Raw genomic sequence first — 54,281 nt, 5'->3', positions numbered from 1 at the left:
ACCCCGTCGACGACGGCCTCGTAGCGGACGGAGAGGAGTCCCGATTCGCCGGTCAGGCGGTGCAGACGCGTGCCGGACTGGTCGACGATCTCGGTCGGGGTGTAGACGCGATCGTCCTGCGTGAAGCTCAGCTGCTCGCTCGATCGGGGCACCGGCTGGGCCGCGGTGATCTGGAAGATGAGGTCGACGGGAGAGGCGAGCTCCAGCTCCATTTCGGCCGTCACGACGCGATGCACCGGAGTATCCTCGCACGCCGGAAAGGCCGCTCGGGCCGCGTGCAGTACCGTCATCCCATGCGGCACGAGGACGAGGTCTGGCACCGGCGGCCGGTGTGGGTCCTCACGGGCGTCGCCGTCGTCCTCGCGATCGTCCTCGGGCTCGGCGCGACCGCCGTGGGGACCGGTTTCTTCGGGCTCTTCCGCGCCGTCCCCGCGACCTCCGACGACACCGCGGCCGAGGCCGACGCGCGCATCCCGCCCCGCGCCCTCGTGGTGGAGGACGGGCAGCGGATGCTGATCTTCGGCGACTCGTGGACGTTCGGACTCGGCGCCCTGACCCGCGCCCTCGGCTACGCCCCGCGGACCGCGGCGGCCCTCGGCGCCCACGCGGTCATCGACGGCGAACCGGGCAGCGGCTATCTCCGCGAGGGGTGGGAGGGCGGCACCTACGGCGAGCGCATCGCGGCACTGCCGACGGATGCCGGGTTCGACGTGGTGATCGTGCAGGGGTCGATCAACGACCGGCGCCGGTACCCGGAGGGGTACGACGCCGCGGTGACCGCAGCGTGGGATGCGCTGTCGATGACCTACCCCGACGCCGCGTTCGTCGTGCTCGGTCCCGCGCCGCACGTCCTGCCCGTGGACGAGGCTGTGGTCGCGATCGATCGAGACCTCGCCGCGCTCGCCGCCGCGCGCGGATGGCAATACATCTCACCCCTGTCGGAGGAGTGGATCACCGAGGAGAACTACCTGTCGGTCATCGACATCGGTCCCGTGGGTCTCCGACATCCGTCCACCGACGGCCACGCGTATCTCGCCGAACGGCTCGTGGACGCGCTGCGCGCCCTCGCCCTCCCGACCGTCGTCGCGGCGGAAACGCCCGCGCCCGGGTGGTAATCTCGACCGGTACGCCTCCGTAGCTCAGGGGATAGAGCGTTGGTTTCCGGTACCAAAGGTCGCAGGTTCGATTCCTGTCGGGGGCACGTCATCGAGAAGGGGACCGTCCGAAGGGCGGTCCCCTTCTCGATCTCCACACCACCCGTCAGGCGGGGCCCCTGTTCGGATCTCGACGCCACCTTGAAGCGCGCGGCCGGATAGGCCACGCTGGCCGAAGAGCGGCGACGACCGCCCGCCCCGACGGATCAGGGTGAGATGAGCCGACCCCACGATGCACGGCGACGCCGCAGGACCGCCATCGCGGCCGCAGTCCTTGCGGTCCTCGCCACTGTCGTCGCCGGGATCGAGCTGAGGGTCGTGGGCGACCTGCTCGAGCGCGATGGGCTCGCGGCGTTCTACACCCAGCCCGCCGACGCCCTCGACGGCGCTCCCGGGAGCCTGGTGAAGAGCGAGCCGCTGCTGGGCGTGCCCATGGATGCCCGGGCCTGGCGGATCATGTACCGATCGACCGACCTCGACGGCGACCCCGTCGTGTCGACAGGGGTCGCCGTGGTGCCCCTCGGGCCACCGCCGGACGAGGGGCGCACGGTGGTGTCGTGGGGTCACCCCACGACCGGTTCGGCATCCGAGTGCGCTCCGTCGCTGGGGTTGGACCCCTACATCGGGATCGAGGGGATGCGCGTGCTCCTCGATCGCGGGTATGCCGTCGTCGCCACGGACTACACCGGGATGGGGACCGCCGGCCCGGATTCGTACCTCATCGGTGCGACCGAAGGTCAGAACGTCCTCGACGCCGTCCGTGCCGCGAGCGAGATCCCGGACGCCGAGACCGGTTCGGACGTCATCCTGTGGGGTCACTCGCAGGGAGGCCAGGCCGTCCTGTTCGCCGCGGAGCGCGCCGCAGCGTATGCGCCGGAGCTCGACATCCGCGCGGTCGCCGCTGCGGCGCCGGCGGCGGATCTCAAGGCACTCCTGCAGACCCATCTCGACGACGTGTCCGGCGTCACGATCGGCTCCTACGCCCTGACCGCGTACTCCGAGATCTACGCGGACCGCGGCGCGGATCTGGCCGACATCCTCACCCCCCAAGCCCTCGCCGCCCAACCGCAGATGAACGAGCTGTGTCTGCTCACCCACATCGATCAGCTCCACGACATCGCAGACCCGCTGGTGGGGGCGTTCGTCACGTCCGACCCCGCGACCACGGAACCATGGGCCACGCTCCTGGAGGAGAACTCCGCCGGCGGGACGGCGTTCGACGCGCCGCTCCTCGTGCTGCAGGGCTTGGACGACCAGCTCGTGAAGCCGGCGGACACCGAGAAGTACGTGGCATCGGCGGAGGCGATGGGGATGGACGTCACCTACCGGACGGTGTCCATCGCCACGCACGGCACCATCGCCTACCTCGGGCTCATCGACCTCGTCGAGTTCCTCGATCGGGTCGGCGTCTGAGGGGGCCGCGGCCTCCGCCTCATTCGTGATCGGCAGCGAGCGAGGTCAGCAGCTCGACGGCGGCGTCCACGGTCGCGGCGAGGATCTCGTGCGGCTCGCCCTCCAGCTCCAGCCGCCGGTGGCCGACGGCATCCGCGCTCGCCCATCCGAGATAGACCTCGCCCGGCGGGTGCCCGTCGTCGCCCTCAGGACCGCCGACGCCCGTCGTCGCGACGGCGAGATCGGCGCGCAGCAGCCCTCGCACGCCCACGGCGAGCTGACGCGCGACCTCCGGTGAGCACGGATCCAGGTGCTCATCGACCCCGAGGATCTCGTTCTTCACGCCGGTCTGGTAGGCGACGACTCCCCCGCGGAACCATTCGCTCGCGCCCGCTCCGCTGCCGATCGCGCTTGCGAGGAGTCCGGCGGTGAGCGACTCGGCGACGGCGACCTGGAGGTGTTTCGCCGCGGCGATCTCGGAGAGTTCGGCGGTTCCCATGCTCATCCAGCGTACGGATCGCGCGGGTCCGCGCAATCCCGAAGCGAGGCGTCTGCGAGCGCGGTCAGGCGTGGTCGCCGCCGACGAGCTTCAGCCCGATGACGCAGCCGATGAGACCGAGGATGAGCAGCACGCGGACGAACGAGAAGCTCTCGTCACCGGTGATCATCGCGTAGCCGACGGTGAGGGCGGCGCCGATGCCGACCCATACCGCGTAGGCGGTGCCCGTGGGGATCTCGCGCATGGCGTAGGCGAGGCCGCCCATGCTCACCACGAGCGCGACGCCGAAGATCACGGTCGGCCAGAGCTTGGTGAACCCCTCGGTCTTGCCGAGGGCGGTCGCCCATACGGCCTCGAGGATTCCGGACAGGATGAGGATGATCCACGACATGGCACGTCTCCATGGCCAGTCTTGTCGCTCACCGGGTACTGAACCCTCGTCCGGGGATCCGGTCGGGATCCGTCGTCCACTCTAGCGCCCGACCCTGCGCACCCCCTGGGCAGCGCGTTCGCGGGTTCATGTGGCGTTCGTGGCCGCCTCCGCGATATCGAGGGGGCCACGAGCGACACACGAACACCGCGCAAGACCCCCGACGCGTGTCAGACGAGGAACCACCCGTCGAGGAGGCCGGGGTTGTGCGCGTGGACGAGCACCGCGAAGACGACCGCGTCGAAGAGCAGGTGCACCGTGACCACGTAGGCGAGCGAGCGGGTCTTCATGAAGATGAAGCCCTGGAGCAGCGCGAACGGGATCGTGAGGAACGGACCCCACGCCTGGTAGCCGAGCTCCCACAGGAACGACACGAACACGATCGACTGCAGGATGTTCGCCTGCCAGACGGGGAAGTGCCGGCGCAGCAGAGCGAAGCAGGTGCAGATGAAGAAGAGCTCGTCCCAGATGCCGACGGCACCGACGCCGACGAAGAGACGCGCGATGAGGTCCGGGGTGTCCACGACCGGCCAGTTCATGTAGACGCCGGAGGTGATGAAGTAGAACGGCAGGATCAGCCAGCCCAGCACCAGCACCGCCACCAGCCAGGACCACTGGAATTTCGTCCACCGGCCGCCCCCGCGCCACGGGAACCGGATCGCATAGTCGCGGTAGACCCAGCGCGACAGCACGTAGGGCACCACGACCGCCCCGCCGAGGGCGAGGGTGAAGCGGAGGAAGGCGAGGTTGTCGAGCTCCGCCTTCAGAGGGATGACGCTCACGACCAGGAGGCCGACGGCGATCAGCGAGAGGTCGCGCGTGAGGCTGGGGCGACGGATGCCGTCCCCCGCGGCATCCGTCGACGGCGGCCGCTCGAACGCCTCGCGCCGCTCGATCAGGAGCGCCGCCCCCACGCCCACGGCGAGAAGCACCCAGCCGAGCCAGGGGGCGAGGAGGACGAAGAACGCCGGAGCCGCCAAGCACACCGCCAACGCCGGGAGGAGCCGCCACGTCCAGGCCGGACGGGTGGCGACGGGGGCGGCGGCATGAGCGGGCATGGAGCGTCCTTTCAGCGGTCGTGCAGGTCAGCGGTCGAGCGGGTGGGCGATCTCGTCCCGGCGCATGCGCGCCGCCCACAGCACGACGAAGCTGAGGACGAACGGCACGAGGCCGGCGACGATGAAGATGGTCGGGATCGACACGACCTGGGCGAGGGGCCCGGCGAGCGCCATCGACACCGGCATGAGGGCGAGCGAGACGAAGAAGTCCAGAGACGACACCCGGCCCAGCATGTGCCGCGGCACGCGCCGCTGCAGGAGGGTGCCCCAGATGACGTTCCCGTAGCTGAAGCCGAAGCCGATCACGAACACCGACGCCATCATGAGCGCGTACACATCCGTCAGACCGATGACGATGAACGGCAGGGTCGACGCGCCCCAGACGAGCGTCATCACGCTGAGGTAGCGGCGCGGCAGGGGCCGGGCCGAGACGACGAGCGACCCGACGACGCCGCCGATGCCGTAGACGGCGAGGAGGAAGCCGAACCAGCGCGGATCCTCGCCGATCCGGTCGCGGGTGAGGAAGGGCAGGAGCACCTCCTCGGGGCCGAGGACGACCAGGACCCACACGGTCGCGAACAGCAGCGTCCACAGGAGCCAGCGGGTGCGGACGGTGAAGCGGACGGCGTCGGCGAGGTCGCCGAGCATCCCCCGCGTGGGGCCGGCATCCGTTTCGCTGTCGGGGGCGTCATCCTCGTGGCGGACGAAGAAGAGCAACGCGAGCGCGACGAGGTGGGCGAGCGCGACGCCGACGGTGGCGTGCGCGGGGGCGACGACGGCGGCGACCACCATGCCGGCCGCGGCCGGACCCGCGGCCTGCTGCAGGGCGGGACGGATCGCCCCCTCCAGGCCGTTCGCGGCCAGGAGCTGGTCGGCGGGGAGGATCCGAGGGAGGATCGCGCTGTACGCGGGGAAGAAGAAGCCGGCGCCGGCGCCGAGGACGAAGGCCACGACCGTCAGGTGCGCGATCGTCACGGTCGCGGTGAAGCTGACCACGACGACCGACCCGATCGCGACGACGTTGGCGGCCTCGACCACCCGCAGCACCGCGCGGCGGGAGACCCGATCGGCGACGATGCCACCCGGTATCGCACAGGCGAGGAGTCCCACCGCGCTCGCCGCGGCGACGATGGAGAGGGCCACCTCGTCGCCCCCGGCGTCGATGACGGTGTAGACCATCACGACCGCCCACATTCCGGCGGCGAACACCGACAGGACGACGGCGGAGAACAGCATCCGGAAGTCGGGATGCCCGAGCGGGCGGACCATCCGCCAGCGATCGCGCGGCAGCGCCGCCGGGGCGTGCGCACCGATCGGGATAGGTCCCGTCGGCTGCGGACCGGTCGCGCGGAGGTCCGGTGTCTCGCTCACACGCCGTCGCTCCGGAGGTAGGCGAGGTCGCGGATCTCGCGCCCGACCCGCATGCCCTTGCGTTCGAAGGCCGTCAGCACGCGCCCGTCGAACCGGGGCGCCCAGTCGCCCTCGAACGACCGCGCGAACCCGTCGGCGCCGTCGAGGACGTCGCGCATCTGCCGCGCGTAATCCTCCCAGTCGGTCGCGAGACGCAGCACTCCCCCGGGACGGAGAGCGGATGCCGCGATCCCGGCAAACTCGTCCGTCACGAGGCGTCTCTTGTTGTGCTTCTTCTTGTGCCACGGGTCGGGGAAGAACACCCACAGCTCGCTCAGTGAGCCGGCGGGCAGGAGGTGACGGAGGACCTCGGGCGCGTTGGCCTCGACGAGGCGGAGGTTCCCCACGCCCGCGCGCTCGGCGTCCAGCATCGTGCGCGCAAGCCCCGCGGCGAAGACCTCGACCGCCAGGAAGTCGGTGTGGGGGGCGGCAGCGGCGGCGTGCACGATGGCGTGCCCCTGTCCGGATCCGATCTCGGCGATGAGCGGCGCCGTGCGCCCCCAGACCGATGCCGGGTCGATGGCCGTCCCCGGCCGGACGCTGGTGGCGGCCTCGTCGCGGTCGACGTCGAGGACGAAGGCGGGGGCGAGCTCGCGCCACGCGCGCTCCTGGGCCTCCGACATCCGGCCGCTCCGACGGACGAACGAGACGGGGCGGTCGCGGAATCCGCGGGAGGGGACGGGGCTCGGCGACGCGGTCTCGGACACTCCCCCAGGCTACCGGCGGGGTGCCCCGCCGACGGTGCGGCCTCAGTCCACGGCGGTGACGAAGTCGATGAGCTCCTCGACCCGGCCGAGCAGCTCCGGCTCGAGGTCGCGGTAGGAGTGGACCGAGGCGAGGATGCGCTGCCAGGCGCGGGCGAGGTCGGCCTGATCCCGAGCGGGCCATCCGAGCGCGCGACAGACGCCGACCTTGTACTCGATACCGCGCGGGACGTCCGGCCAGCGCTCGATACCGACCGCGCGGGGTGTGACGCACTGCCAGACGTCCACCCACGGGTGGCCGACGATCTTCACGTGGGCGCCGTGCGGGCCGCGGGCGACCGCCTCGGCGACGCGGGACTCCTTCGAGCCGGGCACGAGGTGATCGACGAGCACGCCGTACCGGCGCGCGGCCGAGGGCGGCTCGTCGTCGAGGGTGGCCTGGAGGAGGTCCACGCCCTGCAGGTACTCCACGACGACACCCTCGGCGCGCAGGTCGTCGCCCCACACCTTCTCCACCAGCTCGGCGTCGTGCCGACCCTCGACGAGGATGCGGCTCGCGCGGGCGGTGCGGGCACGGGACTCGGGCGCCGCGAAGGAACCGGATGCCGTGCGGCGGGGGCCCGCGGGCGCCGTGGGCGCCGGCGGGATGAGGACGACGTCCGCGCCGTCGATGAGGAAGCCTGCACCGAGGGGGAACAGGCGCCGGCGACCGGCGCGGTCCTCGAGTTCCACCATGCCGCCGGAGACCGACGTCACGGCGCCGCAGAAACCGTCGTCGGCGACCTCCACCACGGTGTCGCGCGCCGCTTCCACCCGCGCGAGCTGCTTCGCCTGGCGCTGCTTCCACCCGGCTGCCAGTACGTCCGTGCCGTATCGATCGTCCATGCGTCCTCCGCCACGGCACGCTACCCGCATAGCAGGTCGTCGGCGGACCGACCCGCGGGAACGCCGAGAGGATCCCGGCGGACTTCCGCGGTATGCACGGCGGTGCATAGACTCGCCCCGTGGGTCGGCAACGGCTCTCGCCGAAGGGGGATCTCCATGCGCGCACGGTGGGCAGCGATGCTCGCGCTGATGCTCGCGCTGGTGTGCGTCCCGGCGACCGCCGCGTCCGCGACGCCCCCGGTCGACCTCGGCTCCGGCTACGTCCTCGACGATGCCGGGGTGCTCTCGAGCGCTGACGCGGATGCCGCCGAGAAACGCCTCACGCAGCTGCGCACGGAGACGGGCGTCGACCTCTGGGTCGTGTTCGTGGACACCTTCACCGACCCCGACTCGTCGGAGGCGTGGGCGAACGAGACCGCGGGTCGCAACGGCCTCGGACCGACGCAGTACCTCATGGCCGTCGCCGTCGACAGCCGGCAGTTCTACATCTCCGGCGACAGCGAGGGCCCGGTCACCTTCGACCAGCTCGGCGCCATCGAGCAGCAGGACGTGCAGCCGGCGCTGGCTGCCGAGGACTGGCTCGGCGCGATCGATGCCGCGGCGGCCGGGATCACCGCGGCCACCGGGAACACCTCCGGCGGCGCGGGCGGATCCGACGGCGGGTCCGGAGGCGGCATCCTCACCGTGATCCTCGCGATCGCCGCGGTCGGCGCCGCGATCGCCGTCATCGTGGTGTTCATCCGGCGCCGCCGCTCCGGTGCCGGCGGGGGTGCCGTGGGCACCTCCGGTCCCCCGGCCGTGCCGACGGCCGAGCTCGCCCGCCGCGCAGCATCCGCTCTGGTGGAGATGGACGACGCGATCAAGACCAGCACGCAGGAGCTCGGATTCGCCACGGCGCAGTTCGGCGAGGCGGCCACCGAGGAGTTCTCCCGCGTCCTCGCCGAGGCGCGGGCCGACCTCGACAAGGCCTTCGAGATCCAGCAGACCCTCGACGACGAGACCCCTGACTCGGATGCCGAGGTGCGCGCCGCCACCACCCGCATCATCGAGCTGTGCGAGGGGGCCGGGGCCCGCCTCGACGCGAAGGCCGAGGCGTTCGACGAGCTGCGCCGCCTCGAGCAGAACGCGCCCGAAGCGCTGGCGCGGGTGCAGGAGGAGCGCGAGGAGGCGCTCGGCGCCCTCGCGACGGCCGACGCGACCCTCGCGCGGCTCCGCGGGTCGTACGCCGACGAGGCGCTGGCGGCGGTCGCGGACAACCCCGCCCAGGCGCGGTCACGGATCGAGTTCGCGGACGAGCAGATCGCGATCGCGGCCGCGGCGATCGGCGCCGGACACGGCGGAGAGGCCGCCGTCGGCATCCGCGCGGCCGAAGAGGCCGTCTCGCAGGCGCGCCTGCTCGAACAGTCCGTCGAGACCCTCGCCGTCGATTTCGTCGAGGGTGAGCGCGGCGCGCAGGCGCTCATCACCGAGCTCGAGCGGGACATCGTCACCGCCTCCACGCTCCCCGACGGCGACGGACGTGTCGCCGCGGCGATCGCCGCCACCCGGACGCAGATCGACACCGCCCGCGAGAACCTCGCCGGCACGGCGCGGCGCCCGCTGGCGATGCTGCAGGGCCTGGAATCGGTCGACGCGCAGATTGACGCCGTGGTGCAGGGGGTGCGCGACGCCGAGGCGGCCGCTCAGCGTGCGCGGCAGATGCTCGCCCAGCACCTGATGCAGGCCCAGGCCCAGGTCTCCGCGGCGGAGGATTACATCACCGCGCGTCGGGGCGGCGTCGGCGCCGAAGCACGCACGCGCCTCGCCGAGGCCGGCGCTTCCCTGGTGCGCGCGCAGCAGCTGCAGGCCGCCGATCCCGCGCAGGCGCTCCAGCAGGCCCAGCGCGCCGAACAGCTCGCCGCGCAGGCGATGCAGCGCGCGCAGGCCGACGTCGGAGCCTTCTCGTCCGGTCCTGCGCAGGGCGGCGGCAACGGGATGATGAGCGCGGTCCTCGGCGGGATCGTCATCAACTCCCTCCTCGGCGGCGGGTCGTCCCGCGGCTCCTCCGGCGGATTCGGCGGCGGCTTCGGCGGCTTCGGCGGCTTCGGCGGCGGCGGCGGCCGATCCGGCGGCGGGATGCGTCCCGGCAGCTTCGGCGGCGGTGGCACCCGCGGCCGCCGGGGAGGTGGGCGCTTCTGATCCGCTCCGACCGTCTCGCGCGGGCCGCGCCGCGGCATCCGCTTCTCCCCTCATCTTGATCGTTCGACAGGAAGGAACACCATGGCCAAGCAGTCCATCTTCGGTCGCATCTCGACCCTCGTGAAGGCCAACATCAACGCACTCCTCGACTCCGCCGAGGACCCGCAGAAGATGCTCGACCAGCTCGTGCGTGACTACACCAACTCCATCGCCGACGCCGAGGCCGCCATCGCCGAAACGATCGGCAACCTGCGCCTGCTCGAGCGCGACCACCAGGAAGACGTCCAGGCTGCGGCCGAGTGGGGCAACAAGGCCCTCGCCGCCAGCCGCAAGGCGGACGAGCTGCGTGGACAGGGCAACACCGTCGACGCCGACAAGTTCGACAACCTCGCCAAGATCGCGCTGCAGCGTCAGATCAGCGAGGAGAACGAGGCGAAGGCGATCGCGCCCACCATCGCCGCGCAGACAGAGGTCGTCGACAAGCTCAAGGACGGCCTCAACGGCATGAAGCAGAAGCTCGACCAGCTGCGCTCCAAGCGCAGCGAGCTCCTCTCGCGCGCCAAGGTCGCCGAGGCGCAGAACAAGGTCCACGACGCGGTCAAGTCGATCGACGTCCTCGACCCGACGAGCGAGCTCGGCCGGTTCGAAGACAAGGTCCGCCGCCAGGAGGCCCTCGCCCAGGGCAAGCAGGAGCTGGCCGCGTCGAGCCTCGACGCGCAGTTCACGGCGCTGGAGGACGTCGGCGAGCTGACCGAGGTCGAGGCGCGCCTGGCGATGCTGAAGTCCGGCGGAACCACCCCCGCCGCGATCAACGCGCCCACCACCCCGTGACCCGTGACCGTGGGGCGTCGATCATCGCGATCGGCGCCCCACGGCGCATTCCGGGTGCGATGTCGGAGCGAGCGGAAGGAGACCGCCGATGACGCGGTTCATCGTCGTCCCCCAGTGGCAGGGCAGCGCGTCGTCGCGCGCGATGCAGCTGATCGACGGTGCGGAGGCCCTCGCGGGGGATCTTCCGCGGCCACGCACCGTCGTCGTCGACGTGCCCATGGAAGCCGGAGAGGCGCTCGACACGGGGGTGCTGCGGGCGAGCTCGCTCCGCCGCATCCGTGCGCAGCTCGATGCGGCCCTTGAGCTGTCCGCAGAGCCGGTCCTCACCGTCGGCGGTGACGCCGGCGTCGCCCCGGCCGCGATCGCGCACGCCGCCGCACGGTGCTCGCGACTCGCGGTGCTGTGGGTCGCCGCGCATCCGGCGCTCCACGATCCGTCGTCGTCTCCCAGCGGCGCGTTCGAGACCATGGCGCTCGGCGCGGTGCTCGGACGCACGGATGCCGGACTCGGCCTCGCCCCCGGCACCGTCGCTCCCGAGCGGGTGCTGCTGGCGGCGGCCAGGGCCGCCGACGCGGCGGAGGAGGCGGTGGCGGCGGAGCTCGGCATCCGTTCGTTCCTGATCCCGGGCGACACCGACGGGCTCCTCGCCGCGCTGTCGGGTGTGGACGCCGACGGGCTCTACGTGCACGTGGACGTCGCCGCTCTCGACCCGTCCGCGGTGACCGGGATGGTGCGTCCGGTGCCGTTCGGCCCGAGCGTGACGGAGCTCACCGCCGCCGTCGCCGGCGCGCGGGAGAGGGTTCCGCTCGTCGGCGCGTCGCTGAGCGGCTACTCCCCCGCCTCGGCAGCGGTCGCCACCGATGACCTCGGCCCGCTGCTGCGGATCGTCGGGGCGCTCGCGTGAACACCGCCCAGGCGGCCGCCGCCGCGCACGCCCTCGCCACCGGGCGCCGGATCGACCGCTGGATTCCGCCCGCGCTGCTGGATTCGCCGATCAGCCGGCTCGGCTACCTGTACGGCTCCACCGTCGGCTGGGTGTGGGGGACGCTCTGGAGCACCGGTCGGGTGCAGCGCCGCGGAGGACTGTGGGTGTTCCGCGGGATGCCGCGCTGGACCTTCCCGCGCGGCGGCGTGTGCGTCGGCGGATGCTTCCTCACCGGGAGCGGCGCGATCGATGATCGGCTGCTGCGCCACGAAGCGGTGCACAAGCGCCAGTGGCAGCGGTACGGCTTCCTGATGCCTCTGCTCTACGCCCTCGCGGGGCGCGACCCCCTGCGCAACCGCTTCGAGATCGAGGCGGGGTTGGAAGACGGGCGGTACCTCCCCCGGCGCCGCGGGACGACGCGGATGGAGCCGGTCGCGCGCTGAAGGCGGTGTCGACGCGATCGGTGGCGCCGGGTCGGTGACACCGCGTCGGTGACACCGGGCCGCGGTGGCTCCTGGTCAGCGGCGGGCGGTGAGTCCGAAGCGCTCGGGTGCGTGGATGCGCTCGGCCGAGATGCCGAGGTCCGCGAGGTGGTCGACGATGTCCGCGGTACCCAGGTAGCCGCCGAGCAGGTGGATGCGAGTCTGGTCGTCGTCGGCGCAGAGCATCTCGTCGGCCCATGCTCCGACGGCGCGAGCCAGAGCGAGGCCCGGCGTGCACGCGCGGGCCGAGCCCGGGGCGCCGGAACGACGGGAGCGGTCGAGCCACGTGACCGTCATGCGGGCGGGGGCGCGGAGCGCGAAGACGTGCGACGCGTCGGGCACCTCGACGAAGACGCGTCCCGTCGAGCACAGCGGGAGCGTCGACAGCAGAGTCTCCAGCTCGACCATCGACGACTCGTCGGCGGTGATGAGGTGCTGCACGCGCGTGTGACGGGAAGCCCGGCACGCGGCGGCGGAGTGCTCGGTGCTGTGCGACATGGTGCATCCAGCATAACCCCGACGAAGGGTTGCCTAACCTCACTCGCAGATTTCGGGTCAGCGGGCGACGAGCACACGACCGAGTTCGACGACCTCGTCGTCGCCCAGTCCGTGAGCGAGCAGATAGTCGCGCGCGGATCCGTACTCGGCGTCGATGCGGCCGAGCAGTCGCTCCATGACGTCGGCGGGCGACCCCGCCACGAGCTGTTCGAGGTTCGTCGACCCCGGATGCTGCGCGCGAAGCCAGTCGATGACGGCGCGCGTCCGCTCGACCGGGAGGAGCGCCGCGGTGCGCGCGTAGTCCGCGACCACCGCGTCGCGGTCGACACCGGCTGCCGACAGAGCGACGGCGACCGTCACACCGGTGCGGTCCTTCCCGACCGTGCAGTGCACGAGCACGGGCTGATCGACGACCACCGCCCGCACCGCGCGGACCACCGCCTCGGAGGAGTCGTCGACGATCCGTCGGTACATCTCATCCAGCCCGATGTCCTCGGCGAAGAACGACGTCACCGATCCGAGGAACAGCGGCACGCGCTCCACCGGCACCTCCGCCGGAAGCCGACTGGGGTTCGCCTCGACCTCCGCCGCATCCCGCAGGTCGACGACGCGGCGGAGCGACAGCCGGGACAGCGCCGCGACACCGTCGTCGGCGAGGTGCGCCAGCGTCCCGGACCGGTAGAGCGTCCGATCCCGCGTGATCCCGTCGCCCGCGCGGAGACCGCCGACGTCGCGCAGGTTCATCGCCCCTGCGACCGCGGCGAGGTCGACCGGCTCCGCGCTCACCACGCAGACCCCGCGGCGGCGTCGCGATCCTCTCCGTGAAGATCCTCGCGCGGCGGCACCGCGTACCGCCCCGCGATCGCGACCCGATTGAAGGCGTTGATGGCCACGAGGATCCAGCTGAGCGCGACGTACTCGTCCTCGCTGAGGATCCCGCCGACCCGGTCGTACAGCTCGTCGGACACCCCGCCGTCGTGGATGCGGGCGTACGCCTCCGCCAGCTCCAGTCCCGCGCGCTCGCGATCGGTGAAGACCCCCGACTCGCGCCACACCGGGATCTGGGCGATGACGTCGGCGCCGAGGCCGATCTTCGCCGCGCGGTCGACGTGGACGCGGACGCAGAACGCGCACCCGTTGATCTGCGACGTGTGGATCTGCACGATCTCGCTCAGCCGCGGCTCGATCGCACTCGACGCCGCGAGCGACCCCACGGTCGTGGAGAACGCCGCGAGAGCCTTGTAGGCCGCGGGGGCCGAGCGGGACAGATGCACGCGCGATTCCGGACTCATGCCGTCAGCCTACCCACGCGCGGTGGGGCCCCGACGGGACAGAATGGGCGGATGACCGAGCCCGAGAACGAGTTCTCCTTCCTCCCCGCGCAGGCCTCGGACGCCGGCGCGACCGGCCCGCTCCCCCGCGCCGAACGCCTGTCCCTGGCTCTCGCCGACGGCCGGACGCTGAGCGCGCTGCGGTACACCCCTGTCACCGCGACGACGGGTCCCGCGATCACCTTCCTCCACGGCGCGGGTCTGAACGCCCACACGTGGGACACCACGATCCTCGCGCTCGGGCTCCCCGCCCTGGCGATCGACCTCCCCGGCCACGGGGATTCGACGTGGCGGGACGACGCCGCGTACGTCGCCCGAGTCCTCGCTCCGGACGTCGCCGCGGGGATCCGCGCGTGGACCGCCGGTCCCCAGGTGCTCGTCGGACACTCGCTCGGCGGCCTCACCGCGGCGGCGGTCGCGGCATCCGCTCCCGACCTCGTGCGCGAGCTCGTCGTGGTCGACATCACCCCCGGCATCGATCCGAACGGCGGCGCCGCGCAGTTGCGCGCCTTCTTCGCGGGTCCCACGGACTGGGCCACCCGGGACGAGGTCGTCGACCGGGCCCTCGCGTTCGGCCTGGGCGGCGGGGCGCGTGAGAAGGTCGCGCGCGGTGTCTTCTTCAACACCCGGATCCGTCCCGACGGCCGCGTGGAGTGGAAACACCACTTCGCCCGCCTCGCCCACGACGCCGTCGGTCCCTCCGACGGCCCCCGCGCCGAACGCACCGACGCCGTCACGGCGGTGCTCGGAAAGACGGGGTGGGAGGACCTCGCCGCCGTCACCGCGCCGATCACCCTCGTGCGCGCGGAGCGGGGCTTCCTCACCGACGACGACGAGCAGCAGTTCCGCACGCACCTCCCGACCGCACGGATCGTGCGGATGGATGCCGGTCACAACGTGCAGGAGGATCAGCCGCGCGCCCTCGCCGCCCTCGTTCGGAGCATCTAGGCTGGTCTATCGCGGTCTGCACCCGAGCGGACCGTGCCCCCTCGGTCCCGTCGTGTCCGGATGACACGGCCCCCTGAAAGGACGGGCATGCTCCGCCGCACCACCCTGGCCGCGTCGACGATGACCCTCGTCGGCGCCCTGGCCCTCAGCGCCTGCACCGCCGCCCCGGCGCCCGCCCCGACGTCCACGGGCACCCCCGATCCGAACGCGTCGGTCGCCATCCGCCTCGTGCTCGAGCCGAGCAATCTCGACATCCGTCTGACCGCCGGCGCCGCCCTCGACCAGGTCCTCGTCGACAACGTCTACCAGGGACTCGTGGCACGCACCCCCGAGCAGGAGATCGTTCCCGCGCTCGCGAGCGACTGGGAGATCTCGCCCGACGGCCTGACGTACACATTCACCCTGCGCGAGGGCGTCCTGTTCCACAACGGTCAGGAGCTCACCCCGGAAGACGTGGTGTGGTCGTTGACGACGCGCCGCGGCGACGCCGAATGGCGCGACTCCGCCCGGCTCGCCGGCGTGCAGGACGTCGCCGCCGACGGCCAGGAGGTCACCCTCACCCTCGCCGAGCCCGATTCCTCGCTGCTGTGGAACCTCTCCGGGCGTGCGGGCATCATCCTCGACGAGCAGACCGACGTCGACTACAAGACCGCCGCGAACGGCACCGGCCCCTTCGCCCTGGAGTCCTGGCTCCGCGGCGACAGCATCGTCCTCACCCGGAACGCCGACTACTGGGGCGAACCGGCCGGCGTCGCCGAGGTCGTCTTCGACTACATCCCCGACAACCAGTCCGCGCTGAACGCCGCCCTCGCCGGCGAGGTGGACGTCGTCACCGGGTTCGACGCGAACCTCGCGCCGCAGATCGAGGCGGAGGGCACCTTCGCTCTCGAGATCGGGCCATCCACCGACAAGGCGACGCTCGCGTTCAACCAGCAGGCCGGATCGCCGCTGGCCGACCAGCGCGTGCGCCAGGCGATCCGGCAAGCGATCGACCACCAGGCGTTCGTGACGGCCCTCGGTGCCGGAGAGACGCAGTACGGACCGATCCCCGCGCTGGACCCCGGATACGAGGACCTGTCGGATGTCGCCCCCTACGATCCCGAGGTCGCCCGCGAGCTCCTGATCTCCGCCGATGCGGAAGACCTCGAACTGACCCTGACGATCCCGAACTTCTACCCGACCAGCATCCCCCAGGTGCTCGTGTCGAACCTCAACGAGGTGGGCATCGAGCTGCGTGTCGAATCGGTCGATTTCTCGACGTGGCTCAACGACGTCTACGTCAACCGCGACTACGACCTGAGCTTCGTGCTGCACACCGAGGCGCGGGACTTCGAGAACTGGGCGAACCCCGACTACTACTTCACCTACGACAACGCCGAGGTCCAGGAGCTCTACGCCGACGCCCTGGCCGCGACCGACCCCGCCGAGGTCGAAGACCTCCTCGCGGAGGCGGCGCGCATCGTCTCCGAGGACGCGGCGGCCGACTGGCTCTACACCGGCGCCTCGGTCGTGGCCGTGGGCACCGGGATCGACGGGATGCCGACCACCAACGTCAACGAGCGGATGAACCTGGCCGCCCTCACCAAGAGCGACGGGTGATCCGATACGCCCTGACGCGCACAGCCCTGCTCCTGCTCGGGCTGTTCGTCGCCAGCGCGGTCATCTTCCTCACCCTGCGGGTCCTCCCCGGCGACGTCGCCCAGCTCATCGCCGGCACCGGGTCGACCCCGGAGCAGCAGGAGGCCATCCGCGCCCGGCTGGGCCTGGACCGCCCCCTGCCGCTCCAGTACCTCGAGTGGCTCGGAGGCCTGTCGCGCGGCGACCTCGGCACCTCGCTCCTGACCGGCACCGGCGTCGGCGAGGAGCTCGTGCGCCGAGCAGCCGTCACGGTGCCGCTCGGCATCCTGTCGCTGCTGATCGCCCTCGCCGTGAGCCTCCCCCTCGGCGTCGTCTCGGCGGTCCGACGCGCGCGGGCCGACGGCGCGGCGCTGAGCGTGGGGGCGCAGGCTCTCGCGGCGGTCCCCGTGGTCTGGGCGGGAATGATGCTCGTCGTCGTCTTCGCCGTCTGGCTCGGATGGCTGCCGGCGCAGGGCTTCCCCCGCGAGGGGTGGGCGGACCCGGGGGCCGCGTTCCGGGCGCTGATCCTCCCCGCCCTGACGATCGGGCTGATCGAGGGGGCCATGCTCCTGCGGTTCGTACGGTCCGCGACGCTCTCCGCGCTCGGTCAGGACCACGTCCGCGCCGCGGCCGCGCGCGGGCTCACCCGCACCGCGGCCCTCGTCCGCCACGGTCTCCCGGTCGTCGGACTCTCGGTGGTGACGGTCCTCGGTCTGCAGATCGCGGGCATCATCGTCGGAGCGGTCGTCATTGAGCAGCTCTTCTCCCTCCCCGGGATCGGCCGGATGCTGGTGGCCGACGTGGCCGCGCGCGACCTCCCCAAGGTGCAGGGCGCACTGGTCGCCCTGACCGGCTTCGTCCTCGTCATCGGCTTCGTCGTCGACCTCACGCACCGCGCACTCGATCCCCGGCAGCGGGAGACCGCATGAGCCGCGCCTTGCTCCGCCGACAGCGCCGCGCCCGCCTCCGCGCGCGCCGCTGGGGCTGGCTCGGGCGCCTGTGGGCGCTCGGGACGGGACGCTTCGGCCTGCTCGTGGTCGCCGCCGTCACCCTCACCGCCCTCGTCGCCGCCGTCTGGACGCCGTTCGACCCGCAGCAGGTCGACCTCGCCGCGCGGTGGAGCGCGCCGAGCCTGGTCCACCCGCTCGGGACGGACGGCTCGGGGCGCGACATCCTGAGCCTGCTGATGGCGGGAGCCCGCACGACGATCCTCGTCGCCGTCGGTGCGGGCGTGATCGCAACGGCGCTCGGCCTCGTCCTCGCCGCGCTCGGAGCGCTCACGACCCGGGTCGTCCGGGAGTCGGTGGCGGTGCTGATCGACATCCTCATCGCGTTCCCGGTGCTCCTCATCGCCATGATGGTCTCCGCGGTCTGGGGAGGCTCCCTCGCCGTGGTCATCTGGTCGGTCGGCATCGGCTTCGGGGTCAACATCGCCCGCGTCACCCGGCCGGAGCTGCGCCGCGTCCTCCACAGCGACGTGGTGCTGGCGGGGAAGGCGGCGGGCCTCACGCCCGTCCAGAACCTGGCGCGCCACCTCCTCCCCCACGTCGCCCCGGTGTTCATCGTGCAGCTGTCGTGGGGCATGGCGGTCGCCGTCCTCGCCGAGGCGGGGCTGTCGTACCTCGGGTTCGGCGCGCCCGTCACCGACCCGTCATGGGGGCTCCTCCTCGCCGAGCTCCAGCAGTACCTCACCGTCTACCCGCTGTCGGTGCTGTGGCCGGGCCTGGCCATCACCGTCACGGTACTGGGCCTGAACCTCCTCGGCGACGGCCTGCGGGAGGCGACGGACCCGACGCTGCGCACCGCACGGGGCGCCGCCCGCGCCGCGCGGACCCACGTGCCGGAGGTGGTGGCATGAGCCTCTGCGTGCAGGACCTGACGATCGACATCGGCGGACGCCGGGTCGTGGACGGCGTGTCCTTCACGGTGCCCGACGGTGCACGGGTGGGCCTCATCGGCGAGTCGGGATCGGGGAAGTCGCTCACGGCCCTGGCGATCCTGGGACTGCTGCCGAATGCCGCGACCGTCGGCGGCCGGATCCTCTGGGACGATCGCGATCTCCGCGACCTCGACGACCGCGCGCTCGCCCGCATCCGCGGTCGGGAGATCGGCATGGTCTTCCAGGAGCCGCAGACGGCGCTGAACCCCGTCCGCCGCGTGGGGCGGCAGATGACCGAGTCGCTGCGCATCCACGCCGGGATGTCGCGCGCGGACGCCGCGGCGCGCGCGATCGGGCTCGCGGAGCGGATGGCGCTCCCCGACCCCGCCCGGATCGTCCGCCGCTACCCGCACCAGCTCTCCGGCGGTCAGCGTCAGCGGGTCGCCCTCGCGGCCGCCCTCGCCTGCGCGCCGCGCCTCATCATCGCCGACGAGCCGACCACGGCCCTCGACGTCACGGTGCAGGCCGGCATCCTGACGCTCCTGCGCGACCTCGTCGAGGACGAGGGACGCGGGCTGCTGTTCATCACGCACGACCTCGCCGTCCTGTCGCGGGTCGCCACGCGCGGCGTCGTCCTGAACCGGGGACGCGTGGTGGAGGACGCGCCGGTGCAGACCCTCCTCACCGCCCCCTCCTCCGAGATCACGCGGGGACTCCTCCGCGATGCCCGGGCGACGTCCTGGACACCGCGGACGCGAACACCGCCTGAGACGGCGTCCGAGACACCGCAGGGTGAGGAGCGGAAATGACCCCCGTCTCCGCACCGCCCCTGGTGCGCGCCCGGGCCCTGACCCGCACCCATACCGGCGCTCGCGAGCGGCCGTTCGGCCCGCGCCCGGTCACCACGGCGCTCCACGAGGTCGACCTGGACATCCCCGCGGAGTCGTCCCTCGGCATCATCGGCGAGTCCGGGTCCGGCAAGTCCACCCTGGTACGGCTCCTCGCCGCCCTCGACGCCCCGACATCCGGCACCGTCGAGATCGACGGACGTCCGGTGGATGCCGCGGGGTCGGCCCGGTCGCTCCACTGGCTCCGCGCGCTCACCGGCATCGTCTTCCAGGACCCCTACGCGTCCCTCGACTCCCGGATGAGCGTCGGCCGGATCGTGGGCGAGCCGCTGTGGGCGCTGGGCGCGCCGGGCGACCATCGCGCCCGGGTCGAGGAGGTCCTCCTCCGCGTGGGGCTGAATGCCGAGGCGGCCGAGCGCTTCCCCCACGAATTCTCCGGCGGCCAGCGTCAGCGCATCGCCCTCGCGCGGGCGATCGTGCACCGCCCGCGCCTCCTCCTCGCCGACGAGCCGCTGTCGGCGCTCGACGTGAGCGTGCGGGCGCGCATCATCGATCTGCTGGCACGGCTGCGGACGGAGGAGGATCTGACCCTCGTCCTCGTGTCGCACGACATCGGCGTCGTGGCCCACGTGTGCGACGAGATCGCCGTCATGAAGGACGGGCGCATCGTCGAGCGCGGACGCACCGCCGACGTCCTCGCCCGCCCGCGGCATCCGTACACGCGCGAGCTCCTCGCCGCGGCTCCCGCGCTCCCGCCGGCGCCCGAGGCACGCGACGGCGATGCGTCCCACGGAGAGGATGTCGGCCGCCGCGACTAGGGTCGGTCCATGGTCGCCGCGATCGTTCCCCCGTATCTCCTGGCCCGCCTCGCCGCGGCGCCGCCCGAGCGCTTCCCCCACGCCGCCCATGCCGCACGCGCGACGCTGGCGGTGGTGCGCGAGTACCGCCCGGGACGCACCCGACTGCGCCTGTCGATCGACGCCGACGGCGCCCTCGTGGCCGAGACCGCGCCGGGCCCGGACCGCGCGATCTCCGACGCCGAGAACAGCGAGCGCCTCCCCGGCCGTCTCGTCCGACGCGAGGACGACCCGGCGACCTCCGACACCGCCGTCGACGAGGCCTTCGACGGTCTCGGCGCCACGTACGACCTGCTGTGGGATGCGTTCGCGCGCGACGGCCTGAGCGGGCGCGGCGGCGCACTCCCCGCCACCGTCCACTACGGCGTCGACTACGACAACGCGTTCTGGAACGGCGAGCGCATGGTCTTCGGCGACGGCGACGGCGAGGTGTTCACCGGATTCACCCGATCGCTCTCGGTCATCGCCCACGAACTCGCCCACGGGGTGATCGACGCCGAGGGAGGTCTCGACTACCGGGGGCAGTCCGGCGCGCTGAACGAGTCGTTCGCGGATGTCATCGGGGTGCTCGCCGAACAGCATCTGCGCGGGCAGACCGCCGCCGAGGCGTCCTGGCTGATCGGGGAGGGCGTCTTCACCGCCGCGGTCCAGGGGCGTGCGCTCCGCTCGCTCGCCGCACCCGGTACGGCCTACGACGACGACGTCCTCGGTCGCGACCCCCAGCCGGCGCACATGCGCGACTTCGTTGTCACCGCTGACGACAACGGCGGCGTGCACATCAACTCCGGCATCCCGAACCGGGCGTTCCACCTCGTCGCCCTCGCCCTCGGCGGGTTCGCGTGGGAGCGTGCCGGGCGGATCTGGTACCGCACGCTCGCGGCACGGGAGCTCCCCACGGATGCCGATTTCCCCGCGTTCGCGGCCGCCACGGTGCGCACCGCCGTCAGGGAGTACGGTGGGCAGTCCGAGGAGGCACGCGCCGTCCGGGCCGCGTGGGCGGAGGTCGGCGTCGACAGCGATGAACGACCCGTCCCCTGAACCGACCGACGCCGAACGCGCAGAGGTGGGTGCGCTCGAGGTCGAGGTGACGCGATCCGGCGGGATGGCCGGCATCCGTCGCCGATGGCACGCCGTCGCCGTCGCCGACGATCGACCCCGATGGGATGCGCTCCTCGCGCGCTGTCCGTGGGGGGACGCTCCGGAGGAGACGGCGGGGGCCGACCGGTTCGTGTGGCGGATCCGTGCGTCGTGCCCCGGCGAGGCGGCGCCCGAACGCACGGCCCGTCTTCCGGAGTCGGCGCTCGTCGGTCCGTGGCTGGAGGTCGTCCGGGCGGTGCAGGACGCCGCGGAGCGTCCCTGATCCTCAGCGCCCGAAGAGCTTGCGCTTCTTCTTCGAACTCAGTGACTTCTGCAGGTAGATCGTCCCGAGCCACCGGCCGAACTTGAATCCGACGCGGCCCATGCGGCCCACCTCGGTGAAGCCGAGCTTCTCGTGGAGGGCGACCGATCCCTCCGCACCCTTGTCGCTGATGACGGCGACGATCTCGCGGATCCCCTTCTCCTCGCAGGCCTCGATGAGCGCCTCCAGCAGGGCCCGCCCGAGTCCTTTCCCGGTGGCCGCCTGACCGAGGTAGATCGAGTTCTCCACCGTGTAGCGGTACGAGGACTTGCCCGACCACGGCGCCACCAGGGCGTAGCCGAGGATCTGACCGGAGGGCGACTGCGCGACGATGAACGGCAGGTCGAGCTTGCGCAGGTGGGCGACCTTGTCGCGCCACTGCGCGAGCGACCACTTCTTCTCGTCGAAGGTCACCACCGAGTTGGTGACGTAGTAGTTGTAGATCTCGCGGATGTCGGGGACGTCGCGGTCTTCGACCGGGCGGATCACGTACGAGAAGGCCGGCTCCGGGGCGGGGCGACGGCGCAGGTGCCAGGGCAGACGGCGGCGATCGCGGTCGTATTCCTCCTCGAGCATGGCGAAAGCCTACGCGGCGCCGGCGGGACCGGCGTCGACCGCGGGATCCGCGGACGGGATCCGCCACTCCACCGGCGACGCACCCTGCTCCTCGAGGAGCGCATTGGCGCGGGAGAACGGCCGCGAGCCGAAGAACCCGCGACGGGCGGACAGCGGTGACGGATGCGCGGAGGCGATGATCGCGGTCTCCCCCAGGAGCGGACGGAGGGAAGCGGCATCCTTCCCCCAGAGGATGGCGACGAGCGGCCGATCGCGGGCGACCAGGGCGCGGATCGCGCAGTCCGTGACGTTCTCCCACCCCCACCCGCGGTGCGAACCCGGCGCACCCGGTGCGACGGTCAGCACGCGGTTCAGCAGCATGACGCCCTGCGCGCTCCACGCCGACAGGTCGCCGTGCGGCAGCGGCTCGGCACCGAGGTCGTCGACGAGTTCGCGGGAGATGTTGCCGAGGCTCCGCGGCAGGGGGCGGACGGCGGCGTCCACGGCGAAGGACAGTCCGATCGGATGCCCCGGTGTCGGGTACGGGTCCTGCCCGACGATGAGCACCTTCACCTCGGACAGCGGGGCCGCGAAGGCGCGCAGCACGCGGCGGCCCGCGGGGAGGTACCCCCGGCCGGCCGCGGTCTCGGCGCGGAGGCGGTCGCCGAGCGCGGCGATGTCGTCGGCGACGGGCGCCAGCGCCTCCGCCCACCCGGGGTCGATGAGACCGTCCGCGGCGAGTGCCGCGAGATCCCGAGGCTCGAGGGCGGCGTCCCCCGTCGTCGCTTCGTCGATTCCCACGACCCCTCCTTCCCCGCGGCTGTGCACGCGCGGGGACCCAGCCTAGAGCGAGCCGCGGTGTTATCCTCGGCGCGTGTCTCGCGCCTCCGCCGCCGCCGACCGCCTGCGCGGCTCCGCGCTCGGCATCACCGCCGGCCTCATCGGCTGGTTCGTCCTCGTCGAGGTCACCAGCGGCATCCTGCAGGGGTTCTACGTCCCCCTCTTCAGCGACATCGTCATCCGTCTGGGGGTCACCGACGCCGACGTGAACTGGTTCGAGGCGGCGCAGCTGCTGCTGTCGGCGATCGTGGTGCCCATCCTCGCCAAGCTCGGCGACATGTACGGGCACAAGAAGATCCTGCTCGTCTCGGCGATCCTCACCGCCGGAGCCAGCTGGTGGCTCGCCTTCGCGGGCGACTTCTGGTCGTTCCTCATCGCGTGGGCCCTCCAGGGCTTCTACGTGGTGTGGCTGCCGCTCGAGATCGCGCTCATCTTCGAACGCGGACGCCGGCAGAACCGCGGCGTCTCGTTGACCCGCCGCGCCGCGGGGCTCCTCGTGGTGGGGCTTCAGGCGGGCGCGATCATCGGGGCGCTCGCGGCGGGGCGTATCTTCGCCGCGACCGGCGGCGACCTGGCGCTCACCCTCACGATCCCGGCGATCGCGGTCACGCTCACGTGCGTCGTCATCGCCGTCGCCGTCCCCGAGTCCGAGCCCGTGCGGGGTCGACGGCTGGACACGTGCGGGTTCGTCATCCTCACCCTGGCCCTCCTCCTCCTCACCAGCGCACTCACGTTCCTGCGGCTGAACGGCGCGGGCTCTCCCGTCGTGTGGATCCTGCTGGCACTCGGCATCGCGATGCTCGTGGTGTTCGTGCGCTTCGAGCTGCGACAGGACGACCCGGCGATCGACATCCGCGTCCTCCGCCGTCCGGAGATGTGGCCGGTCCAGGCCACCGCCTTCCTCGTCGGGATCAGCCTGCTCGGCGCCCAGGGACCGCTGTCGACCTACGCCGGGACGGACCCTGCGCTCGGATACGGGCTGGGCCTGGACGCGACCGGGCGGTCGAACGTCATCGGCGTGTATCTGGTCTCCCTCATCGTCGGAGCCGTGCTGTTCGCCGTGACCTCCCGGCGGGCGAGCCCGCGTCTGATCCTCATCGGCTCCGCCGCGCTGGTCGGCATCGGGTACACCCTCTTCCTGCCGTTCCATCAGGAGCTCTGGCAGGTCCTGCTCAACCTCGCGATCGCCGGCCTCGGTTCGGGCGCCCTCGTCGGGGCGATGCCGGCCGCGGCCGCCGCGGCGGCGCCCCGCGGCCAGACGGGGGTCGCGTCGGCGCTGACCAACACGACCAAGACCATCGGCGGCACCTTCGCGTCCGCCGTCTTCGGTGTCGTCCTCGCTGCCGGGGCGGGGATCGTCGCGAGCGAGACCGCGGCGTCCCTCGGCGGCTACATGGCGGTGTGGTCGATCTGCGCCGCGGGCGGATTCCTCGCCGCGGTGCTGCTCGTCTTCGTCCCCCGCGTCGCGTTCGCCGATGAGGTCTCCGCCGAGGTCACCGCGAGCGCGTGAGCGGAAGCGGGAGCGGGAGCGCGTGAGCGCCGCCCTGCCGGGCAGGGGCTACGCCGTGCGCGGACGGAGCGGCCCGCGGGCCAGAAGATGCTGCGCCGACTGCGCGACGGGGCGCATCGTCACGAGGTCCAGGTTCACGTGGGCGGGCGCGGCGAGCGCGTAGGCGATCACGTCGGCGACATCGGAGGCCGTGAGCGGCGCCTCCACGCCCTCGTAGACGCGCTCGGCGCTCCGCGCGTCGCCGCGCAGGCGGTTCAGGGTGAACTCCTCGGTCTGCACCATGCCCGGGGCGACCTCCACGACCCGGATCGGCTCGCCGTTCAGCTCCAGCCGGAGCGCATGCACGAGCATCGCCTCCCCCGCCTTCGCCGCGTTGTAGCCGGCTCCGCCGACGTACGCCGTCTGCGCGGCGGTCGAGGTGACGAAGACGGTGTCGGCGTGACCCGCCTCCTCCGCCGCGGCGCGGAGCTGCGGCAGCAGGCCGGCGACGAGGCGCTGGGCGGAGAGCACGTTCACCTCGAACATCCACTGCCAATCCTCGGCGGCTCCGTCCTCGACGCGATCCGCCCCGCGCGCACCACCGGCGACGTGCACGAGCGCGTCGACGCGCCCGGACTCGGCGAGCCAGCCGACGAGAGCGTCGACGTCGGCCGCCGAGGTCAGGTCCGCGGCGTACGCACGGATGCCGATCTCCTCTTCCAGGCGGCGCAGGCGCTCCGCGCGGCGCGCGACGCCGACCACGTCCCACCCGGCGGTGCGCAGGGCCCGCGCCGTCGCCTCACCGATCCCCGAGCTCGCTCCGGTCACCACCGCACGTCTGATCGTCATGGCCTCCACGCTACCCATCGCGGGCGTCGCGGCCGGGAGGCCGGTTCGTTACGTCACATTTCCCGATCGTTGTCGCCGCGGCATCCGTTCCCTACTGTCGGTATCGACCGGGTGCGTCCGCCCCGGCGCCCAGACCCCGCAGGAGCAAGCCATGTCCGCACCCGAGAACTGGCGTTTCGAGACCAAGCAGATCCACTCGGGCGCGCAGCCCGACCCGGTGACGAAGGCTCGTGCGACCCCGATCTACCAGACGACCTCGTACGTCTTCGACAACGCCGACCACGCCGCGAACCTCTTCGCCCTGGCCGAGTTCGGCAACATCTACACCCGCATCCAGAACCCGACGCAGGATGTCGTCGAGCAGCGTCTGGCGGCGCTGGAGGGCGGGACCGGAGCGCTGCTGGTCGCGAGCGGCCAGGCCGCGGAAACCTTCGCGGTGCTGAACATCGCCGAGGCCGGCGATCACATCGTCTCGTCCAGCTCGATCTACGGCGGCACGTACAACCTCTTCAAGTACACCCTCGCCAAGCTCGGCATCGAGACGACGTTCGTGGAGAACCAGGACGACCCCGAGGAATGGCGCGCCGCGGTCCGCCCGAACACGAAGCTGTTCTTCGCCGAGACCATCGGCAACCCGAAGATCAACGTGCTCGACATCCGCACCGTCGCCGACGTCGCCCACGAGGCGGGTGTGCCGCTGATCGTCGACAACACCATCGCGACGCCCTACCTCATCAAGCCGTTCGAGCACGGCGCCGACATCGTGATCCACTCGGCGACGAAGTTCCTCGGCGGGCACGGCACGGTCATCGGCGGCGTCATCGTCGACGGCGGCAGCTTCCCGTGGTCGCAGAACGTCGACCGCTTCCCCGGCCTCACCGTTCCCGACCCCTCGTACCACGGCGCCAGCTACACCGCCGCCGTCGGCGACCCGCTCGCGTACATCATCAAGGCCCGTGTGCAGCTGCTGCGCGACCTCGGCGCGGCCATCTCGCCGCAGTCGGCGTGGCTGCTCATCCAGGGGATCGAGACGCTGTCGCTGCGCATCGAGCGCCACGTGCAGAACGCCCAGGAGATCGCCGAGTGGCTCGAGGGTCGTGACGACGTCGCCTCGGTGAACTACTCCGGCCTGCCCACCTCGCCGTGGTACGCCGCGGCGAACACCTACGCACCGAAGGGCGTCGGTGCGGTGCTGTCGTTCGAGCTCAAGGGCGGTGTGGAAGCCGGGCGCGAGTTCGTCAACGCGCTGACCCTCTTCAGCCACCTCGCCAACATCGGCGACGTGCGCTCGCTGGTCATCCACCCGGCATCCACCACGCACTCGCAGCTGACCCCCGAGCAGCAGCTCACCGCGGGCGTCACTCCGGGCCTCGTGCGCCTGTCGGTGGGTCTGGAGAACATCGACGATCTGAAGGCCGACCTCGATCAGGCACTCGCCGCTGCGCGTCGCGTGTCGGAGGCCGCACGCGCCTGACGCAGGAAGACGGAGACGACGGATGCCCCGGGCCCCAGGTCCGGGGCATCCGTCGTGTGCGGGCGGCGGCCGAACGGCCGTCGCGATCAGACGGACTTCGCGAGCGTCTGCAGCGCGATCACGAGCAGACCGAGTCCGAGCAGCAGCGCGAAGACGCCCAGGCGCGCGGGAACGGTGAGGCGGGAACGCCGGACGGCGAGCCAGCCGATGACGGCGAGGGTGGCGACATACCCGAAGGCGGCGAGATCGAGCGCGAAGCCCAGATCGAGCACCCCGATCCAGGCGAGGCCGAGGAGGATCGCCGGGGTGACCACCGTCGCGAGCCCGCCCGCGGCGACGCGGAGCATGTGACGCCACTCCGCACGGTGCGGAGCGGTCTGTTCGGTGAGCATGGTGGAGATGATCTCCGACACGAAGCCGGCCACGGTGATCCCGACGACTCCCAGCAGGAGAGCGAGGAAGGCGTGCTCGGGCTCCGGATGATCGGCGCCCGACACGACCAGGACGATGGCGAGCCCCGTGAAGGACGCGTAGATCCGTTCGCGGAGATAGGCCGAGTACGTGGCGGGTTCCGTCTCGCGATCAGGCACCCGCCGGCGGGAACGGCGGCGCGCATCGTCCATGCGGGAGAGCTTACGCGCGCATCTTCGGACGCACGTGGCCGAGGCCGCCGTCGACGCCGAGGACCTGTCCGGTGATCCAGTGGTTGGCCGGGTCGAGGAGGAACACCACCGCGCGCGCGACGTCCTCCGGCTCGCCGAGCCTGCCGAGCGCGTGCATGGCCTCGGACACCTTCCGCGACTGCTCGCTCGCGGTGAGTCCGGCCGTCAGCGGCGTCTGGGTGAGCCCCGGGGCGACGGCGTTGATGCGCAGGTTCTGCGCCGCGTAGCTCGCCGCGGCCGACAGGGTGAGTCCGATCACGCCGGCCTTCGCTGCGGCGATGGCGTCGTGGTTGGACAGTCCCGCCATCGCGGCGGCGGAGGACACCAGGACGACGGAGCCGCCGCCCCGAAGGTGACGCCCTGCCGCGCGCACCGTCGCGAAGGCGGTCGTGAGCGAGGCCGCCATGATGTCGTCGTACTGCGCACGCGAGGTCAGGTGCGCGGGTTTGAGGAGCATCGATCCGGCGAAGCACGCCACGCCGTCGATGTCGCCCACCTCGTCGAAGACGCGATCGACGGCGTCGAAGTCGGTCGCGTCGAGTTCGACATCCGGCGTGATCTTCTCGCGCGTGCGGGCGGTGGTGACCACGTCGTACCCGGCGCCGCGCAGGAGTTCGGCGGTGGCCTGACCGATACCGCTCGAGGCGGCGATGAGGAGGAAGCGGGACATGACCACATTCTGGCGGCCCGGTCGAGGACCTCGGGTCGTCGAGGGCGAAGTCGTCGAACCCGCCCTGGCGGTGATCCGGCGAGAGGTGGCAGTGTTCGGGCGGTCGGACCGGCGGACACCGCCGTACCCTGGGGCCATGATGACCGGGGACGGAGAGGCGCGGATCGCCGCGGCGTACGCCGACTTCGGGCGCCGCTGGGCGCACGGCACCTCCCCGCTGTACGAGCGGTGGGCGGTCGGGTTCGCCGCTGCGCCGGGTCTCGTGGCGTGGCTCGCGGGGCTCCCCCCGCGGATGCGCCAGCCGAACCTGATCTTCGCCGCGATGCGGTGGAACGGATGCCCGCTCGACAGCTGGACGTCGGCGCACGCGTGGCTCGAGGGCAACGCCGAGGCCGTCATCGCCACCGCGGCGGCGCGGTCGACGCAGACCAACGAGCCCGGACGCTGCGCCACCCTCCTGCCGCCGCTGTCACGCCTGGCCGGCCCCCTCGCCCTGCTCGAAGTCGGAGCGGCCGCCGGGCTCTGCCTCTTCCCCGACCGCTACGGCTACCGGTACGAGACTCCGGCCGGTTCCCGCGTCATCCCGGGTTCTTCTGCGGTCGATCTGGAGTGCCGTACCGACCGCGACGACGTCGTGCCCGACGCCGCGCCCGACGTGGTGTGGCGCCGCGGAATCGACCTCTCCCCCGTCGACGCGGCCGACGCGGACGCCGTCGCGTGGCTCGAGACCCTGATCTGGCCCGGACCCGATCATGATCGCCGCGTCCGGCAACTGCGGGCGGCCTCCGCGGTCGTCGCCGCAGATCCCCCGAAGATCATCACCGGCGACCTCCTGACCCACCTGGAGGATGCCGCGGCGATCGCACCGGACGACGCCACCCTGGTGGTGTTCCACAGCGCGGTGCTGATGTACCTCGATGCGCCCGACCGCGACCGCTTCGCGACCCTCGTCACCGACCTGGCGCGGCGACTCGGCCGCGACGTCGTGTGGATCTCGAACGAAACGGTCGGCACCTTCTCCACGGTCGACTCCCGGCTCCCCGCCGGGCTCGACGGATCGGGCCGGTTCGTCCAGACGGTCGACGGCGTCCCGGTCGCCCTGGCCGGGCAGCACGGGGCGACATACGAGGTTGCTCCCTTCCGCCGCTGAGAACCCCCGCGACGTAACAGGAACTCCGGAGCCCGATGCGCGGACGAGAATGGAGCGATGGACTGGCAGACCTCCGAAGACACCGTGCCCTCCGCGCCGGTGACGGAGGCCGACGCCCGTTCGCTCCTCGGTCGCCCTCCGGCGACCGGAGCGTGGCGCGACGGAGACGCCCCTGGTCAGCGCCGCTTCGCCCCGCTCGGCGCGCTCCGCACCGAGAGCGGCGACGACATCCCGGTGGTGCGCCTCGCCTACGAGACCTGGGGGACGCTCAACGAGGCGCGCGACAATGCGATCCTGATCCTCCACGCCCTCACCGGCGACTCGCACGTGCGCGGACCCGCCGAGCCCGGGCATCCGACCAGCGGCTGGTGGGACGACATCGTCGGTCCCGGCGGCCCGGTCGACACCGACCGGTGGTTCGTCGTCGCGCCGAACATGCTGGGCGGATGCCAGGGCTCGACGGGCCCCGCGAGCATCGCTCCCGACGGCTACGAGTGGGCGGGGCGCTTCCCGTACCTGACCGTCCGCGACCAGGTCGCCGCGCAGGCGCGCCTCACCGACGCGCTCGGCATCCAGGCATGGGCCGCCGTGATCGGCGGGTCGATGGGCGGCATGCACGCGCTGGAATGGGCGGTGGGTCTCCCCGAGCGCGTCGAACGCCTCGCGGTCCTCTCGGCGCCGCCGGTGAACACCGCCGATCAGATCGCGCTGAATTCTGTGCAGCTCGGGGCGATCCGGCTCGACCCGCGCTTCGCAGGCGGGCAGTACTACGACGCCGGCGACGGCGACGGCCCGCACCGCGGACTGGCCCTCGCGCGCCGCATGGCGCTGCTGAACTACCGCTCACCCACGGAGTTGAACCAGCGCTTCCAGCGCTCCTGGCAGTCCGGGGTCAGCCCGCTCGGACACGGCGGACGCTTCGCCGTGGAGTCCTATCTCGACTTCCACGGGAACAAGTTCACGCGGCGCTTCGACGCGAACTCCTACCTCACCCTCGTCGAGGCGATGAACTCCCACGATGTCGGACGCGACCGCGGCGGCGTCGAGGAGGCTCTGCAGCGGGTCGATGCGCGGACGCTCGTCCTCGGCATCGACAGCGACCGCCTCTTCCCCATCGACGGGCAGCATCGCATCGCGCGCGGCATCCGTCACGCCATCGACGGAGATCACGCGGTCGTACTGGCGAGCGACTTCGGCCACGACGGATTCCTCATCGAGACGGCATCCGTCGGGGCGCACCTGCGCCGACTGCTGGAGGCCTGAGGACCCGACTCAGGAACCTTCGATCGCCGCCTCGAGGCGGGCGAGCTTGCCGTCCAGCTCTCCGGTGTACCCCGGACGGATGTCGGCCTTCAGCACCAGCGACACGCGCGAGCCGAACGGCGCGACGGCCTCGGTGGCACGCTTGACGACATCGAAGACCTCGTCCCACTCGCCTTCGATCTCGGTGAACATCGACGAGGTGCGGTGGGGCAGCCCGCTGTCGCGCACCACCCGTACCGCGGCGGCGACGGCATCGTGGACGGAGCCGTCGGCGCGGCCCGTTCCGCTCGGGGCGACGGAGAAGGCGACGATCATGGGGATCCTTCCGGAGTGGCAGGTCGGGAGTCGCCCGCGCGGACGCGGACGGCGGTGGGGACGGCGACGAGCCGCGCGGCGATCCAGACGAACAGGACCCCCTCCAGCAGGTTACGCCCCAGCAGCAGCGCGACCGCCGCGGGGTGCAGGGCGAGCAGCGCGTCGTACGCCCAGGGGAAGAGCACCTGGGTCGCCGCGGTCATGACCAGGGCGAGCAATGCCGGCGCCGCCCACGCCCGCCGGTCGACGACCAGCGCGAGCACGAACGGCGCGATGATCCACACCATGTACTGGGGCGAGCCGACCTTGTTCACCACGATGAGGGCGAGCACCAGCGACAGCGCGAGCGGAGGGAAGAGCGAGACGAAGCGCGCGCCGCGCGCGACCTTGACCGCACCGACGGCGGCGAGCGCCGCGGCCACGAGGACGAGGAGCGGCGTCATGAGCGCGATGACGATGTCGACGTTCGGGCCCGTGACCTGGAACGTGACGATGTCGGGGTCGTAGTACACCGCCGCTCCGGACGACCCGGCGAGCGCGAGCAGGACGTAGACCGAGCTGACCGGGGCTTCGAGTTGCAACCCCCGGGTCGTCTGGTCCCCGACGAAGCCGAGGAGGTGGGTCGCGCCGCCCGTCGAGAGTGCGAGGGCCACGACGACCGCGCTGAGCGCCGCACCGGCGCCGATGATCACCCCGCGCCGGCGGACCGCGATCACCGCGGCCAGGAGGAGCGCCGCGGGCCAGACCTTGATCCAGGTCGCCGCCGCCAACAGTGCCGAGGCGAGCCACGGGCGTCCGACGAGCCAGAGACAGCCGAGGATCGCCACCGGCACCGTGATCGCGTCGAGGCGGTACATGCCGACCCCGCCGAGGGCGAGGATCGCGGCGAGCCAGAAGAGGGCGGCGACGACGCGGCCGCGCGATCGCGCCGCTCCGATCAGGATGCCGAAGGCCACCGCATCCGCCGCCGTGACGAGCAGGCCCCACGCGAGCGTGTAATCGACGACGGCACCGAGGAACCCGGCCAGGACGATGGGGACCAGCGCGAGGGGCGGGTAGATCCACTCCGTCGTGACGCCGGGGATCGCGTCGCCCCGGATCGTCGAGCCGGCCCACCAGCGGTAGAGCTGATCGACGTCCCAGGAGGCCGCGCGTCCGTCGACGAGACCGAGGACGATCACGAGGGCGTGGGCGAGGGCGAACCCGCACCACAACGCCGCCCGCCTCGACACGGTCCCATCCTAGGGAGCGGGGGGCATCCGGCCGATGCTACGACGTGGGCGAGAGCACCGCGCCGATGACCGCGGGGACGGCATCCGCCACGTCCAGCGCCGTGATCGGACCGCCCGCGCGCTCGCTCGAGGCACGGCGGGCGGCGTGACCGTGCAACCACGCGCCGGTCGCGGCGAGTCCCGCCAGCCGGCGCGGGTCGAGCCGGGGCTGATCGGCCGCCGCGGCGGCCACGAGGGCGCCGATGATGCCCGCGAGCACGTCGCCCGTCCCCGCGGTCGCGAGCCACGGCGTGCCCGCGTCGACGGCGACGAGCGTGCCGTCCGGGTCCGCCACGAGGGTGCGGGCGCCCTTCAGCAGCACCACCGCACCGACGGCGCGCGCGGTCTCGACGACGGATGCCGCGGGGTCGGCGTCCGCGGCGGCGAGTCCGAGCGCGTCGCGCAGCCGATCGTGCTCTCGCGCGTGCGGCGTCAGGATGCGCGGCGCCGAGCCCCCCGGTGCGAGATCGAGAGCGCCCGCGTCGACGACGACCGCGACGTCCCCCGCGAGGAGGTCGCGCAGCGCCGAGGTCTCCTCGGGCGTCCGGGTCGCGGCATCCGTTCCGGACCCGAGGACCCACGCCTGCACGCGACCGAGAGCGGTGACCGTCTCGGGCCGTCGCGCGAGGACGAGGTCCTCCGCTCGGCGCGGACCGGCGTACCGGACCATGCCCGCGCCCGCCCGCCAGGCCGCCTCGACCCCGAGGACCGCGGCGCCCGGGTACGCGTCGGCACCGGTGCGCACCCCCACGACGCCGCGACGGTACTTGTCGTCGTCGGCGCGGGGCGCGCGCACGTGCGCCCGGACGTCCGATTCGGTCCACAGCGGGACCTCGTGCCCGTTCCGGTCGGTCATGTCAGGTCACCGCACTCCCCGCCGAGTGGCATCCTGCACCTCGCCGATGAGCTCCTCGATCACATCCTCGAGGAACAGCACCGCGGTGGTGGCGCCGTCGGCGTCACGGACCTGCGCGAGGTGGCGTCCCGCACGGCGCATGACCGCCAGGGCATCCTCGAGATCCGTCGTCTCCAGCACCGGCACCATGTGGTGGATCCGCTTGCTCGGAAGGGGCCGGGCGACATCCGCGGCCAGCTCCGGATCCTCCGCCGCGCGCAGCACGTCCTTGAGGTGGACGTATCCGACGGGGAGGCCGTCGTCGTCGATGATCACGTAGCGCGAGAAGCCGTGCTTCGCGACGGCCCGCTCGATCTCGACCGGGGTCGTCCGCTGCGGGAGGGTCACCAGATCGCTCATCGGCACGGCGATGTCGGCGGCCTTCTTGTCGGTGAACTCCATCACCGCCGCGACCGTGCCGGCGGCGTCGTCGAGCACGCCTTCGATGCGGGACTGGTTGACGATCGTGGCGACCTCTTCCAGCGTGAACGTCGACGCGGCCTCGTCCTTCGGCTCCACCTTCGCCAGCCGCACGATGTGGTTCGCGATCCAGTTCAGCGTGACGATGACCGGGTGGAACAGCTTCGACACCCACACGAGCGGGGGTGCGAGCATCAGGACGGCGCGATCGGGGACGCTGAAAGCGAGGTTCTTCGGAACCATCTCGCCGAAGACCACGTGCAGGTACGACACGATGAGCAGCGCCACGACGAATCCGATGGTGTCCACGAGCGCCTCCGGCAGCCCCGTGAGACCGAGCGGCTCGGCGAGGAGATGGTGGATCGCGGGCTCGGACACGTTCAGGATCAGCAGCGAGCAGATCGTGATGCCGAGCTGACTGGTCGCAAGCATCAGCGTCGCGTGCTCCATGGCGTACAGCGCGGTCTTCGCCGCCCGCGAGCCCCTCTCGGCGAGTGGCTCGATCTGGGACCGCCGCGCGGAGATGACGGCGAACTCGGCGCCGACGAAGAAGGCGTTGGCTGCGAGCAGCACGAACAGCCAAGCGAGTCCCGCCCAATCGTTCATCGACGCTCACCCGCCTTCGACTCGGCCGCGCGCGGGCTGCCGGGCGCGGCGACGGGAACCGGCGAGGGCGTGAACCGGACCCGGTCCACCCGGCGTCCGTCCATCCGGTGGACCTCCAGCTGTCCGTCGTCGATCGAGACCCGATCGCCGACGGCGGGGATGCGCTCCAGGACGCCCATGATGTAGCCGCCCACGGTGTCGTAGACCTCGCCCTCGGGGATCAGGATGCCGGTGCGGTCGCGCACCTCGTCGGGGCGCAGGTCGCCGGGGAGGAGGATCGAGTCGCCGCTGCGGACGACGCCCGCGCGGCGACGGTCGTGCTCGTCCAGGACTTCGCCGACGATCTCCTCGACGAGGTCCTCGAGCGTGACCACGCCCGCCGTTCCTCCGTACTCGTCGACGACGACGGCCATCTGATAGCCGCGGGCGCGGAGCTCGGCGACCAGCGCGTCGAGGTGCACGGCCTCGGGGACGCGCAGCGGCTCGGTCGACAGCGCCGCGGCGGGCACGTCGGCGCGACGCTCGCGCGGGACGCCGATCGCGGCCTTGAGGTGCACGATGCCGGTGATGTCATCCATGGAGTCGTCGTAGACCGGGAAGCGGCTGTGTCCGGTCCGGCGGGCGAGCTGGACGACGTCCTCCGCCGAGTCGCCGGCAGCCACGGCGTGGATGCTCGGGCGCGGGGTCATGACGTCGGCGGCGGTCAGCCGCGAGAAGCGGAGGCTGCGATCGAGGAGCGACGCGGTGTCCTTCTCCAGGACGCCGGCACTGGCCGAGCGGCGCACGAGGCTCGACAGCTCCTCGGCGGTGCGTGCACCGGACAGCTCTTCCTTCGGCTCCACGCCGAGGGCGCGGAGCACGCCGTTGGCGCTGCCGTTCAGCATCCGGATCGCGGGCCGGAAGACGGTCGTGAACGCGACCTGGAAGGGGATCACGAGCTTGGCGGTCTGACGCGGCACCGCGAGGGCGAAGTTCTTCGGGACGAGCTCGCCGATGATCATCGAGAAGATCGTGGCGACGCTGACGGCCACGACCACGGCGACGGGCGAGACGAGTGCCTCCGGCATCCCCCACGCGGCGAAGACCGGGCGCAGGAGGTTGGAGATGGCCGGTTCCATCGTGTAACCCGTGAGCAGGGTGGTCAGGGTGATGCCCAGCTGCGCGCTGGAGAGATGCGTCGAGGTGATCCGCAGCGCGCTGATGGTCAGCGACAACCGGGTCTCCCCCGCCTCGCGGCGGGCCTCGAGGTCGGCACGGTCGAGGTTGACCAGCGCGAATTCGCTGGCGACGAACAGTCCTGTCCCGATGGTGAGCAGCAGCCCCACGCCCAACATGACGTAATCCATCACACGTCACCTCCCTCGTGCGGGGAGGCGGAGCGGTGGGGCACGGGTCTGCAACTAGGAGGGTCGTCCATGGAGCAGAAGTGTACGGGACGACGCCGAACGGATGCCGCCCCGAGCACCCCGGACCGAACTCCTCCTATCCGCACCCGAAACGGCCCGGAAGGGGCGGATCGGCCCCGGGGTGCACGGATCAGAGGAGTTGCGCACGCGCGGACGCGGGCACCGCGCCCGCCGGCGCGGCTACCAGCTGACCGGCAGGGCCTTGCCCTCTTCGTATCCGGCTGCGGATTGCAGGCCGACGCGGGCGCGCGCATGGAAGTCGGGCACCGTGGCCGCTCCCGCGTAGGTGAACGACGACCGGACGCCGGAGGTGATCATGTCCAGCAGGTCCTCCAGACTCGGCCGCAGCGGGTCGATGTAGATGCGGGAGGACGAGATGCCCTCGGCGAACAGCTCCTTGCGCGCGAGCTCATACGGGTCGAGCCGTCCGAAGCGCTCGAGCACCGCCTTCGTCGAGGCCATGCCCCACGATTCCTTGTACGCGCGTCCGTCGGCGTCGGTGCGCACCTCCCCCGGCGCCTCGATCGTGCCGGCGAACCACGAGCCGATCATGACGGATGCCGCTCCCGCCGCGAGTGCCAGCGCGACGTCCCTCGGGTAGCGCACGCCCCCGTCCGCCCACACGTGCGCGCCACGCTTGCGCGCGGCTTCGGCCGTCTCGAGGACGGCGGAGAACTGCGGCCGACCGACGGCCGTCATCATGCGCGTCGTGCACATCGCACCGGGACCGACCCCGACCTTCAGGATGCCGGCGCCGGCGTCGACGAGGTCGGCGACCCCGTCCGCGGTGACGACGTTGCCGGCGGCGATCGGCACGCCGAGCCCGAGACCCGACACGGTCTGCAGCGCCTGCAGCATCCCCTCCTGGTGTCCGTGCGCGGTGTCGACGACGAGGACGTCGACACCGGCGGCCACCAGGGCGCGCGCCTTCGCGGCCACGTCGCCGTTGATGCCGACCGCGGCCGCCACGATCAGGCGCCCGTCGGCGTCGACCGCGGGGCGGTAGAGCGTCGCGCGCAGCGCGGTCCGCGGCGAGAGCGTCCCCACGAGGTGGCCGCGTTCCGTCACGCAGACCGTCGCCGCCCCCGCGGCGACGAGGACGTCGAAGGCGTCGCGGGGCGAGCCGATGTCCTCGGCCTCGATCGACACCGCATGCCCGCGGACGAGGTCGCCGAGCCGCGCATCCGCCAGCGCGGTGCCGAGGCGCTCGGCGGGGACGATCCCGAGGATCCGATCGTGCGGGACGCCCGCGTCCGGCGACTCCGCGGAGGGGGCGACCACGATCCCGTGGCCGGGGGTGGCCGGAAGCAGGCGCGCCGCGTCGGCGACGGTGGCCTCCGGGGGCAGGACGAGCGGGGTGTCCCAGCGCACCGGCTGGCTCTTGACCCACCGGATCGCGGCATCCAGCTCCTGCAGGGGCATGTCCTGAGGCAGGACGCCGAGCCCTCCGCGGCGGGCGAGGGTGGCGGCCAATCGCGCCCCCGTGACGGAGTTCATGTTCGCCGAGACGAGCGGGATCGTGGCGTTCGTGCCGTCCTGCGGCGACAGATCCACATCGAGCCTGCTCGTCACCGCCGAGCGGCGCGGGACGAGGAAGACGTCGGAGTAGGTCAGATCGACGTCGGGCTGCGCTCCGTAGAACTCCATGGCGCCCAAGAGTAGTGACCGTTCCTGTGCGGGTGATTCTGCCGATTCTTATCGCTGATGAGAGCGTCCGGCCCCCGAACGCCGGGCGCGGATGGGGTTAGGCTTGTGTGGTCGTGCGCGTGAGCGCGTCCGCGCCCCCGCGACCCACGGACATTCATCGATGAAAGCAGGCGATCCAGCGTGTCGAGCCAGGTGACGGGCCTTGGAGTTTCGAACGAAGGAGAGTTCGGAGCCAACGAATGGCTCGTCGACGAGCTGTACGAGCAGTACCGCGTCGATCCGAACTCCGTCGACAAGGCCTGGTGGCCGATCCTCGAGTCCTACACGCCGGTGGACGGCGGCGGGAAGTCGGCGGCACCGGCGGCACCTGCCGCTCCCACCGCCTCGGTCACCGAGGCCGCTCCCCCGTCGCCGACGGAGCCGAAGCCGGTGACCGCGGCGATTCCGACCGTCGCGTCCGGGTCGCAGCCCGTCGCGCGCACCACCGCGCGCCCCGCGTCGCCGCAGCCGATCCCCGCCCAGGCTCCCGCAGCCGCGCCGGCCGAGGCGAGCGAGCAGGCCGAGGACCAGGTGACGGTCCTGAAGGGGATGCCGAAGGCGCTCGCGGCCAACATGGACGAGTCCCTCACCGTCCCCACCGCGACGAGCGTGCGGACCGTGCCGGCGAAGCTCATGATCGACAACCGGATCGTGATCAACAACCACATGTCGCGCACGCGCGGCGGCAAGGTGAGCTTCACCCACCTCATCGGCTGGGCGATCATCCAGGCGCTCAAGGAGTTCCCGAGCCAGAACGTCTTCTACGCGGATGTCGACGGCAAGCCGTCGGTCGTCGCACCGGCGCACGTGAACCTCGGCATCGCCATCGACCTCCCCCGCCCCGACGGCACCCGCGCGCTGCTCGTTCCGAGCATCAAGCGCGCCGACCAGCTGACCTTCGGTGAGTACCTCAGCACCTACGAGGACCTCGTCTCGCGCGCCCGCAAGAACAAGCTGACGGCGGCGGACTTCCAGGGCACCACGATCTCCCTCACGAACCCCGGCGGCATCGGCACCGTGCACTCGGTGCCGCGCCTGATGAAGGGGCAGGGCTGCATCGTCGGCGCCGGAGCGCTGGAGTACCCGGCCCAGTTCCAGGGTGCGAGCGAGAAGACGCTCAGCGAACTGGCGATCGGCAAGACGATCACGCTGACCTCCACCTACGACCACCGCGTGATCCAGGGCGCCGGTTCCGGCGAGTTCCTCAAGAAGGTGCACGAGTTGCTCATCGGGCAGCGCGACTTCTACGACGCGATCTTCGCCGAGCTGCGCATCCCCTACGCACCGATCCACTGGGCGAACGACATCAACGTCGACCTCGCCGAGCGCGTCGACAAGACCTCGCGCGTGCAGGAGCTCATCAACTCCTTCCGTGTCCGCGGGCACCTCATGGCGGACATCGATCCGCTCGAGTACGTTCAGCGCACCCACCCGGACCTCGAGATCGAGAACCACGGGCTCACCTTCTGGGACCTCGACCGCGAGTTCGTCACGGGCGGTTTCGGCGGCAAGCGCCAGCTCAAGCTCCGCGACATCCTGGGCGTCCTCCGCGACTCGTACTGCCGCACCATCGGCCTCGAGTACATGCACATCCAGGACCCCGAGCAGCGCGCGTGGTTCCAGCGCAACGTCGAGCAGAAGTACCAGAAGCCCACGCACGACGAGCAGCTGCGGATCCTCGACAAGCTGAACCAGGCCGAGGCGTTCGAAACGTTCCTGCAGACGAAGTACGTCGGCCAGAAGCGCTTCAGCCTCGAGGGCGGCGAGTCGCTCATCCCGCTGCTCGACGAGATCCTCCAGGGCGCCGCGCAGGCAGGGCTCGACGGAGCCGCGATCGGCATGGCCCACCGCGGACGCCTGAACGTGCTCACCAACATCGCCGGGAAGACGTACGGTCAGGTCTTCCGCGAGTTCGAGGGCCAGGTGGCGATCGGATCGAAGAGCGGGTCCGGCGACGTGAAGTACCACCTCGGCACCGAGGGGACCTTCTCCGCCGACGACGGCGCCGAGCTCCCGGTCTACCTCGCCGCGAACCCTTCGCACCTCGAGACCGTCGACGGCGTGCTCGAGGGCATCGTCCGCGCCAAGCAGGACCGCAAGCCCATCGGCACCTTCTCGTGGCTGCCGATCCTGGTGCACGGCGATGCGGCCTTCGCCGGCCAGGGCGTGGTCGTGGAGACCCTCCAGATGTCGCAGCTGCGCGGCTACCGCACGGGCGGAACGGTCCACGTGGTGGTCAACAACCAGGTCGGCTTCACCACCACCCCGCAGGATGCCCGGAGCTCGGTGTACGCCACCGACGTCGCCAAGACGATTCAGGCGCCGATCCTGCACGTCAACGGCGATGACCCAGAGGCCGTCACGCGCGTCGCGCAGCTGGCGTTCGCCTATCGCGAGGAGTTCCACCGCGACGTCGTCATCGACCTGGTCTGCTACCGCCGCCGCGGTCACAACGAGGGCGACGACCCCTCGATGACCCAGCCCCTCATGACGAACCTCATCGAAGCGAAGCGGTCGGTCCGCCGCCTGTACACCGAGTCCCTCGTGGGTCGCGGCGACATCACCGAGGAGGAGTACGAGCAGGCCAAGCGCGACTTCCAGAACCGCCTCGAGGTCGCCTTCGCCGAGACGCACGCCGCCGAGACCGGCTCTTCCCCGGTGGTGGATGCCGAGGCCGACGTCGAGCCCGCATCCGGCCAGCCCGAGTCCACGGGCGTCTCCCGGGAGGTCGTGCACCTCATCGGCGATGCGTTCGTGAACAAACCGGAGGGCTTCACCGTCCACGCGAAGCTCCAGCAGCTGCTGGACAAGCGCGCGGACATGAGCCGCAACGGGTCGATCGACTGGGCCTTCGGCGAGCTGCTGGCCTTCGGGTCCCTCCTCCTGGAGAAGACCAATGTGCGTCTGGCCGGTCAGGACTCGCGCCGCGGCACGTTCGTGCAGCGCCACTCGGTGCTCCACGACCGTGCGAACGGCCAGGAGTGGATCCCGCTGACCAACCTCAGCGAAGACCAGGGACGCTTCTGGGTCTACGACTCGCTCCTGAGCGAGTACGCCGCGATGGCCTTCGAGTACGGCTACTCGGTGGAGCGGGCCGACGCTCTGGTGTTGTGGGAGGCGCAGTTCGGCGACTTCGGCAACGGGGCGCAGTCCGTGATCGACGAGTTCATCTCGTCGGCGGAGCAGAAGTGGGCGCAGCAGTCGAGCGTCGTCCTCCTCCTCCCCCACGGCTACGAGGGTCAGGGACCGGACCACTCGTCCGCGCGGATCGAGCGGTACCTGCAGATGTGCGCGCAGGACAACATGACCGTCGCACGGCCGTCCACGCCGGCGTCCTACTTCCACCTCCTGCGGCGCCAGGCCTATGCCCGTCCGCGCCGCCCACTGGTGGTGTTCACGCCGAAGGCGATGCTGCGTCTGCGCGGAGCGACCAGCCCGGTCGAGGACTTCCTCTCCGGCCGCTTCGAGCCGGTCATCGACGACACCCGTTCGATCGACGCCGCCGGGGTGAAGCGCGTTCTCCTGCACGCCGGCAAGATCCACTGGGACCTCAAGGCCGAGCTGGAGAAGAACCCGAACGACGCGATCGCGCTCGTCCGCCTGGAGCAGTACTACCCGGCGCCGATCGACGAGTTGCGCGGAGTGCTCGAGCGCTACCCGGACGCCGAGCTCGTGTGGGTCCAGGACGAGCCCGAGAACCAGGGCGCCTGGCCGTTCATCGCGCTGGATGTCGTGCCGCAACTCGACGGCCGCACCATCCGGGTCGTGTCCCGGTCCGCCGCGGCGTCGACGGCGACCGGTTCGCCGAAGGTCCACGCCGTCGAGCAGGCCGCGATCATGACGGCGGCTCTCACCCTCTGAATCGTCGCAGACGCGACGCGCACGACGTCACGCCGCCGGTCATCCTTCGGGATGCCGGCGGCGTCGTCGTCAGTGGGTCGCCTGGATCGCGCGCAGGCGCTCGAGCACCTGATCGCGCAGCTCTTCGGGCGCGGCTTCCTTGCAGGCGCGCGCGACCACCTCGGTCAGCGTGCGCGCCACCAGCGCCTCGTCCCGGCATCCCTGGCAGTTCTCCAGGTGCTCGGCGATGTCGGTGTGCTGGGTCTTGCACACCTCGTTGCGCAGGAACTCCTCCAGCTCGCGCTGCGCCTTCTCGCAACCGCAATCGGTCATTTCGCACTCCTCGTGGCGGCACCGGCGATGCCGCGCTCCGTCGCATAGTCGGCCAGCAGGTCACGCAACATGCGCCTGCCGCGGTGCAGGCGGCTCATGACCGTGCCGATCGGTGTCTTCATGATGTCGGCGATCTCCTGGTACGCGAAGCCCTCGACGTCGGCGAGGTACACCGCGAGCCGGAAGTCCTCCGGGATCGCCTGCAGGGCGTCCTTCACCACGGATGCCGGCATGTGATCGATCGCTTCGGCTTCGGCGGACCGACTGGCCCGGGCCGTGGTGGACTCCGCTCCGCCGAGCTGCCAGTCCTCCAGCTCGTCGATGGTGCCCTGATACGGCTCCCGCTGCTTCTTGCGATAGATGTTGATGTAGGTGTTGGTGAGGATCCGGTACAGCCACGCCTTCAGGTTGGTGCCCTGCGTGAAGGTCTGCCAGGAGGCGAAGGCCTTGACGAACGTCTCCTGGACGAGGTCGGCGGCGTCCGCGGGGTTGCGCGTCATCCGCATGGCGGCGGCGTACAACTGATCCATGAACGGGAGCGCCTGCTCCTCGAACTGGGTGCGCGCATCGGGCGCCTGGTCGGGCTGTTCGCTCATCAGGCGCCAGTCTACGGCGGCGTCCGCGCGTTCGAGCATGACGGTCACGACGGTGGCACTCCTTTCCGGCCGGCTCCGCCGCGCGTGGGGCGTGGCGGTGGGTGTCACTAGGCTAGGAACCGATGAGCGCCGATCGGTATTCCCCTGCCACCTCGACGTCCGCGACCTGGCTCGCGCCGAGGGCGGAGTCCGACCTGCACGCGACCGTGACCGTCCCGGGTTCGAAGTCGCTGACGAACCGCGAACTGATCCTCGCCGCCCTCGCCGACGGCCCCGGACGACTCCTGGCTCCGCTGCACTCGGACGATTCTGCGCGCATGGTCGACGCCCTCCGTGCGCTCGGCGTCGGCGTCACCGAGGAGGAGGGCTCCGGGCCCTTTGGGCCGGACCTCCTCATCGAGCCCGTGTGGCCCCTGCGCGGCGACGCGGTGGTGGACTGCGGGCAGGCGGGCACGGTGATGCGCTTCGCGGCGGCGGCCGCCGGGTTCGCACAGGGCGAGGTGACCCTCACCGCGCACGAGAGCGCGCTGCACCGACCGATGGGCGCCATGATCTCCGCCCTCCGCGACGTCGGCGTCGACATCGACGACGGCGGCAGCTGGGCCCTCCCCTTCGTGGTGCGCGGCCACGGTCATGTGCGCGGCGGCGAGGTGACCATCGACGCCAGCGCCTCCAGCCAGTTCGTGTCAGGCCTGCTGCTGGCCGCTCCGCGCTTCGACGTGGGACTGCACCTCGTCCATTCGGGTCATCGCCTGCCGAGCATGCCGCACATCGACATGACGGTCGAGAGCCTCGCGCACCGCGGGGTCCACGTCGAGCGCCCGCGCCCCGGCGAGTGGATCGTGCCCCCGGGGGCGCTCCGCGCGAAGGACATCGCGATCGAGCCCGACCTCTCCAACGCCGCCCCCTTCCTGGCCGCGGCGATGATCGCGGGCGGGTCGGTGTCGGTGACGGGCTGGCCGGCGCACTCCACGCAGCCGGGTGCGATGCTCGGCGACATCCTCTCTCTGATGGGCGCCCGGGTGTCGCGGCGCGGTGGCGCACTCACCGTCACGGCGGGCGCCGGAATCCACGGTGTCGACCTCGATCTGTCCGCGGCCGGCGAGCTGACCCCCACCATCTTCGCGCTGGCGGCCTTCGCCGATGCGCCGACCACTCTCTACGGCATCGGCCACATCCGCGGCCACGAGACGGATCGCATCGCCGCCCTCGTGGGCGAGCTGCGCGGCCTCGGTGGCGAAGCGCACGAGCTGGAGGACGGCATCCGCATCGTCCCGCGTCCCCTTCACGGAGGTCTCTGGCGGGCTCACCACGATCACCGCCTCGCCACGACGGGCGCGCTCATCGGGCTGGCGGTGGACGGGGTCGAGATCGACGACATCGGCACGACCGCCAAGACGATGCCGCAGTTCCCGGAGCTGTGGCGGAGCATGCTCGAGGGCGCATGAGCTGGCTCGACGACCTCGACGACGAGGACGACGCGGACTTCGACGAGAGCGACATCCGCGTCCGGCCGAACCCGAAGGCCAACCGTCCGCGCACCAAGCGGCGCCCCGCCCACGCGGACGCGGCCGTGGCGCGCGTTCTCGGCGTCGACCGCGGCCGATACACCGTGCTCGTCGACGAGGACACTCCGCAGGAGCGGACGATCCTCGCGGTGCGCGCGCGCGAGCTGCGCAAGACCCCCATCGTCACCGGAGACCGGGCACGGGTCGTGGGCGACCTCTCCGGCTCCGAAGGGACGCTCTGTCGGATCGTCGGGATCCTGGACCGCCGGTCCCTCCTCCGCCGCAGCGCCGACGACACCGACCAGGTCGAGCGCATCATCGTCGCCAATGCCGACCAGATGCTCGTCGTCGTCGCCGCCGCGGATCCGGAACCACGGGCCCGCCTCGTGGACCGCTACCTCGTCGCCGCCCTCGACGCCGGGGTACGCCCCCTCCTCGTCGTGACGAAGACCGATCTCGCCGATCCCACCGAGTTCCTCGCGCATTTCGAAGGACTGGGTCTCGAGGTCTTCACCAGCGGGCAGGGCGCCGGACAGATGCCGCTGGAGCAGATCGGGAACGCCCTCGTCGGACACTCCACGGTGTTCGTCGGGCACTCCGGCGTCGGCAAGTCCACTCTCGTCAATGCCCTCGTGCCCGAGGCGGGACGCGCGACGGGTCATGTGAACCAGGTGACGGGCCGCGGTCGTCACACCTCGAGCTCGACGGTGTCGCTGCGCTATCGCGGCGCCGCGGGCAACGGCTGGGTCATCGACACACCCGGCGTCCGCTCCTTCGGCCTGGGCCACGTCGACCCCGCGAACATCCTCCGCGCGTTCACCGATCTGGACGAGGTCGCCCGGCGCTGTCCCCGCGGCTGCACGCACCTCCCCGATGCACCGGACTGCGCGATCGTCGAGGCGGTCGCGGCGGGCGAACTCGGGCCCGGAGGCGAGGCGCGCCTGGACTCCCTCCAGCGCCTGCTGGAGACCTTCGCCGCGGGTCGCCGGGGTCCCATAGGCTGAGAGGATGACGCGTCTCTCCACCGGCGACACCGCCCCCGATTTCACCCTCGTCGACCAGGACGGCACCCCCGTGCGCCTCTCGGAGCGCCGCGGGACGGGCGTCGTGCTCTTCTTCTACCCCGCGGCGATGACCCCGGGGTGCACGACGGAGGCCTGCGACTTCCGCGACAGCCTCGCCCCGCTCCAAGCGGCCGGCTACGCGGTGCTGGGCATCTCGCGCGACGAGCCGGCGAAGCTCCGCGAGTTCCGTGAGCGAGACGGCCTCACCTACGATCTGCTGAGCGACCCGGACCACAGCGTGCACGAGGCCTACGGCGCGTGGGGCGAGAAGACGAACTACGGCAAGACCGTGCTCGGGGTCATCCGCTCGACCTTCGTCATCGACGGCGAGGGCCGTGTCGAGCACGCCCTCTACAACGTCAAGGCCACCGGGCACGTCGCACGGGTGCGCTCGCTCCTCGGCCTCGACGCCTGATCAGGACCAGCCTGCCCCGACGAGCTCTCAGGCGTCGCCGCCCGCGCGATCCTCTCGTGACGGGGCGCTCGCGCGGACCGTCATCGCCAGCAGGACGAGGGTGACCACGGCCGGCACGGCGAGCGCGAGCGCGATGCCCGGCGCGGCGAAGGCACCGGTGATCGCTCCGAGCGCCACGGCGAGGATCAGCAGCTGCGTCACGACTCCCCCGGAGCGGCCCCAGCTGCGTTCGCGCCAGGTCGCCACGCCGAAGGCGAGGACGGCGGCGGCGCCGATCGCGGTGAGGACGACGAGGGCGATCGCGGTCGTGAGGACGGCGGTGTCGCCGGCGACCAGCGCACCGATCTGCCACACGAGGAGCGCCAGGATGCCGAGTCCCTCCGCGACCAGGAGGACCGCCGCAGCGCGTCCCGTCGTTCTCCCGAGCATGCGCGCGACTCCTTCTCCGAACGGTGACGGTTGTAGGAACCATCATGTGCTAGACGCGATTCATCAGCGCCTTCCGCACAAACCTGTCGGTCGACCCTTGATTCAGGTAAACCGCTGTGGGACGATTGGTGAAGCCGTGTGCTCCCACAGCGACGTGGGGCGAGTCGATCTCGCACCCTCACCAGAGTAACGGACCCGAATCCGTCCTTCCTCTTTTCCCCGATCCCCCCGCATCAAGGAGCACCCCTATGGACTGGCGCGACAAGGCCGCCTGCCTCACCGTCGACCCCGAACTGTTCTTCCCCGTCGGGAACACCGGTCCGGCCGTCGACCAGATCGAGAAGGCCAAGTCCGTCTGCGCGCGGTGCACCGTCACCGAAGTCTGCCTGCAGTACGCCCTCGAGTCCGGCCAGGACTCGGGTGTCTGGGGAGGCCTCTCCGAGGACGAGCGTCGCGCGCTGAAGCGCCGCGCCGCTCGCGCCCGCCGCGCGTCCTGATCCGCGCGGGCGCCTGACGCCCGGAGAGGTCGGCAGCGACAGGGCGTTCAGCCCCGCGCTCGCTCGATGTAGCGCAGCGGGATCTCGATCGTGACCTCGGTCCCGCTGCCCATGATCGTGTGCCAGTCGATCGTGCCGCCCAGCTCGCCCTGGATGAGCGTGCGCACGATCTGCGTCCCGAGTCCCCGACCGACCTGACCCTCGGGAAGGCCCGACCCGGTGTCGCGGACGCGGACTTCGAGGGTCTCCCCCGTGCGCTCGGCGATGATCTCGACGTCGCCCTCCTGCCCGGCCAGACCGTGCTCCACCGCGTTGGTGACCAGCTCGGTCAGCGCCAAGGCGAGGGGGGTCGCGTACTCGCTGGGCAGCGTCCCGAAACGGCCCGTCGACCGGGTCTTGGCGCGCGTGTTGGGTGCGGCGGCGACCTCGGCGACGAGCTTCAGGACGCGGTCGAAGACGTCGTCGAAGTCGACGTTCTGGGCGAGGCCCTCCGACAGCGTGTCGTGGACCACGGCGATCGCCGACACGCGCCGCATGGCCTGGGTGAGCGCCTCACGAGCCTCGTCGGAGTGCGACCGGCGAGCCTGGATCCGCAGCAGGGACGCCACCGTCTGCAGGTTGTTCTTGACGCGGTGGTGGATCTCGCGGATCGTGGCGTCCTTGGTGATGAGCTCCTGCTCCTGATGGCGGATCTCCGTGACGTCGCGGCACAGCACGATCGCCCCGATGCGTGTTCCGCGGTCGCGGAGCGGGATGGTCCGCAGCGACACCGTCACACCGCGCGCCTCGACGTCGGCGCGCCACGGCGCACGACCGGTGAGGACCACCGGGAGAGACTCGTCGAACTGACGCTTTCCCGGCAGGATCTGGGTGACGACCTCGACGAGGGACTCGCCCTCGAGTTCGTCACCGAACCCGAGGCGATTGAACGCCGACAGCGCGTTGGGGCTTGCGAACGTGGTGACGCCGTCGACGTCGAGTCGGACGAGTCCGTCGGACGCGCGCGGTGCGCCGCGGCGCGGCGAGGTCGGAGCGGTGAGATCGGGGAAATCACCCGAGGCGATCATGCCGAAGAGGTCGTCGGCGCAGTCGTTGAAGGTGATCTGCTGCCGGGAGGGGGTCCGGGCCTCTCCGAGGTTGGTGTGACGGGTGAGCACCGCGATCGTCTCACTGTGCCCCCCGCCGGAACGTGCGACCGGCACCGCGCGCACCCGGGTCGGGGTCTCCTCGAACCAGTCGGGCGAGGCGGAATCGACGATGCGTCCGGTGTGGAAGGCGTCTCGCACCTGCGTCCGCCACTGGGGCCGGACACGGTCACCGACGATGTCCCGATAGAACAGCGTGGCCGCGCCGCTGGGCCGGGTGTGCGCCACGGCGACGAACGAGTCGTCGAGGGTCGGAACCCACAGCACGATGTCGGCGAAGGCGAGGTCCGCGAGCAGCTGACCGTCGCCGGCCAGCCGGTGCAGCCACTCGACGTCCTGCGCGCTGGAACGGCCCTGGGCATAGACGAGATCGCTGAGCGTGGACACCCCTCCAGCTTAGGGTTCAGCTCCGGGTCGGCAGCGCCGCGCGCTCCGGGCGACGGCGCCGGGCCGCCCGGACCCGGCGGCTCGGAGAATCCCCCCTTTCCGGCCCGGCCGGGGTCGGTGGCAGGACCGCCTCACCGACGAAGCGACGGATGCCGAGGGTCACGCCCGACCGCGGGGCCACGAGGCCGAGTGGGCGCGCGGCGAGGAGCGCGGCATCCGCGGATCGGCCGTCGTGCGGGAGGAACCACACGTCCTCGATGCCGCCGAACCGGTCGAGGGCTCGACGGACCTGGCCCCGCGCATCGATACCGAGGACTCCCGGGCGCAGCCGGTTGATCAGCGACACCGCCCGGGTGGAGCCGACGATCCCTCTCAGCTCGGCGTGACCGCGCAGGTACCGCGCGATGCCGACGGGGTCGGCCGAGCCGACGGCCACCACGAGGTCCGCCGCCTGGAGCGCGGCCACGGTCGCGGCGTTGCGACGTGGACCGTCTTCCAGGTCGCTGACGATCTCCTCGTCGCGCTCGAGCGGCGCGGCGACGTCCACGACGACGTGGTCGACCCACCCGCGGCACGCCGACAGGGCCGCCCCCACCCGCGCAGCGGACAGCTCCGGCCACCGCGACGGCCTGTTCAGCCCCGTCAGCACCTCGACTCCCGTTTCGCCGAGCGGGAGGGCGATCCGCGTGAGTTCGGCGGCGTCGAGCGTGCCCCGCTCGGCACTGCGGCAGGCCGCCGCGAACCCCGGCCCCTCGTCGGGGAGCGACAGGCTCAGCGCCTGGGACGGGGCTGCGGTGTCGGCGTCCACGAGCGCCGTGCGTCGCCCGCCCCGCGCGAGTTCGAGGGCGAGCCCCACCGCGACGGTCGACCGTCCAGGCGCTCCCGCCGGCCCCCACACCGCGATGACCGCCGGCCCGGTCGTCGCGGGCGCGGCGGCGGCGCTGACCGGCTCGGCCGCGAGGACCTCGCACAGCCGCCATACGGGCACGTCCGGGGCGAGCGGGCTCTCGAGGCCCAGGGCCTCCGCCGTGCGGAGGTCGTCCGCGGTCGCCGCGAACGGCACGATACGCGTGCGCGCACGGTCGCACAGCGCCACCACGGCGACGTCGGTGTGGGTCCGGTCGACCGTCAGGATCACCACGTCGGCGTCGGCGAGCGCGCGCAGAGCCTGCGAGGCGTCCGGCTCGGCGAGATCGTCGCGGGCGAGCAGGGCGAGCGCCTCCGGCGCGAGGACCCCGACCACCTCGATGCCCTCGTGGATCAGCTCGACGGCCCGCCGATCACCGTCGACCACCGCGACGAGCACTCTCATGAACCTGCTCCAGCAACCGGCACCACCGACAGTGCGGACTGATCGCTCATCGCGGTGAGCGCGGCGGCGACATCCGATCGCGGGATGACCAGTTCCAGTTGCGCCGCTCCCCCGCCGATCATCGATTCATCGCGGGTGACCGAGACGACGGTGGCGTCCGCGACGAGGATCCGCGGCGCGTCGTAGACCCCCCGTTCCCGCTGTGGCGCGGCCCACACCTCGACGACGGTTCCCGCGGCGACGGATGCCGGGACGTCGACGGCGCTGCGCACCACCACGCGGGTCGTTCGGGCCGCATCCGCGCTGCCGACCGCAGCGGCCGGAACCAGCTCGCCGGCTTCGATCGTGCGCGTGGCCGTGAGGCCCGATCCCACCTCGGCGGCGGAGAGGTAGCTCTCGGACAGGCCGCCGAGGGACACCTCGACGCTGCGCACGACGTCGGCGGTCACGGCCTCACCGGGGACAATGGTGCGTGTCGCGACGTAAGCGGGCGCGGTCGTGCGCGCCGCCTGCACCGTGAACCACACCCCGAGGATCGAGGCCAGGACCAGGATGATCCCGAGGATCAGGCGCAGATCGGGGCGCGCGGACGCCCGGGTCGGACGCGGGGAGACGGCGGCGGTCATGACCCCATGTTCGCGCAGAGCGACGATTCCGCTCCGGCGTTATCCACAGGTGGTGTTTCGTGCCCCTGGACAGCGGGGGCGGCGGGTCGATAATGGGGGCATGCCCGAGAACTCCACCCCTGCCGTGCGCCTTCTCGCGCCCAGTCAGGTGGCCGAGATCCTCGGGGTGGGGGTCGACGAGGTCATCGCCCTCGTGATGGACGGGCGACTGCGCGGCATGCGCGTGGGTGCGCCCGCGCAATGGCGGGTCGAAGAGGCCAGCATCTCGACGTATCTCGACGATCAGGCCGAGGAGGCCCGGCGCATCGCGCTGTGGCACCAGTCGCAGACCGCGAGCTTCCCGGAGCTGTGGGGCACCGGCATCGTGCGCAACCCGGACTGACCGCGGTCAGCGGAGGACGGCGGCGGCCTCGAGCCGCACCCAGGCGACGGCGTCGAACGGGATCATGCGGAACCCGGTGACGGATGCCGCTCGCCGCGGGGATCCCGGCTCGTGCAGGGCGAGGTCGAGGTGATCCGCTCCCGCTCGATCGATCGTTCCGCTGAGCGCCGCACCGTCCCGCAGGTGGACCGTCACGGCGAGTCGGCGACGGACGAGGTCGCGCAGGACGAACCCGAACGTCATGCGATCCCTGAGGCCCGGCGGACGGTCGGCGGGGCGGGCGGTCGCGAGCATCGCGGCGTGGGTGAGGGCGAGGCCACGCACGGCGGCGAAGGGGACGAGCGCGGCGACCGTGGCGGACTCGGCGAGATCGAGCGCGAGCCAGTCCGCTCCCGCGGAGGTGACCGCGCCGCGAAGCCGGTCGGACGCGGCGTCGATCGTGACCTCCTCACCCCGGGCATCCGGCGAGCCCGGCGCCAGCGCGCGGAGGCGGGCGGCGAAGCCGAGGGTCGACAGACGCAGCCGTTCCGCCTCCGTGTCGAGCGCGGCCCGTTCGGCTTCCCACTCGGAAGCGACCTGGTCTTCCAGGTCATCGAAAAAGCGATCCCATCGCACCTGGGCAGGTTAGGCCAATCGTGAGGAGTCGATGAGAAGTTGTCCACAGGAGCCGTCGGGGCATGTTCCTGGGAGTTGCCTCTGTGTTCAACTACCGGCACCAACCTCCCCGTCCAGATTGGCCGACATGTCACCCTCGCCCGCCGAACGACCCCGCGACTCCTTCGCTCCGGGGGCGGCCGAGCTCTCGGAGTTCTTCGCCCCGCAGCGCACCTCTTCCCACGCGCTCCCGGATCCAGAACCGTTCCTCCGCAACATCACCGTCGGGGTGTTCGAGGTCCTCGCCGGTGTCCGTGAGGTGGAGCAGCTGGCACGCTGGCTCACCGAGGACGCGTACCGCAAGCTCGTCACTCGCGCGGCGATGGCCACGCGTGCGCGCAGTGCCCGCGGTGTCCCGGCGATGCGGCCGGTGCACACGATCCTCTCGGTCCGGGCCACCCGGCCCGCGGACGGTGTCGTCGAGGCGGTGGTGATCGTCCAGGGACCTGCACGCACGCGCGCGGTCGCCCTCCGCCTCGAGGGCATGGACGGCCGCTGGCGCTCGCCCTCGCTCGCCGTGCTCTGAGGGCCGGGTCCCGCGCCGCGTCGCCTGATCCCGAATCAGCTCCGACCGGCCGCGGAGGCCTCTCGACGTCGGAGCGGTCCCGCGAATGCGGAGGTGTCAGAAGGGCGCTGCGTCGTCGGGTGGTGCCCCACCTCCGGACGGCATGAATCTCACCAGTGGTGCCGGGGGATGGTCGATGTAGACCCTGCCGGTGGGTGAGGTCCATTCGAGGACTCCACCGCCGAGTTGTCGGACGCCCCAGGAGGTGAATTGCTTCATCGAGTGATGTCGTTGACAGAGGTGGCAGAGGTTCCGGATGTCGGTGGGGCCGCCGAGGGCGTAGTCGATGGTGTGGTCTACCTCGCAGCGGATCGCCGGGCGACGGCATCCGGGGAACCGGCAGTGCCGGTCGCGTGCCTTCAGGAGTCTCGCCATGGAGGCGGTGCGCCGGTATGAGTCGGTGCACAGCACCTGTCCGGACACGGGGTGCACCACCAAACGCTCCCAGGTCGCAACGGCGCCGGCGAGTGCGCGGGCTGTGGCGGGGTCGATGGGTGCGGAGCCGACGAGGTCGGCGGTGGTGGTGTCGTTCGCCGGGTCGTCATCCCGACCGAGGAGAGTCAACGCGGGAACGACGACCTGCACTTTCGCGCGGATCATCCCCAAAGTCCCGTTGCCGTCCCCGTCGATGGTGGGGTCTGCCAGGGGTGAGCCGGTGAGGAGCATGTCGCAGAGGATGTCCGCGCGAATCTGATCCCGGGTGCGACCGTCGGGGTCGGCGTCCATGATCGTGGAGGCTTGTTCGTTGAGCCGGTCGTCGATCGCTGCGGCGAGGATCTCAGGGACGACGGCGATGAGAGCAGACATCGCATCCCCGACCGACTGTCGCCCTACCCGTCGTTCCTTCCGGGCCTCGACGTGCCGTTCGGCCAGGGTGCGGGGGTGCAGCTCCTGCGCCAAGTGATCGAGGCGATCCTTCACCCGCCCCACGCTCTGACCCACACACATCTCCGCGGCCTGGGCGTCGAACTCCGCCCGCGCATCCCGGGGCAGCACCGTCCCGCACCGGAGCACGGCGGTGGCGTGCCCGCGGGTGATCCGCCCCGCCTCCCACGCCGCCAACGTGGCCGGGTAGCACTCGACCCACTCCACCGCCTGAGTGATCTGCGCCTGCATCGACCGGTCCGTGGTGAACGTCACCCCGGCAAGCTCCGCGGCGACGGAACGGTACACCATCTCCTGCGACCGCACCGACGCGGGCAACCGCCGCGACACCCGCTCCGCGATCGCCCCGGCACGGGCCTGGTTCCGGACGTTCTCGACCTCCATCGCGCCGAGCGCGGGGGTGATCCGCTCGGCCGCGCACGCGACCTCGTCGAGTTCGGCGAGGTCTTCTTCGCTGAACTCGATCAACCGGCTCGTATTCATGTTCGAAGACTAGCAACAGCCCCCGACATTCACATCGCAGTTTTCGTCTATACCCGATCCGTCCGACGAAATGGCGTCCGCCATTCGGGAAACGGCGCGGTCGACGCCTTACGGCCGGTACGACGCCAGGAAGTTCCCGAGCCTCTCGATCGCCTCGGTGAGGACGCGAGCCTCCGGGAGGGTGACGATGCGGACGTGATCGGGGGTCGGCCAGTTGAAACCGGTCCCCTGCACGAGCAGCACGTGCTCGGCGATGAGGAAGTCGTAGACGAACTTCGCATCGTCCGGGATCTCGTACACCTCCGGGTCGAACCGCGGGAAGGCGTACAGGGCGCCCTGCGGCTTGGCGCAGGAGACACCCGGAATCGACTCGAGGGCATTCCACGCGGCATCCCGTTGCTCGTGGAGACGGCCCGCAGGGGCGATGAGGGCATCGATGGACTGGATGCCGGACAGCGCCGCCTGCACCGCGAACTGCGCGGGGACGTTGGGACACAGACGCGTCGAGGCGAGGAGCTGGATCCCCTCGAGGAACCCCGCGGCGTGCGCCTTCGGACCGGTGATGACGAGCCAGCCGGAACGATACCCGGCCACCCGGTAGGTCTTGGACAGACCGTTGAACGTCAGGCAGAGCAGGTCCGGCGCGATCGTGGCCATCGGGATGTGGCGCGCGTCGTCGAAGACGATGCGGTCGTAGATCTCGTCGGAGAGCAGGAGCAGCGAGTTCTCGCGGGCGATCTCGGCGATGCCCTCGAGCACCTCGCGCGTGTACACGGCGCCGGTGGGGTTGTTCGGGTTGATCACCACGATCGCCTTGGTGCGCGGTGTGACCTTCGAGCGGATGTCGTCGAGATCCGGCTGCCACCCGTTCAGGTTGTCGCACCGGTAGTGGATCGGATCGCCGCCGGCGAGGCTCGTCATCGCCGTCCAGAGCGGATAGTCGGGAGCCGGGATGAGGACCTCGTCGCCCTCGTCGAGCAGCGCCTGCATCGTCATCGTGATGAGTTCGGAGACACCGTTGCCGAGGTAGACGTCATCCGGGTCCACGTGAGGAAAGCCCGGCTCCTGCTCGTACCGCGAGACCACTGCCCGCCGCGCGGGCATGATGCCCCGGCTGTCGCTGTAGCCGTGCGCCTGCGGCACGGCCTCGATCATGTCGCGCACGATCTGGAACGGCGCCTCGAATCCGAACACGGCGGGATTGCCGGTGTTGAGCTTCAGGATGGTGTGCCCGTCGGCCTCGAGCTGGTCGGCGGCGATGAGCGCCTGCCCTCTGATCTCGTAGAGGACGTTCTTCAGCTTGCTCGACTGATCGAGCGGACGCAGGGGACTCATCGCCCCAGGATATCGAGCGGGCCACCGGGCCAATCGACCGACGGTGGCCCGCTCGCTCGCGCTCAGCGGAGGACCGCGATCACTTCTTCTTGTCGGCGGCGCGGCGCTGCGCGCGGTTCAGGGCACCCGAACCGGCGTCCTCGCCGGAGTCGACCTTCTGCCCGAACGCACCGCGGACCTCTTCCGCAGGAGCGGCGCCGGGCGCCGACGCAGCGGCCGCCTGCCGCATCCGGTTCGTCGATGCCTGCTGGACCTGGCCTCGCTCGTTGCGGACCTCGACCTCGCCCGCGTCGTTGGCGGCGGTGTACTCCAGCCGTGCGTTCTCGACGGGCGTGGCCCCAAGCCCCTTCGCCTCGACCTGCGGTTCGCCGGCGTCGGCGCGGCGGACCTCGACCTCGAGGTTGTAGAGGTAGCCGACCGACTCCTCCTTGATCTGGCCCATCATCGCCTGGAACATCTGATACCCCTCGCGCTGATACTCGATCAGCGGATCGCGCTGTGCCATCGCGCGCAGGCCGATGCCGTCCTTGAGGTAGTCCATCTCGTAGAGGTGGTCGCGCCAGCGACGATCGAGCACCTGCAGGACGACGCGACGCTCGAGCTCGCGCATGGCCGGCTCACCGAGCGACTCCTCGCGCTTGGCGTACGCGATCCGCGCGTCGGAGAGGATCTCGCGCTTGAGGCCCTCGGGGGTGATGCCGCCCTTGCGTCCGGCCCCCTCCGCAACGACCTCGTCGATCGAGACGTCGACGGGATAGAGCGTCTTCAGCTCGGTCCACAGCGCGTCGAAGTCCCAGCTCTCGTTGTGGCCGGTGCCGGTGTGGTCGTCGATGAGCGAGTTGATCGCATCCTCGATGAAGTGCTGCACACGGTCGGCGATGTCGTCGCCGTGCAGGATCTGACGGCGATCCGAGTAGATCGCCTCGCGCTGCCGGTTCAGGACGTCGTC

Annotated in this window: 56 protein-coding genes, 1 tRNA gene and 1 riboswitch (2 of these 58 cut by a window edge); of the genes, 26 read left to right on the top strand and 31 right to left on the bottom strand. The window is 71.6% G+C overall.

The features are described 5' to 3' along the window. Nucleotides 1–236, bottom strand: partial view of a transglutaminase family protein gene (locus AB0O93_RS11965; RefSeq protein ID WP_363343610.1) — the start only. The gene continues 595 nt to the left of window position 1, outside the view; the window shows 236 of its 831 coding nt (coding positions 1–236); it begins with the start codon at nt 234–236; its stop codon lies beyond the left edge, outside the window. Between the two features lie 57 nt (nt 237–293). Here AB0O93_RS11965 and AB0O93_RS11960 point away from each other — a divergent pair, with 57 nt between their 5' ends. From AB0O93_RS11960 to AB0O93_RS11950, 3 genes are all read left to right on the top strand, one after another. Then, complete coding sequence (locus AB0O93_RS11960; protein ID WP_363343608.1) at nt 294–1,115, top strand: SGNH/GDSL hydrolase family protein; 822 nt, start codon at nt 294–296, stop codon at nt 1,113–1,115. 13 nt (nt 1,116–1,128) lie between these two features. Further along, nucleotides 1,129–1,201: transfer RNA gene (locus tag AB0O93_RS11955), tRNA-Arg, on the top strand. Nucleotides 1,202–1,370: 169 nt separating this feature from the next. After that, nucleotides 1,371–2,567: an alpha/beta fold hydrolase gene (locus AB0O93_RS11950; RefSeq protein ID WP_363343606.1), complete on the top strand. Its 1,197-nt coding sequence runs from the start codon at nt 1,371–1,373 to the stop codon at nt 2,565–2,567. Nucleotides 2,568–2,586: 19 nt separating this feature from the next. Here the strand turns inward: AB0O93_RS11950 and AB0O93_RS11945 are convergent, their stop codons facing one another. From AB0O93_RS11945 to AB0O93_RS11920, 6 genes are all read right to left on the bottom strand, one after another. Beyond that, nucleotides 2,587–3,045 (bottom strand): CinA family protein, encoded by a 459-nt coding sequence (locus AB0O93_RS11945; protein WP_363343604.1) that lies wholly within the window; start codon nt 3,043–3,045, stop codon nt 2,587–2,589. A gap of 64 nt (nt 3,046–3,109) precedes the next feature. Further along, complete coding sequence (locus AB0O93_RS11940; RefSeq protein ID WP_301132611.1) at nt 3,110–3,436, bottom strand: multidrug efflux SMR transporter; 327 nt, start codon at nt 3,434–3,436, stop codon at nt 3,110–3,112. 10 nt (nt 3,437–3,446) lie between these two features. Then, nucleotides 3,447–3,510, bottom strand: a riboswitch (guanidine-III (ykkC-III) riboswitch). A gap of 135 nt (nt 3,511–3,645) precedes the next feature. After that, nucleotides 3,646–4,533, bottom strand: coding sequence for a CPBP family intramembrane glutamic endopeptidase (locus AB0O93_RS11935; RefSeq protein WP_363343602.1), 888 nt, complete (start codon nt 4,531–4,533; stop codon nt 3,646–3,648). 27 nt (nt 4,534–4,560) lie between these two features. Beyond that, on the bottom strand, nt 4,561–5,802 hold the full coding sequence (locus tag AB0O93_RS11930) for an MFS transporter (RefSeq protein WP_363343856.1): 1,242 nt from the start codon (nt 5,800–5,802) through the stop codon (nt 4,561–4,563). A gap of 98 nt (nt 5,803–5,900) precedes the next feature. Continuing rightward, entirely contained in the window at nt 5,901–6,650 is a 750-nt protein-coding gene (gene trmB / locus AB0O93_RS11925; protein WP_363343600.1) for a tRNA (guanosine(46)-N7)-methyltransferase TrmB, read from the bottom strand. Nucleotides 6,651–6,692: 42 nt separating this feature from the next. Then, nucleotides 6,693–7,532 (bottom strand): DUF3097 family protein, encoded by an 840-nt coding sequence (locus tag AB0O93_RS11920; protein ID WP_363343598.1) that lies wholly within the window; start codon nt 7,530–7,532, stop codon nt 6,693–6,695. A 156-nt stretch (nt 7,533–7,688) separates the two neighbouring features. On the opposite strand from AB0O93_RS11920, the gene AB0O93_RS11915 reads away from it, so the two are divergent. The 4 genes from AB0O93_RS11915 to AB0O93_RS11900 all read left to right on the top strand — a co-directional run bounded on the left by AB0O93_RS11915 (nt 7,689) and on the right by AB0O93_RS11900 (nt 11,909). Further along, the gene (locus AB0O93_RS11915) at nt 7,689–9,710 is read left to right on the top strand and encodes a TPM domain-containing protein (protein WP_363343596.1); all 2,022 of its coding nucleotides are present in this window, start codon (nt 7,689–7,691) and stop codon (nt 9,708–9,710) included. Nucleotides 9,711–9,791: 81 nt separating this feature from the next. Further along, on the top strand, nt 9,792–10,541 hold the full coding sequence (locus AB0O93_RS11910; RefSeq protein ID WP_053547663.1) for a PspA/IM30 family protein: 750 nt from the start codon (nt 9,792–9,794) through the stop codon (nt 10,539–10,541). 88 nt (nt 10,542–10,629) lie between these two features. Further along, entirely contained in the window at nt 10,630–11,445 is an 816-nt protein-coding gene (locus tag AB0O93_RS11905; protein WP_363343594.1) for an arginase family protein, read from the top strand. Beyond that, complete coding sequence (locus AB0O93_RS11900) at nt 11,442–11,909, top strand: Fe-S oxidoreductase (protein ID WP_363343592.1); 468 nt, start codon at nt 11,442–11,444, stop codon at nt 11,907–11,909. Before AB0O93_RS11905 ends, AB0O93_RS11900 begins: the two co-directional genes overlap by 4 nt. Nucleotides 11,910–11,984: 75 nt before the next feature. On the opposite strand, the gene AB0O93_RS11895 is transcribed toward AB0O93_RS11900, so the two are convergent. The 3 genes from AB0O93_RS11895 to AB0O93_RS11885 are packed head-to-tail and all read right to left on the bottom strand — an operon-like array spanning nt 11,985 to nt 13,738. Next, complete coding sequence (locus AB0O93_RS11895; RefSeq protein WP_363343590.1) at nt 11,985–12,446, bottom strand: SIP domain-containing protein; 462 nt, start codon at nt 12,444–12,446, stop codon at nt 11,985–11,987. Between the two features lie 57 nt (nt 12,447–12,503). After that, nucleotides 12,504–13,232, bottom strand: coding sequence for a tyrosine-protein phosphatase (locus AB0O93_RS11890; protein ID WP_363343588.1), 729 nt, complete (start codon nt 13,230–13,232; stop codon nt 12,504–12,506). Beyond that, nucleotides 13,229–13,738 carry a carboxymuconolactone decarboxylase family protein gene (locus AB0O93_RS11885; protein ID WP_363343586.1) on the bottom strand — a complete coding sequence of 170 codons (510 nt, stop codon included), beginning with the start codon at nt 13,736–13,738 and terminating at the stop codon, nt 13,229–13,231. The genes AB0O93_RS11890 and AB0O93_RS11885 overlap by 4 nt, the downstream gene beginning before the upstream one ends. Nucleotides 13,739–13,789: 51 nt before the next feature. Here AB0O93_RS11885 and AB0O93_RS11880 point away from each other — a divergent pair, with 51 nt between their 5' ends. From AB0O93_RS11880 to AB0O93_RS11845, 8 genes are all read left to right on the top strand, one after another. Next, nucleotides 13,790–14,725 (top strand): alpha/beta hydrolase, encoded by a 936-nt coding sequence (locus AB0O93_RS11880; protein ID WP_363343584.1) that lies wholly within the window; start codon nt 13,790–13,792, stop codon nt 14,723–14,725. 87 nt (nt 14,726–14,812) lie between these two features. After that, nucleotides 14,813–16,324, top strand: coding sequence for an ABC transporter substrate-binding protein (locus AB0O93_RS11875; protein ID WP_363343582.1), 1,512 nt, complete (start codon nt 14,813–14,815; stop codon nt 16,322–16,324). After that, complete coding sequence (locus tag AB0O93_RS11870) at nt 16,321–17,271, top strand: ABC transporter permease (RefSeq protein ID WP_363343581.1); 951 nt, start codon at nt 16,321–16,323, stop codon at nt 17,269–17,271. Before AB0O93_RS11875 ends, AB0O93_RS11870 begins: the two co-directional genes overlap by 4 nt. Further along, nucleotides 17,268–18,200 carry an ABC transporter permease gene (locus AB0O93_RS11865; RefSeq protein WP_363343579.1) on the top strand — a complete coding sequence of 311 codons (933 nt, stop codon included), beginning with the start codon at nt 17,268–17,270 and terminating at the stop codon, nt 18,198–18,200. Before AB0O93_RS11870 ends, AB0O93_RS11865 begins: the two co-directional genes overlap by 4 nt. Then, nucleotides 18,197–19,030, top strand: coding sequence for an ABC transporter ATP-binding protein (locus tag AB0O93_RS11860; RefSeq protein ID WP_363343577.1), 834 nt, complete (start codon nt 18,197–18,199; stop codon nt 19,028–19,030). The genes AB0O93_RS11865 and AB0O93_RS11860 overlap by 4 nt, the downstream gene beginning before the upstream one ends. Then, a complete protein-coding gene (locus AB0O93_RS11855) occupies nt 19,027–19,887 on the top strand; it encodes an ATP-binding cassette domain-containing protein (RefSeq protein WP_363343575.1) in 861 nt (286 codons plus the stop codon). The genes AB0O93_RS11860 and AB0O93_RS11855 overlap by 4 nt, the downstream gene beginning before the upstream one ends. Before the next feature lie 9 nt (nt 19,888–19,896). Continuing rightward, nucleotides 19,897–20,964 carry a M4 family metallopeptidase gene (locus AB0O93_RS11850; RefSeq protein WP_363343573.1) on the top strand — a complete coding sequence of 356 codons (1,068 nt, stop codon included), beginning with the start codon at nt 19,897–19,899 and terminating at the stop codon, nt 20,962–20,964. Further along, nucleotides 20,945–21,286 (top strand): hypothetical protein, encoded by a 342-nt coding sequence (locus AB0O93_RS11845; protein ID WP_363343571.1) that lies wholly within the window; start codon nt 20,945–20,947, stop codon nt 21,284–21,286. Before AB0O93_RS11850 ends, AB0O93_RS11845 begins: the two co-directional genes overlap by 20 nt. Before the next feature lie 3 nt (nt 21,287–21,289). On the opposite strand, the gene AB0O93_RS11840 is transcribed toward AB0O93_RS11845, so the two are convergent. Together AB0O93_RS11840 and AB0O93_RS11835 are read right to left on the bottom strand one after the other, a co-directional pair. Next, nucleotides 21,290–21,901, bottom strand: coding sequence for an N-acetyltransferase family protein (locus tag AB0O93_RS11840; protein WP_363343569.1), 612 nt, complete (start codon nt 21,899–21,901; stop codon nt 21,290–21,292). 9 nt (nt 21,902–21,910) lie between these two features. Further along, nucleotides 21,911–22,681, bottom strand: a complete 771-nt coding sequence (locus AB0O93_RS11835) for a uracil-DNA glycosylase (protein WP_363343567.1) — start codon at nt 22,679–22,681, stop codon at nt 21,911–21,913. Nucleotides 22,682–22,754: 73 nt separating this feature from the next. Here AB0O93_RS11835 and AB0O93_RS11830 point away from each other — a divergent pair, with 73 nt between their 5' ends. Further along, nucleotides 22,755–24,230: an MFS transporter gene (locus tag AB0O93_RS11830; RefSeq protein ID WP_363343565.1), complete on the top strand. Its 1,476-nt coding sequence runs from the start codon at nt 22,755–22,757 to the stop codon at nt 24,228–24,230. Between the two features lie 48 nt (nt 24,231–24,278). Here AB0O93_RS11830 and AB0O93_RS11825 read toward each other — a convergent pair whose 3' ends face one another. Beyond that, nucleotides 24,279–25,058: an SDR family oxidoreductase gene (locus AB0O93_RS11825; protein ID WP_363343563.1), complete on the bottom strand. Its 780-nt coding sequence runs from the start codon at nt 25,056–25,058 to the stop codon at nt 24,279–24,281. A 151-nt stretch (nt 25,059–25,209) separates the two neighbouring features. Between AB0O93_RS11825 and AB0O93_RS11820 the strand changes: the two genes are divergently transcribed. Continuing rightward, a complete protein-coding gene (locus AB0O93_RS11820; RefSeq protein WP_353999760.1) occupies nt 25,210–26,532 on the top strand; it encodes a bifunctional o-acetylhomoserine/o-acetylserine sulfhydrylase in 1,323 nt (440 codons plus the stop codon). Between the two features lie 86 nt (nt 26,533–26,618). Here AB0O93_RS11820 and AB0O93_RS11815 read toward each other — a convergent pair whose 3' ends face one another. After that, the gene (locus AB0O93_RS11815; RefSeq protein ID WP_363343560.1) at nt 26,619–27,155 is read right to left on the bottom strand and encodes a hypothetical protein; all 537 of its coding nucleotides are present in this window, start codon (nt 27,153–27,155) and stop codon (nt 26,619–26,621) included. Nucleotides 27,156–27,165: 10 nt separating this feature from the next. Further along, nucleotides 27,166–27,864, bottom strand: a complete 699-nt coding sequence (locus tag AB0O93_RS11810) for an SDR family oxidoreductase (RefSeq protein WP_363343558.1) — start codon at nt 27,862–27,864, stop codon at nt 27,166–27,168. A gap of 136 nt (nt 27,865–28,000) precedes the next feature. Here AB0O93_RS11810 and AB0O93_RS11805 point away from each other — a divergent pair, with 136 nt between their 5' ends. Both AB0O93_RS11805 and AB0O93_RS11800 read left to right on the top strand, forming a co-directional pair. Beyond that, the gene (locus AB0O93_RS11805) at nt 28,001–29,014 is read left to right on the top strand and encodes a DUF2332 domain-containing protein (protein WP_363343556.1); all 1,014 of its coding nucleotides are present in this window, start codon (nt 28,001–28,003) and stop codon (nt 29,012–29,014) included. A 57-nt stretch (nt 29,015–29,071) separates the two neighbouring features. Continuing rightward, nucleotides 29,072–30,277, top strand: a complete 1,206-nt coding sequence (locus AB0O93_RS11800; RefSeq protein ID WP_363343554.1) for a homoserine O-acetyltransferase — start codon at nt 29,072–29,074, stop codon at nt 30,275–30,277. 9 nt (nt 30,278–30,286) lie between these two features. Here the strand turns inward: AB0O93_RS11800 and AB0O93_RS11795 are convergent, their stop codons facing one another. The 6 genes from AB0O93_RS11795 to AB0O93_RS11770 all read right to left on the bottom strand — a co-directional run bounded on the left by AB0O93_RS11795 (nt 30,287) and on the right by AB0O93_RS11770 (nt 36,837). After that, complete coding sequence (locus tag AB0O93_RS11795; protein ID WP_236968308.1) at nt 30,287–30,592, bottom strand: thiamine-binding protein; 306 nt, start codon at nt 30,590–30,592, stop codon at nt 30,287–30,289. Next, nucleotides 30,589–31,824, bottom strand: a complete 1,236-nt coding sequence (locus AB0O93_RS11790) for a hypothetical protein (protein WP_363343552.1) — start codon at nt 31,822–31,824, stop codon at nt 30,589–30,591. The genes AB0O93_RS11795 and AB0O93_RS11790 overlap by 4 nt, the downstream gene beginning before the upstream one ends. A 37-nt stretch (nt 31,825–31,861) precedes the next feature. Beyond that, nucleotides 31,862–32,719 carry an ADP/ATP-dependent (S)-NAD(P)H-hydrate dehydratase gene (locus AB0O93_RS11785; protein WP_363343550.1) on the bottom strand — a complete coding sequence of 286 codons (858 nt, stop codon included), beginning with the start codon at nt 32,717–32,719 and terminating at the stop codon, nt 31,862–31,864. A gap of 6 nt (nt 32,720–32,725) precedes the next feature. Beyond that, a complete protein-coding gene (locus AB0O93_RS11780) occupies nt 32,726–33,784 on the bottom strand; it encodes a hemolysin family protein (RefSeq protein ID WP_363343548.1) in 1,059 nt (352 codons plus the stop codon). Next, nucleotides 33,781–35,130: a hemolysin family protein gene (locus AB0O93_RS11775; RefSeq protein ID WP_363343546.1), complete on the bottom strand. Its 1,350-nt coding sequence runs from the start codon at nt 35,128–35,130 to the stop codon at nt 33,781–33,783. Before AB0O93_RS11775 ends, AB0O93_RS11780 begins: the two co-directional genes overlap by 4 nt. 240 nt (nt 35,131–35,370) lie before the next feature. Beyond that, nucleotides 35,371–36,837: a GuaB1 family IMP dehydrogenase-related protein gene (locus AB0O93_RS11770; RefSeq protein WP_363343544.1), complete on the bottom strand. Its 1,467-nt coding sequence runs from the start codon at nt 36,835–36,837 to the stop codon at nt 35,371–35,373. A 180-nt stretch (nt 36,838–37,017) separates the two neighbouring features. Between AB0O93_RS11770 and AB0O93_RS11765 the strand changes: the two genes are divergently transcribed. Further along, the gene (locus AB0O93_RS11765) at nt 37,018–40,737 is read left to right on the top strand and encodes a multifunctional oxoglutarate decarboxylase/oxoglutarate dehydrogenase thiamine pyrophosphate-binding subunit/dihydrolipoyllysine-residue succinyltransferase subunit (RefSeq protein ID WP_363343542.1); all 3,720 of its coding nucleotides are present in this window, start codon (nt 37,018–37,020) and stop codon (nt 40,735–40,737) included. 69 nt (nt 40,738–40,806) lie between these two features. On the opposite strand, the gene AB0O93_RS11760 is transcribed toward AB0O93_RS11765, so the two are convergent. Beyond that, nucleotides 40,807–41,049 carry an alpha-ketoglutarate decarboxylase gene (locus AB0O93_RS11760; RefSeq protein WP_053547686.1) on the bottom strand — a complete coding sequence of 81 codons (243 nt, stop codon included), beginning with the start codon at nt 41,047–41,049 and terminating at the stop codon, nt 40,807–40,809. Beyond that, complete coding sequence (locus tag AB0O93_RS11755) at nt 41,046–41,645, bottom strand: sigma-70 family RNA polymerase sigma factor (protein ID WP_310892175.1); 600 nt, start codon at nt 41,643–41,645, stop codon at nt 41,046–41,048. The genes AB0O93_RS11760 and AB0O93_RS11755 overlap by 4 nt, the downstream gene beginning before the upstream one ends. A 122-nt stretch (nt 41,646–41,767) precedes the next feature. Between AB0O93_RS11755 and aroA the strand changes: the two genes are divergently transcribed. Genes aroA through bcp form a run of 3 tightly spaced genes read left to right on the top strand, consistent with a single transcriptional unit; the run spans nt 41,768 to nt 44,632 of the window. Beyond that, a complete protein-coding gene (gene aroA, locus AB0O93_RS11750) occupies nt 41,768–43,093 on the top strand; it encodes a 3-phosphoshikimate 1-carboxyvinyltransferase (protein ID WP_363343539.1) in 1,326 nt (441 codons plus the stop codon). Further along, complete coding sequence (gene rsgA / locus AB0O93_RS11745; protein ID WP_363343537.1) at nt 43,090–44,157, top strand: ribosome small subunit-dependent GTPase A; 1,068 nt, start codon at nt 43,090–43,092, stop codon at nt 44,155–44,157. Before aroA ends, rsgA begins: the two co-directional genes overlap by 4 nt. Before the next feature lie 4 nt (nt 44,158–44,161). Next, the gene (gene bcp, locus AB0O93_RS11740) at nt 44,162–44,632 is read left to right on the top strand and encodes a thioredoxin-dependent thiol peroxidase (protein WP_363343535.1); all 471 of its coding nucleotides are present in this window, start codon (nt 44,162–44,164) and stop codon (nt 44,630–44,632) included. A gap of 27 nt (nt 44,633–44,659) precedes the next feature. On the opposite strand, the gene AB0O93_RS11735 is transcribed toward bcp, so the two are convergent. Further along, complete coding sequence (locus tag AB0O93_RS11735; RefSeq protein WP_363343533.1) at nt 44,660–45,061, bottom strand: histidine kinase; 402 nt, start codon at nt 45,059–45,061, stop codon at nt 44,660–44,662. A 248-nt stretch (nt 45,062–45,309) separates the two neighbouring features. Between AB0O93_RS11735 and AB0O93_RS11730 the strand changes: the two genes are divergently transcribed. Continuing rightward, nucleotides 45,310–45,558 (top strand): WhiB family transcriptional regulator, encoded by a 249-nt coding sequence (locus AB0O93_RS11730; RefSeq protein ID WP_013583608.1) that lies wholly within the window; start codon nt 45,310–45,312, stop codon nt 45,556–45,558. A 47-nt stretch (nt 45,559–45,605) separates the two neighbouring features. Here the strand turns inward: AB0O93_RS11730 and AB0O93_RS11725 are convergent, their stop codons facing one another. The 3 genes from AB0O93_RS11725 to AB0O93_RS11715 are packed head-to-tail and all read right to left on the bottom strand — an operon-like array spanning nt 45,606 to nt 49,028. Beyond that, nucleotides 45,606–47,090: a histidine kinase N-terminal domain-containing protein gene (locus AB0O93_RS11725; protein ID WP_363343531.1), complete on the bottom strand. Its 1,485-nt coding sequence runs from the start codon at nt 47,088–47,090 to the stop codon at nt 45,606–45,608. 16 nt (nt 47,091–47,106) lie between these two features. Next, nucleotides 47,107–48,402 carry a hypothetical protein gene (locus AB0O93_RS11720; RefSeq protein ID WP_363343529.1) on the bottom strand — a complete coding sequence of 432 codons (1,296 nt, stop codon included), beginning with the start codon at nt 48,400–48,402 and terminating at the stop codon, nt 47,107–47,109. Further along, a complete protein-coding gene (locus AB0O93_RS11715; protein WP_363343527.1) occupies nt 48,399–49,028 on the bottom strand; it encodes an SAF domain-containing protein in 630 nt (209 codons plus the stop codon). The genes AB0O93_RS11720 and AB0O93_RS11715 overlap by 4 nt, the downstream gene beginning before the upstream one ends. 100 nt (nt 49,029–49,128) lie before the next feature. Here AB0O93_RS11715 and AB0O93_RS11710 point away from each other — a divergent pair, with 100 nt between their 5' ends. Next, nucleotides 49,129–49,410: a helix-turn-helix domain-containing protein gene (locus AB0O93_RS11710; RefSeq protein WP_053547693.1), complete on the top strand. Its 282-nt coding sequence runs from the start codon at nt 49,129–49,131 to the stop codon at nt 49,408–49,410. Between the two features lie 6 nt (nt 49,411–49,416). On the opposite strand, the gene AB0O93_RS11705 is transcribed toward AB0O93_RS11710, so the two are convergent. After that, entirely contained in the window at nt 49,417–50,025 is a 609-nt protein-coding gene (locus tag AB0O93_RS11705) for a hypothetical protein (protein WP_363343525.1), read from the bottom strand. Between the two features lie 127 nt (nt 50,026–50,152). Here AB0O93_RS11705 and AB0O93_RS11700 point away from each other — a divergent pair, with 127 nt between their 5' ends. After that, on the top strand, nt 50,153–50,590 hold the full coding sequence (locus AB0O93_RS11700; RefSeq protein ID WP_053547695.1) for an Rv3235 family protein: 438 nt from the start codon (nt 50,153–50,155) through the stop codon (nt 50,588–50,590). A 96-nt stretch (nt 50,591–50,686) separates the two neighbouring features. Here AB0O93_RS11700 and AB0O93_RS11695 read toward each other — a convergent pair whose 3' ends face one another. The 3 genes from AB0O93_RS11695 to secA form a co-directional block, all read right to left on the bottom strand. Beyond that, on the bottom strand, nt 50,687–51,997 hold the full coding sequence (locus AB0O93_RS11695) for a DUF222 domain-containing protein (RefSeq protein WP_363343522.1): 1,311 nt from the start codon (nt 51,995–51,997) through the stop codon (nt 50,687–50,689). 108 nt (nt 51,998–52,105) lie between these two features. Next, nucleotides 52,106–53,332 carry a pyridoxal phosphate-dependent aminotransferase gene (locus tag AB0O93_RS11690; protein ID WP_301132552.1) on the bottom strand — a complete coding sequence of 409 codons (1,227 nt, stop codon included), beginning with the start codon at nt 53,330–53,332 and terminating at the stop codon, nt 52,106–52,108. Nucleotides 53,333–53,411: 79 nt separating this feature from the next. Next, a protein-coding gene (gene secA / locus AB0O93_RS11685; RefSeq protein ID WP_363343520.1) for a preprotein translocase subunit SecA crosses the window boundary here: on the bottom strand, nt 53,412–54,281 show its final stretch. It continues 1,935 nt past the right edge of the window; only the last 870 of its 2,805 coding nucleotides appear in the window; its start codon lies off the right edge, out of view; its stop codon occupies nt 53,412–53,414.

The organism is Microbacterium sp. NPDC077184, assembly GCF_040687055.1.
GTDB lineage: Bacteria > Actinomycetota > Actinomycetes > Actinomycetales > Microbacteriaceae > Microbacterium.
Note: the sequence above shows the minus strand (reverse complement) of the source record. Positions and strands in the feature narration are given on the sequence as shown.

Excerpts from the sequence above, each read along its gene's own strand:
- AB0O93_RS11960 (WP_363343608.1), top strand. The coding sequence starts at position 294 with ATGCGGCACGAGGACGAGGTCTGGCACCGGCGGCCGGTGTGGGTCCTC.
- AB0O93_RS11950 (WP_363343606.1), top strand. The coding sequence starts at position 1,371 with ATGAGCCGACCCCACGATGCACGGCGACGCCGCAGGACCGCCATCGCG.
- AB0O93_RS11945 (WP_363343604.1), bottom strand. The coding sequence starts at position 3,045 with ATGGGAACCGCCGAACTCTCCGAGATCGCCGCGGCGAAACACCTCCAG.
- AB0O93_RS11940 (WP_301132611.1), bottom strand. The coding sequence starts at position 3,436 with ATGTCGTGGATCATCCTCATCCTGTCCGGAATCCTCGAGGCCGTATGG.
- AB0O93_RS11935 (WP_363343602.1), bottom strand. The coding sequence starts at position 4,533 with ATGCCCGCTCATGCCGCCGCCCCCGTCGCCACCCGTCCGGCCTGGACG.
- AB0O93_RS11930 (WP_363343856.1), bottom strand. The coding sequence starts at position 5,802 with ATGGTCCGCCCGCTCGGGCATCCCGACTTCCGGATGCTGTTCTCCGCC.
- AB0O93_RS11920 (WP_363343598.1), bottom strand. The coding sequence starts at position 7,532 with ATGGACGATCGATACGGCACGGACGTACTGGCAGCCGGGTGGAAGCAG.
- AB0O93_RS11915 (WP_363343596.1), top strand. The coding sequence starts at position 7,689 with ATGCGCGCACGGTGGGCAGCGATGCTCGCGCTGATGCTCGCGCTGGTG.
- AB0O93_RS11910 (WP_053547663.1), top strand. The coding sequence starts at position 9,792 with ATGGCCAAGCAGTCCATCTTCGGTCGCATCTCGACCCTCGTGAAGGCC.
- AB0O93_RS11905 (WP_363343594.1), top strand. The coding sequence starts at position 10,630 with ATGACGCGGTTCATCGTCGTCCCCCAGTGGCAGGGCAGCGCGTCGTCG.
- AB0O93_RS11895 (WP_363343590.1), bottom strand. The coding sequence starts at position 12,446 with ATGTCGCACAGCACCGAGCACTCCGCCGCCGCGTGCCGGGCTTCCCGT.
- AB0O93_RS11885 (WP_363343586.1), bottom strand. The coding sequence starts at position 13,738 with ATGAGTCCGGAATCGCGCGTGCATCTGTCCCGCTCGGCCCCCGCGGCC.
- AB0O93_RS11880 (WP_363343584.1), top strand. The coding sequence starts at position 13,790 with ATGACCGAGCCCGAGAACGAGTTCTCCTTCCTCCCCGCGCAGGCCTCG.
- AB0O93_RS11875 (WP_363343582.1), top strand. The coding sequence starts at position 14,813 with ATGCTCCGCCGCACCACCCTGGCCGCGTCGACGATGACCCTCGTCGGC.
- AB0O93_RS11865 (WP_363343579.1), top strand. The coding sequence starts at position 17,268 with ATGAGCCGCGCCTTGCTCCGCCGACAGCGCCGCGCCCGCCTCCGCGCG.
- AB0O93_RS11860 (WP_363343577.1), top strand. The coding sequence starts at position 18,197 with ATGAGCCTCTGCGTGCAGGACCTGACGATCGACATCGGCGGACGCCGG.
- AB0O93_RS11855 (WP_363343575.1), top strand. The coding sequence starts at position 19,027 with ATGACCCCCGTCTCCGCACCGCCCCTGGTGCGCGCCCGGGCCCTGACC.
- AB0O93_RS11850 (WP_363343573.1), top strand. The coding sequence starts at position 19,897 with ATGGTCGCCGCGATCGTTCCCCCGTATCTCCTGGCCCGCCTCGCCGCG.
- AB0O93_RS11845 (WP_363343571.1), top strand. The coding sequence starts at position 20,945 with ATGAACGACCCGTCCCCTGAACCGACCGACGCCGAACGCGCAGAGGTG.
- AB0O93_RS11840 (WP_363343569.1), bottom strand. The coding sequence starts at position 21,901 with ATGCTCGAGGAGGAATACGACCGCGATCGCCGCCGTCTGCCCTGGCAC.
- AB0O93_RS11825 (WP_363343563.1), bottom strand. The coding sequence starts at position 25,058 with ATGACGATCAGACGTGCGGTGGTGACCGGAGCGAGCTCGGGGATCGGT.
- AB0O93_RS11820 (WP_353999760.1), top strand. The coding sequence starts at position 25,210 with ATGTCCGCACCCGAGAACTGGCGTTTCGAGACCAAGCAGATCCACTCG.
- AB0O93_RS11815 (WP_363343560.1), bottom strand. The coding sequence starts at position 27,155 with ATGGACGATGCGCGCCGCCGTTCCCGCCGGCGGGTGCCTGATCGCGAG.
- AB0O93_RS11810 (WP_363343558.1), bottom strand. The coding sequence starts at position 27,864 with ATGTCCCGCTTCCTCCTCATCGCCGCCTCGAGCGGTATCGGTCAGGCC.
- AB0O93_RS11805 (WP_363343556.1), top strand. The coding sequence starts at position 28,001 with ATGATGACCGGGGACGGAGAGGCGCGGATCGCCGCGGCGTACGCCGAC.
- AB0O93_RS11800 (WP_363343554.1), top strand. The coding sequence starts at position 29,072 with ATGGACTGGCAGACCTCCGAAGACACCGTGCCCTCCGCGCCGGTGACG.
- AB0O93_RS11795 (WP_236968308.1), bottom strand. The coding sequence starts at position 30,592 with ATGATCGTCGCCTTCTCCGTCGCCCCGAGCGGAACGGGCCGCGCCGAC.
- AB0O93_RS11785 (WP_363343550.1), bottom strand. The coding sequence starts at position 32,719 with ATGACCGACCGGAACGGGCACGAGGTCCCGCTGTGGACCGAATCGGAC.
- AB0O93_RS11780 (WP_363343548.1), bottom strand. The coding sequence starts at position 33,784 with ATGAACGATTGGGCGGGACTCGCTTGGCTGTTCGTGCTGCTCGCAGCC.
- AB0O93_RS11775 (WP_363343546.1), bottom strand. The coding sequence starts at position 35,130 with ATGGATTACGTCATGTTGGGCGTGGGGCTGCTGCTCACCATCGGGACA.
- AB0O93_RS11770 (WP_363343544.1), bottom strand. The coding sequence starts at position 36,837 with ATGGAGTTCTACGGAGCGCAGCCCGACGTCGATCTGACCTACTCCGAC.
- AB0O93_RS11760 (WP_053547686.1), bottom strand. The coding sequence starts at position 41,049 with ATGACCGATTGCGGTTGCGAGAAGGCGCAGCGCGAGCTGGAGGAGTTC.
- AB0O93_RS11755 (WP_310892175.1), bottom strand. The coding sequence starts at position 41,645 with ATGAGCGAACAGCCCGACCAGGCGCCCGATGCGCGCACCCAGTTCGAG.
- aroA (WP_363343539.1), top strand. The coding sequence starts at position 41,768 with ATGAGCGCCGATCGGTATTCCCCTGCCACCTCGACGTCCGCGACCTGG.
- rsgA (WP_363343537.1), top strand. The coding sequence starts at position 43,090 with ATGAGCTGGCTCGACGACCTCGACGACGAGGACGACGCGGACTTCGAC.
- bcp (WP_363343535.1), top strand. The coding sequence starts at position 44,162 with ATGACGCGTCTCTCCACCGGCGACACCGCCCCCGATTTCACCCTCGTC.
- AB0O93_RS11735 (WP_363343533.1), bottom strand. The coding sequence starts at position 45,061 with ATGCTCGGGAGAACGACGGGACGCGCTGCGGCGGTCCTCCTGGTCGCG.
- AB0O93_RS11730 (WP_013583608.1), top strand. The coding sequence starts at position 45,310 with ATGGACTGGCGCGACAAGGCCGCCTGCCTCACCGTCGACCCCGAACTG.
- AB0O93_RS11720 (WP_363343529.1), bottom strand. The coding sequence starts at position 48,402 with ATGAGAGTGCTCGTCGCGGTGGTCGACGGTGATCGGCGGGCCGTCGAG.
- AB0O93_RS11715 (WP_363343527.1), bottom strand. The coding sequence starts at position 49,028 with ATGACCGCCGCCGTCTCCCCGCGTCCGACCCGGGCGTCCGCGCGCCCC.
- AB0O93_RS11710 (WP_053547693.1), top strand. The coding sequence starts at position 49,129 with ATGCCCGAGAACTCCACCCCTGCCGTGCGCCTTCTCGCGCCCAGTCAG.
- AB0O93_RS11700 (WP_053547695.1), top strand. The coding sequence starts at position 50,153 with ATGTCACCCTCGCCCGCCGAACGACCCCGCGACTCCTTCGCTCCGGGG.
- AB0O93_RS11695 (WP_363343522.1), bottom strand. The coding sequence starts at position 51,997 with ATGAATACGAGCCGGTTGATCGAGTTCAGCGAAGAAGACCTCGCCGAA.
- AB0O93_RS11690 (WP_301132552.1), bottom strand. The coding sequence starts at position 53,332 with ATGAGTCCCCTGCGTCCGCTCGATCAGTCGAGCAAGCTGAAGAACGTC.